Genomic DNA, 57,671 nt, shown 5'->3' on the forward strand with positions numbered 1-57,671 from the left:
CAGGACCCTAAAAGAAAGCTTTAGCGGAAGCAACTATACTTCGGCCAGAATTCTTACAAAAGATAAATTTTCCTTCAAATATGGGAGAGTGGAAATTCGGGCAAAACTGGCTGCTGGTGGCGGAACCTGGCCCGCGCTGTGGATGTTGGGAGCTAATAGCAGTACCGTTGGATGGCCGGCTTGCGGAGAAATAGATATGATGGAACATATTGGTAATGAGCTGAATAAAATTCATGGATCTTTGCATTCTCCAGGACGTTCAGGAAATACACCCGATACGGGTACCGTTGTAATTTCGAATGCTGCGACTGAGTTTCATATTTATAGTATTGACTGGACCGCTGCATCCATTAAGTTTTATGTGGACAATCAGTTGTTTTATACCTTTTCCAATGCGGCTGCTTTTCCTTTTAATCAGAATTTTTTCCTGATTATAAACAGTGCAATAGGAGGTAATTTTGGAGGTACAATTGATCCAAATTTCACTTCTTCGACTTTTGAAATAGATTATGTCAGAGTTTATAATTAATGTGTTTTGTTAGTTAGTAGGTTCTTCATTGTGAGCTTCTGTTTGTAAGTTGAATAGAAGCTTCAGTGGAGAATAATAATTTAAAAATTAATAAATGAATCAGACCAAAAAAATAATCAGTTCAATAACATAGATGCCACTGTGTATGTTCTCCCAGCCTGAAACAATAAAGGTGATTACCGATACTGGCCGCCTGGATTGCAAGTGATGGAAAAAGAAAGCATCGCAACGATTATTTTACGTCCCAAATTAAATTTACCGGTAACCCAATGGATAGGGACGCTGTTTTTATTTCTAAAAACAGTATTTTAAAAGTGAAAAAATGTGCCGTTTTTAAACAAATGCATAAAAGCTAAGATATCCGTCCGATCACTTGCCGGTTGTTGCAATAAACTTTAAATAAAAATATGAACTCGATACACCCTACTATGAAAATATTCGTTTTACTAACCCTTTCACTGCTGCTGTCAAAATGTTCTCCGGCAAGTGATACTGTTAATCCTACGCCAGCTCCGGTTCCGCCGGTAGTTACAAATGAAGTTGATTTTTGGCTGACCAAAGGCAATCAGACTGCAATCCTTCAAAAACAGACCTCAATTTTAGCATTTGGGACAGCCTATAATAATTATGCTACTATTGAAGTTGATGATTCCCAAACATTTCAAAGTGTTGATGGATTCGGATATACTTTGACCGGCGGAAGTGCTCAGGTCATTAATCAGTTAAATGCACAAAAAAGACAGGAATTATTGCAGGAATTGTTTGGTGCAAATGACAATTCAATCGCCATAAGTTATTTAAGAATCAGTATCGGTGCTTCGGATATGAATGCAATACCATTTACTTATGATGATTTGCCAAGTGGGCAAACAGATGTGAATCTGGACAACTTCAGTTTAGCTCCGGACAAAAATGATTTGATTCCCATGTTAAAAGAAATAGTGGCAATCAATCCAAAAATTAAAATTATGGCCACGCCATGGTCTCCGCCCGTGTGGATGAAAGACAATAATAATTTCGTTGGCGGAAGTTTGAAACCTCAGTATTACGGCGTTTATGCGCAATATTTTGTAAAATACATCCAAAAAATGAAAGCCGAAGGGATCACCATTGATGCCATTACGCCACAAAATGAGCCGTTGCATCCCGGAAATAATCCCAGCATGCTAATGCTCGCTTTACAACAGGCCGATTTTATAAAAAATCATTTGGGTCCTGCCTTTCAGACAGCAAATTTGACAACAAAAATTGTGGTATACGATCATAATTGCAACAAACCGGAATATCCGATAACCGTGTTAAGCGATGCTTCTGCCTATCCTTTTATTGACGGTTCTGCATTTCATTTGTATGAAGGAGATATAAGCGCTTTGTCAATGGTTCACACTGCGTTTCCCAATAAAAATTTATATTTCACGGAGCAATACACGGCTTCTACCGGAAGTTTTGAAGGTGATTTGAAATGGCATGTAAAAAATGTAATTATTGGCTCCATGCGAAACTGGAGTAAAACAGCACTGGAGTGGAACTTAGCCAATAATGCTTCTTTTGGACCGAATACACCAGGGGGGTGTACTACCTGTAAAGGAGCAATAACGATAAATAGCAGTGATAGTTTTACCAGAAATGTAGGGTATTATATCATTGCCCATGCTTCTAAATTTGTGCCTGGGGGCGCTGTCAGAATTGCAAGCAATAGCAGTGGTAATTTAAACAATGTGGCTTTTAAAACCGGGAGTGGAAAAAAAGTTTTAATTGTAGAAAATGATGGGAACACTGCTGAAATTTTCAATATAAAATACAATGGGAATTGGATTACGACTTCTTTGGAAGCCGGTTCGGTAGGAACCTACAGTTGGTAAAAATAACATACATACTTACATAATATATTTACAGAATGAAAAAAATCACCACAGCAGCACTTTTAGCAGTGTCTTTTTTAGCCCTTGCGCAACAGAAAAGTAAAATGAAACCGCAACCTTTTGCTGTAAAAGACAAAACAGTTACCGTTTACACAACGGCAGACGGTACGAATTTAAGATTAACAAAAACAGATAATCTGCAATTCACGGATTTAAAACAACCGCTTGAAACGCAACTGTGTGTTTTTGTAAATCCAGGCAAAACCTTCCAGACTTTTTTGGGAATTGGTGGAGCAATAACTGACGCCAGTGCTGAGGTTTTTGCAAAATTAACGAAAGAAAACCAAAAGGAATTTTTAGAAGCATATTACGATAAAGAGAAAGGGATCGGGTATTCGATAATAAGAACAAACATTCAGAGCTGTGATTTTAGTTCAGGAAGTTATACTTATGTTGATGAAGGGGATGCCTCTCTAAAAAGTTTTACTATTGCTCATGATAAAGAATTCAGGATCCCATTAATAAAAAAAGCAATTGCAGCAGCGGGAGGCCAGGCTACAGTATATGTGAGTCCCTGGAGCCCTCCGGCTTTTATGAAGGATACTAAAGATATGTTGAGAGGTGGCAGACTGTTGCCTGAGTTTTATCAGTCTTGGGCAAATTATTACGTAAAATTTATCAATAGCTATCAAAAAGAGGGAATTCCGGTTTGGGGATTAACGATTCAAAATGAACCGATGGCCAAACAAAAATGGGAATCCTGTATTTACACGGCGGAGGAAGAACGTGATTTTCTGAAAAATTACCTGGGACCAACATTGAAAAAAGTAGGGCTGGGTGATAAAAAAATTATAGTTTGGGATCATAACAGAGATTTGCTGGCTCAGAGAGCAAGCACTATTTTAGATGACCCGGAAGCTAATAAATATGTTTGGGGAATTGGTTTTCATTGGTATGAAAGCTGGAGCGGAGGAGACTCAATGTTTGAAAATGTTGGAAAAGTTAATGAAATGTATCCCGAAAAAAACCTGATCTTTACAGAAGGTTGTGTGGAGAAATTTGATGCTAAAAATTTGCAGCTCTGGGCAAACGGGGAACGCTATGGAGAATCTATGATTCATGATTTTAATAACGGAACGGTGGGCTGGACAGACTGGAATGTTCTTTTGGATGAAAATGGAGGTCCTAATCATGTCGGTAATTTTTGTTTTTCTCCTTTACATGGCGATACAAAAACAGGGGCGTTAATTTATACGCCTTCCTATTATTTTATTGGTCATTTTTCTAAATTTATTGGTAAAAACGCGAAAAGAATTAGCAGTGTTGCAAGTCAAAGCTTTTTGATCACCACTTCTTTTTTTAATCAGGACGGTAAAGTAGTAACAGTTGTTATGAATAAAACAGCTAAGAAATTGAAGTATAATCTGTGCATTGGAACAAAAGCAACTGAAGTTGCTATCTTACCCCATGCTATTCAGACATTAGTTTATTAAACGCTAAAACTGCTTTATTTAAAAACCTGCTTTATGAAAAAAATAGTTTTAATAGTCTTTGCTTTTCTATCGCTTTCTTCCTTCGGACAAGGATTTTTACATCGAAATGGACAAAAAATTGTCAATGGAGAGGGACAAAATGTGGTGTTGCGTGGTCTGGGACTGGGGGGATGGATGGTTCAGGAAGGGTACATGCTGCAAACAGGTTCGTTTGCGGGGCCCCAACATGTGATAAGGCAAAAGATTATGGATTTAATTGGTGCCAAAAACACAGAAAAATTTTATGATGCCTATAAAGCAAACGGAATTACCAAAAAAGATATTGATTCCTTGGCGGCTTGGGGATTCAACTCGATTCGATTGCCCATGCACTACAATTTGTATACATTGCCTATTGAAAAAGAATCCGTTTCAGGTCAGAATACCTGGTTGGAAGAAGGTTTTAAAAGGACAGACAATCTATTGAAATGGTGTGCTGCCAATAAGATCTATTTGATTTTAGATTTACATGCAACTCCGGGAGGTCAGGGGAAAGATGCCAATATTTCAGATTACGATGATTCCAAACCATCGCTTTGGGAAAGTACGGCAAATCAAGATAAAATGGTTGCACTGTGGAAGAAGTTAGCGCTGCGTTACAAAGACAGCCCTTGGGTCGGAGCCTACGACATCATCAATGAACCCAATTGGAATTTTACGGGAACCAATGAAAATGGATGTGATGAAAAGTCTAACGCGCCTTTAAGAGCGCTGCAGGTCAGAATTACAAAAACCATAAGAGAAGTCGATACCAATCATTTAATTTTTATAGAAGGGAATTGTTGGGGGAATAATTACAATGGGATGTTTCCGCTTTGGGACGATAATATGGCGTTGAGTTTTCACAAATACTGGAACGATAACGATGTGGCTTCCATACAAAATATGCTAAATTTCAGAGCCCAATACAATGTGCCCATCTGGCTGGGTGAAAGTGGCGAAAACTCTAATGTCTGGTTTAAGGAGGCCATCGCTTTAATGGAATCCAATACTATTGGCTGGGCTTTTTGGCCAATGAAAAAAATTGAAAATTTAGCAGGAGTTACCTCAGTTAAAAAAACACCGGAATACGAGCAGTTACTAAAGTATTGGACAACAGGAGGGAAAAAGCCAACGGTAGCTTTTGCAAAAAAAGCGTTACTGCAAATTGCCGAAAACTACAAAATGAATAAGCTGACTATCCGGTATGATGTGATTGATGCCATGTTCAGACAGGTGCAGACCATCGATACGAAAAAATACAAAAAACATACTTTACCTGGAAAAGTGTTTGCAACAGAATATGATTTAGGACAAAACGGATTTGCTTATTTTGATAAAGATGTCGCCAATTATGATGGGACTAAATTTACCAAGTGGAACAAAGGAGGACTCATGAGAAATGACGGTGTTGATATTGAAGCTTGTACCGATACCACAACCAATGGTTTTCATGTTGCGTTTATTGAAGATCGCGAATGGTTGCAATACACCTTTGATTTAAAGACAGCGCAAACCTTTGATGTTGCTATCCGGTTTTCCAGTGACGTGGACGGAGGAAAGCTTTTCCTTGAGGACGAAAGTGGGAAAATTTCTGAAACCATTACGATTCCGTCTTCCGGAGGAATACATAATTGGCAGACAGTAACTTTGAAAAACGTGGTTTTGAAAAAAGGAACCAATACAATCAAAGTCTATTTCGAAAAAGGAAATTTCAATTTGAACTTTTTGGAATTTAAAAAAGCGGGTTAAAAAAATAAAAGATCATCTGCTGATCTTTACATTATGAAAGAATTGATATAAAAAACACACACAGTATTTAGGAATGAAAAAAATAGTAACGACCGCACTTTTATTTGAGCTGCTTTATTGCGTTTTCGCAGCAGAAAACAATTGACCAAAAAGTGGACGCTTTGTTAAAGCGAATGACTCTTGAAGAGAAAATAGGACAATTAAATCAATATACGGGAGACAATGCCGCAACTGGACCCGTAACAATAAATCCAAATAAACAATCCGAGATTAAAGCGGGTTTAATAGGTTCTATGTTGAATGTTATGGGAACGCAGCACACCAGACAATACCAGGAATTAGCAATGCAATCCCGACTGAAAATTCCTTTGCTCTTTGGTCAGGATGTCATTCATGGATACAAAACTACTTTTCCGCTTCCTTTGGCGGAAGCCGCAAGTTGGGATTTAGCCGCGATGGAGCTGTCGGCAAGAATTGCCGCAACAGAAGCGGCTGCCAGTGGAATCCATTGGACCTTTGCGCCAATGGTGGATATTGCACGTGATCCGCGTTGGGGACGTGTGATGGAAGGTGCTGGAGAAGATACGTATTTAGGTTCAAAAATCGCTTACGCCAGAGTAAAAGGTTTCCAGGGAAAATTGGGTGATGTCAATTCCGTGATGGCCTGCGTAAAACATTTTGCTGCTTATGGAGCCGCCATTGGCGGGAGAGACTACAACTCGGTTGATATGAGTGAAAGGATGCTTTGGGAAACGTATTTACCGCCTTTCAAATCAGCTTTGGATGCGGGTGCCGCAACGTTTATGAATTCGTTTAATGACCTTAACGGAATTCCGGCAACCGGAAATAAATATTTGCAAAGGGATATCCTGAAAGGAAAGTGGAATTTTAAGGGATTCGTAGTTTCCGATTGGGGTTCAATAGGCGAAATGATCAATCACGGCTATGTAAAAGACGGTAAGGAAGCAGCATTAGCGGCCATAACTGCCGGAAGTGATATGGACATGGAAAGCAATGCCTACCGAAATAATTTGGCACAATTAGTACAAGAGAAAAAGGTTCCCATTGCACTGATTGATGATGCGGTAAAAAGAATTTTACGCAAGAAATTTGAACTGGGATTATTTGAAGATCCTTATAAATACTCCAATCCGGAAAGAGAACAAGCAGCTTTGAATAATCCGGAACATCGAAAAGCAGCACGTGATATTGCCGCTAAAAGTATCGTATTGTTGAAGAATGAGCAAAATCTTTTACCGCTTTCGAAACAAACAAAAACCATTGCTTTTATTGGTCCTTTAGTTAAAGAACGCAAACAAAATATGGGTTTTTGGTCCGTGGAATTGCCAGAGGTGGATTATGATAAGCACGTTATTTCACAATGGGAAGGTGTACAGAATAAAGTAGGGAATACGGCCCGATTGCTGTATGCCAAAGGTTGTGAAATTGAAGGCGATAACAAAGATGGTTTTGCCGAAGCAATCGCTGTTGCGAATCAGGCGGATGTGGTGATTTTAAGTATTGGTGAAAGAAGAGATATGAGCGGTGAAGCGAAAAGTCGCAGTAACCTTCGATTACCGGGAGTTCAGGAAGAGTTGGTCAAAGCAATTCAGGCGACTGGAAAACCGGTTGTGGTTTTAATTAACGCCGGAAGACCGCTTATTTTTAACTGGACTGCGGATACTGTTCCTGCAATTTTATACACTTGGTGGCTGGGAAGCGAAGCAGGAAATGCTATTGCGGATGTTTTGTTTGGCGATTATAATCCATCGGGGAAATTACCCATTTCTTTTCCAAGGGAAGAAGGACAGATTCCGATTTACTACAATCATTTTAATACCGGAAGACCAGCTCGAAACGAAAATGAAACTAATTATGTTTCGGCATACACAGACTTAAAAAACAGCCCTAAATTTCCTTTTGGATACGGATTGAGCTATACTTCTTTCGAATATTCGAATTTGAAATTATCTAAAAATAAAATTAAAAGGACAGAGACCATAGAAGCATCAGTAACGATAACCAATTCAGGAAAAGTAGCAGGTGAAGAAGTAGTCCAGTTGTATTTAAGGGACAAAGTTGGGTCAGTAGTGCGACCAATTATTGAACTGAAAGATTTTCAAAAGATCAAACTGAATGCCGGCGAAACTAAAACGATCAAATTCACCTTAAACAAAGAAAAATTATCTTTTTATAATGCAGCATTACAATGGGTTGCTGAGCCGGGCGATTTTGATTTAATGATTGGATCCTCTTCTGCGGATATTCGTTTGAAAGACACTTTTGAATTGGTAGACTAAAGCGAACTGGTGGCTTAAACGATTACTACTTTTAACCCGGAATATGCTAGTTTTGGAGTGGAAGCAGTGTTAAGAATTAAATCCTAAATTTAAATCATGAAGAGTCCAGACTATTCAAAATAATTATTAAAAGGACCTAAGATGTTCGAATCGTTTATTCTTGTAAATATTTAGTATTTAATATTTTAAGCAAATAACGCCCAATTCTATGAAACATAAAAAACCTCCAAAATTATTTATTTTTGGAGGTTTGTGATTTTGGGACGGTTTACTTCTCGCTTATAGGGCTGACCTGTTATTTTTCGTTTTTTAGCAGAACACTGGGAATAGCTCAATAATAATCAATATTTTAAAAAGTTTAATTTTAAATGCTGCTCTTAAAAATCACTAAAAGTGGGTATTGTGAAATAAAAAAAGTTAATATATTATTGTAGGAAATGTTTTTATTTGAATTTAAGGATTTTACAAAAAACAAATTATTTTTTTTCTTTTAAACAATCATATATGAATAAACTTTACTTAGTACTATTCTTATTTTATCCCTTTCTTATCAACGCCCAAGACATCCTTTGGGAAAAATCCTACGGAGGCAAACATGCCGATTATCTTTTTGATGCCCAACCAACAGCTGACTATGGATTCATATTAGCCGGAAGTTCCTTGTCTAATAAAACCGGAAATAAAACGGAAGACAATCATGGTGATTTGGATTACTGGGTGTGGAAAATGAATGAAAAAGGGGACCTTGATTGGCAAAAAAGTTTAGGGGGAAGCGGGTTCGACCTGCTCCAAAGTATCAAAAACACAAAAGACGGCGGTTTTATTTTAGCCGGAACTTCCAATTCAGGGAATGATTTTCAAAAAAAAGATACCTGTAAAGGTGTTACCGATTTTTGGATTGTAAAACTAGATGCTAAAGGAGGAGAGCAATGGCAAAAGACAATCGGAGGCAGTGGACAGGACGAATTAATAACTGCTTTTCAAACCAGGGATGGCGGCTATATATTAGGTGGGTCATCAAGTTCGAACCCATCGATTAAAAAGAAGAACCCTAATGAAAAGAGTTCGCTGGATGTCAAACCCGATTTGTATGGCAAGTCTGAAAAAAGCCGTGGTAACATGGATTATTGGATTGTGAAATTAGATAAAGAAGGAGTTGTCCAATGGCAAAAAACCTATGGAGGAGAATATACGGATCTGCTGCGAAGTATGGGACAGACTAAAGAAGGCGGGTATGTTTTAGGGGGCTATTCTAATTCTCCTCAATCAGGAGATAAAACAGATGGCAATATAGGAATTGGAGACTATTGGATTGTGAAAATCGATGATAAAGGTACCATAGAATGGCAAAAAACCTATGGAGGAAATGGAGATAACCAGTTATATGTGATCCACCAAACGGATGACGGGGGCTATATTGCCGGTGGAAATTCTAATAGTACAAGTCCGCTAACCCCAATGGGAGGAATGGTAAACAATGGCACGGATTATTGGATCTTGAAGATGGACGATAAAGGAACGATTGTTTGGAGTCAGACCTATGATTTTGGGAAAGTGGATATATTAACTTCTTTGGTAGAAAATAAGGACCATACATTTTTGATTGGGGGATATGCGCAAAGTGAAAATACTAATTCTGCCGTAAAAATTGTAAAAAGAGATAAAGAAGGCATCAATGATTATATCGCCCTAAAAATTAATGAACAAGGGGAAATTTTATGGAATAAAACGGTCGGGAGTTCAGGGGAAGATATTCTGAGGAAATTAATAGAAACCCGTGATGGCGGCTATTTATTAACCGGCACTTCCAATGCTAAATCCTCAAGGGATAAAAACTCGGCAATTGGAAGTAATGATTTTTGGGTGGTAAAGATAAAAGACAAGAAAAAACCAATAGAAAAGAAAGCAACTATCGAAGCCATACCCAACCCTGCGGTCACTTTTACCAATATTATTATAGGCTATGAATTTGAGACTGGCACTGCAACCCTGGTTGATATGGCTGGTCGCATTTTACAACAATTTAGCATTACAAGCAGAACAGTACCTGTTGATTTAAGTCGCTATCCTGATGGGGTTTATGTCGTAAATATAAAAACGAACGTGCAGAGTGATGGAGTGAAGGTGATAAAAGGAGGTAAAAATTAAAAAGAATTATAAAAATGAAAAATGTGATTTTAAAAAACATCATCAGATCTTTATACTGTCTATTACTTGTTTTTTCTTCAGTAAAAATAGCGGCCCAGGAAAATGATAAACCGAATAAATATTTTCCCAATGTAGTGCCTGCTCCTCCCAATACTGCCAGTTTGGGTCTATATGGTCAGGTTCCTTTAAATCAATTTACTGGAAATGCAACTATAGCTATCCCGTTACTAGAAATAAAATCAAACCATTTGGTTGTGCCAGTTTCATTGTCTTATTCATCCGATGGAGTAAAAGTAGATCAATATGAATCGAATGTTGGAATGGGTTGGGTATTAAATGCTGGCGGAGTAATTACAAGACAAGTCTTCGATTATCAAGATAATTATAATGGTAGAATGCAAAAGCCAAATGCAGCAACAAATTCAATTGAGATGGCTACTTTTTTAGACCAGGCTTCATCCGCACCTCAAGTCGACACGCAACCTGATATTTTTAGCTACAATGTAAATGGAATGTCGGGTAAGTTCTTTTTAGACGATACTAATACGCCTGTAGAAATTGAACCTTCAGGATTAAAAATTGAAATTTCAACTGCGTTTTTGTCGATGGGTTTTGCCGCAAACAGTTTGCCTGAAATAGTAATTACCGATACAAAAGGTATAAAGTATTATTTCGGTGGATTGAATGCAATAGAATCTAGCTCTTCAAGAAGAATTTTTATTGAAAATCCCGGTCCAATATCAGATGATGTTAAAACATCATGGTACCTTACTAAAATTGAGGATCCATCAACAAACGATCAAATTACCCTGAGTTACGATTCAAGAATGATTACCTATATTACAGGAAATGAACAAAGTTTAGAATATACTTATGCGCGCGGTGTGAGATATACAAGCAGATTAGTTAACTATCAATATAAATCGTATGCAACTGAATCTATTTTAAAAGAAATAAATAGTAATAGTGGTAAAGTGGTATTTGGCAACTCAAAACGATTTATAGATCCCGATTTCCCACTATTTAAAGTGGATGAAATTAGTTTGATTAATATGCAAGGATCAATAATAAAAAAAATAAAATTTGATTATACCGAATACAGTGGAAATACTTATCCAAATAGTTACAATCAATTCCCGAATTATTTTAAGAAACGGTTCTATCTAAAACAAATTAATGAGTTTAGTACAAATAACAGTCCCGTTACTCATCAATTTGAGTATTATTCACCTGAAAATTTACCTGCTAGATTTAGTTTTGCAAAAGATAATTATGGCGTTTTTAACGGTAAAACAAATAGTAGTTTGATTTCTGACGAAATTGCAATTCCTAATTCTGTAGTAAAAGCTTCGTTTACAGATGGAAAATTAGCAAATAGAAGACCAGATAAAAATTTTGGCTATTGCGGTTTACTAAAAAAAATAATTTACCCTACCAAAGGTACTACATCACTGGAATATGAGCCTCATGTGAGTGGTAAAGTGAATATTCCTGTTTATCCACAGGAAAGCCAATTTGGCCTGAGTGTTTTAACTGATGGTGAGGATTTGTTTAATAACACAAACACCAGTACGATTCATTCCTCAATAGAACAAACCATAAAAATAAATGGAAATGTAACTGACAATTGTACGGGAGACAATCCTTTTCCATTAAAATTAACGGTCGAAATAACAGATATAGAGACTGGTTTACTCGTTGATTTTTATACTATTGCCTCGAATTCAGATGTGCCGATCTTGATTGGAACATCGTATACTTTTACAGGGACTACCAGTTCCACAAATGATGTTTTTACGTTACAGGCTAATAAAGATTATTCAATAAAAATTAAACTTATTAGGCCTTGTATGCTTGGAGGCATCTATTTCGATTACTATGCTAATCCTGTTACTTTTCAAGAAATAGAAAAAGAAATAGGGGGATTTAGAATATCTAAAACAATTAAGAATAACGCTATAAACGGTAATTTAGAGATCGAAAAATATTATTATAGTCCTTATGATTGTTTGACTTGTCAAACAGGCTATTATATAAACCAGGCCCCCATTGCCTATATTAGAAAAATAGAGAGAACCAATCTTTGTGAGTACCCTCCTGTAAGAACATTGTATTCAATAGGAAGTTCAAATTTAGCAAGAATGTATTCCTCACAAAATGTCCAGTTTGGTTATGAATATGTGACTAAAAGCTATGGCAATAACTTTGAAAATGGTGGAGAAGAGTCTAAATATGAAATTATTCAAGACGGCTTGCCAGTAACAAGACAAGGAGAGGTTGACATTACAACACCTTTTACAAATAGTTTTGGATCCGGTAGATTATTATCGCATAAAGTTTTTAATTCTGTTTTTAAAAGATTAAAAGAAACAGTTAATGAATACGAGCATAATATTGCAAAAGATAAGTTTGTTACTGGTTATAATGCTTACAGAAGTAACCAACCTTTTATGTATTTTCATGGAGATTACGACCAATGTACATTGGCAATACAAGGAGACAGTTATTCTCTAAATGAATATTTACTACGTTCGCAATGGAATTATTTAAAACAGTCCATTGAAACGCAATATGATTTAAATGGATTAAACCCGCTAGCGACAACGATAAATTATAATTACAATAATTCTTCTCATTTACAGCTTACTTCACAGGTTACAACGAATTCAAAAAATGAAACTGTAGAAACTAAATATTATTATCCGGCAGATCTAATTGCGGAACCATTTATGCAAAATTTAGTACAGGCAAACAGAATCGGTACCCCAATAAGTACAGAACAATATAAGGGCGGTGTATTATTATCCAAAGACAAGACAGTCTATGCCAATGATGCTTTTACCAGCAATTTGTTATTGTCAAAAAATATATTTGCTGCAAAATTTCCAAACGATAATCTAAACATTACTTTGCCTCCGGTAGGACAGCTAGAAAAGAAAATAACCTACGATCAATATGATAGTAAAGGCAATTTATTACAATACACTCTGGATAGCGGCATATCAGTAGTACTAATTTGGGGCTATAATCAAACCCAGCCTATTGCCAAGATAGAAAATGCCACTTATAGCCAAATAACATCATATCTTGCCAATCTACAAACGCTTTCGAACACAGGTACAGAAGCTGATTTGCTCGCAGCTTTAGATAATTTAAGAAATGCTTCTGAATTGTCAAATGCCGTCGTAACCAGCTATACCTATAAACCTCTTATTGGTGCTAGTACCGTAACCGACCCGAAAGGCTACAGAACGTCTTACGAATATGATGAGTTTAATCGTTTGAAGCTGGTGAAAGATGCACAGGGAAACATCCTGTCAGAAAACCAATATCATTATAAAAACTAATTTTAGAAAGATGAAAAGATATATAATTAGTTTCACTTTAGTGATGGTTGTTTCATTGGGTTATGCACAAGTGAATAAGACAACGCAAAATGCCGCAATGGCAGCTCCTCCAGGTGATGGAGGGGGCGCTTACAAATGGAATATAGATAGAGACCATGATGGTTTTGGGGATCCTTCAGAATTTATTTATAAAGACACGAAACCTACGGGCTATGTTGCGGATCAATCGGATTTAGACGATACAACGCCGTACATTACCAATATACCTCCACAGACCTTTTATCGTGATGCCGACAGTGATACTTTCGGGAATCCAAGTGTAAGTTTATATTATAGCGCAAAACCAACAGGTTATGTTACGAATAGTCTGGACTGTAATGACGGTGATGCGACATTAAACCCAAACACGGTTTGGTATCGGGATGCTGATGGAGATGGTTACGGAGTCACTAGCCCTACGTTAGCCCAATGCACCCAGCCGGCAGGTTATGTTCGGAATTCCAGTGATTATAACGACACCACGGTAAACATTACTAATATCGCTCCTCAGACATTTTACAGGGATGCTGATGGGGATACTTTTGGCAGTCCGAGTGTAACGGTTTTCTATAGTACAATGCCAGGGGGTTATGTGACCAATAATGCGGATTGTAATGACGCTGATTCTTCCTTGAACCCCAATACGGTTTGGTATCGCGATGCCGATGGAGATGGCTTTGGAACCAGTGCGACTACGCTTGCCCAGTGTGCCCAACCCGCAGGTTATGTTCGGAATTCCAGTGATTATAATGATACCACGGTAAACATAACCAACATAGCTCCCCAAACCTTTTATCAGGATGCCGACGGGGATACTTTTGGGAATCCAGGTGTAAGCGTTTATTATAGCGTAAAACCAGCAGGTTATGTGACCAATAGTGCGGATTGTAATGACGCTGATGCGTCGCTGAACCCAAATACGGTTTGGTATCGCGATGCAGATGGAGATGGCTTTGGAACCAGTGCAACTACGCTTGCCCAATGTACCCAGCCCGCAGGTTACGTTCGGAATTCCAGTGATTATAACGATGCAACAGTAAATATTACCAATATAGCTCCCCAAAGCTTTTATCAGGATGCCGACGGTGATACTTTTGGGAATCCAGGTGTAAGTGTTTATTATAGCGTAAAACCAACGGGTTATGTGACCAATAATTCTGATTGTAATGACGCTGATGCGTCCCTGACCCCAAATACGGTTTGGTATCGCGATGCCGATGGAGATGGCTTTGGAACCAGTGCAACTACGCTTGCCCAATGTACCCAGCCAGGAGGGTATGTTCGAAATCCCAGTGATTATAACGATGCAACAGTAAACATTACCAATATAGCTCCTCAAACCTTTTATCAGGATGCCGACGGTGATACTTTTGGGAATCCAGGTGTAAGTGTTTATTATAGCGTAAAGCCAACAGGTTATGTGACTAATAATTCGGATTGTAATGACGCTGATGCGTCCCTGACCCCAAATACGGTTTGGTATCGTGATGCAGATGAGGATGGCTTTGGAACCAGTGCAACTACGCTTGCCCAATGTACGCAACCAGGGGGTTATGTTCGGAATTCCAGTGATTATAACGATGCAACAGTAAACATTACCAATATAGCTCCTCAAACCTTTTATCAGGATGCCGACGGTGATACTTTCGGGAATCCAAGTGTAAGTGTTTATTATAGTGTAAAACCAACGGGTTATGTGACCAATAATTCTGATTATAACGACACCACGGTAAACATTACCAATATCGCCCCTCAGACATTTTACAGGGATGCTGATGGGGATACTTTTGGCAGTTCTAGTGTAACAGTTTACTATAGTGTAATGCCAGGGGGGTATGTAACCAATAGTACAGATTGTAATGACGGTGATGCCTCTCTGAACCCCAACACGGTTTGGTATCGCGATGCCGACGGAGATGGCTTTGGAACCGGTGCAACTGCGCTTGTTCAATGTAACCAGCCCGCAGGTTATGTTCGAAATTCCAGTGATTATAACGACAGCACGGTAAATATTACCAATATCGCCCCCCAGACATTTTACAGGGATGCTGATGCGGATACTTTTGGCAGTTCGAGTGTAACGGTTTATTATAGTGTAATGCCAGGGGGCTATGTTGCTAATAGTGCGGATTGTAACGATGGTGATGCAACATTAAATCCCAATACGGTTTGGTACCGGGATGCTGATGGAGATGGTTACGGAGCCACTAGCCCTACGCTTGTTCAATGTAACCAGCCAGCGGGTTATGTTCGAAATTCCAGTGATTATAACGATACCACGGTAAACATTACCAATATCGCCCCTCAGACATTTTACAGGGATGCTGATGGAGATACTTTTGGGAGTTCGAGTGTAACGGTTTATTATAGTGTAATGCCAGGGGGGTATGTTACCAATAGTGCGGATTGTAACGATGCCGATGCGACATTAAACCCCAATACAGTTTGGTATCGGGATGCTGATGGAGATGGTTACGGAGTCACTAGCCCTACGTTAGTACAATGCAACCAGCCCGCAGGTTATGTTCGGAATTCCAGTGATTATAACGATACCACGGTAAATATTACCAATATCGCCCCTCAGACATTTTACAGAGATGCTGATGGGGATACTTTTGGCAGTGCTAGTGTAACGGTTTATTATAGTGTAAAACCAACAGGTTATGTGACCAATAGTGCGGATTGTAATGACGGTGATGCGACACTAAATCCCAATACAGTTTGGTATCGGGATGCTGATGGAGATGGTTACGGAGTCACTAGTCCTACGTTGGTCCAATGTACCCAGCCAGCGGGTTATGTTCGAAATTCCAGTGATTATAACGACACCACGGTAAACATTACCAATGTCTCCCCCCAGACATTTTACAGGGATGCTGATGCGGATACTTTTGGCAGTTCGAGTGTAACGGTTTATTATAGTGTAATGCCAGGGGGCTATGTTGCTAATAGTGCGGATTGTAATGACGGTGATGCGACTTTAAATCCCAATACAGTTTGGTATCGTGATGCTGATGGAGATGGTTACGGAGTCACTAGCCCTACGTTAGTACAATGTAACCAGCCAGCGGGTTATGTTCGAAATTCCAGCGATTATAACGACACCACGGTAAACATTACCAATGTCTCCCCCCAGACATTTTACAGGGATGCTGATGCGGATACTTTTGGCAGTTCGAGTGTAACGGTTTATTATAGTGTAATGCCAGGGGGCTATGTTGCCAATAGTGCGGATTGTAATGACGGTGATGCGACATTAAATCCAAATACGGCTTGGTATCGTGATGCAGACGGAGATGGCTTTGGAACCAGCGCAACTACGCTTTCCCAATGTAGCCAGCCAGCAGGTTATGTTCGAAATTCCAGTGATTATAACGATACAACAGTAAACATCACCAATATAACTCCCCAAAGCTTTTACCAGGATGCCGACGGGGATACTTTTGGGAACGCAAATGTAAATGTGTATTATAGTGCAAAACCAGCAGGTTATGTAACCAATAGTTCTGATTACAACGATACAACAATAAACATCACCAACATAGCTCCCCAAACCTTTTATCAGGATGCTGACGGCGATACTTTTGGGAACGCAAATGTAAATGTGTATTATAGTGCAAAACCGGCAAGTTATGTAACCAATAGTTCTGATTACAACGATACAACAATAAACATCACCAATATAGCTCCTCAAACCTTTTATCAGGATACTGATGGAGATACTTTTGGGAATGCAGGTGTAAGTGTGTATTATAGTGCAAAACCTATAGGTTATTCAAACAATAATACGGATTGTAACGATGGTGATCCCTCGGTTAACCCCAATACCAAATGGTATGCCGATAATGAGGGAGATAGTCTTGGAGATTCTTCTAATTTTGTACAGCAATGCACAAAGCCTGAAGGGAATTATGTACTTGATAATTCAGATAATTGCCCTTTGGCAATGGGTTCAAATTCAGATTGTAATACTTTAGCTGCTCCATCTTTGGATCAAAACTATATTATTACCAAAGTGTACAAAAAACCAACTTCAACTGTCTTTATAGCTCCTACTCCAGACAAGACTCAAACAAACATCACCTATTTTGATGGTCTGGGTAGACCCATGCAGCAAATTGCCAACCGACAGTCAGGATCAGGAAAAGATATAATAACGCATATCGAGTATGATGCTTTTGGGCGACAAAACTTAAATTATTTGCCTTATGCAAGTTCAAATACCAATATGGTGTATGATGTAGATGCGTCTGCCAATACCCTGACTTTTTATAACACCTCAAAATATGAAAATACCAGTAACCCTTTTTCTGAAAAAAAAATGGAATCCTCACCACTTGGTAGAATCTTGAAACAAGCTTCTCCGGGAGTAGAATGGGCAATGAATTCGGGTCATGAAATCAAATTGGATTATCAAACCAATAGTGCTACAGAAGTAAAACTTTTTACCGCAAGTACCGCTTGGGATGCAGGATCGGGAGTGTATACCCCAGCTTTTCTAAACGGTGCAGGAACCACTTTCTATGAAGCCAACCAGTTATACAAACCAGTAACATACGATGAAAACTCAACAGCAACTCCTACTGAAGATAGCGGATCAACGGTAGAGTTCAAAAATAAAGAAGGGCAAATAGTGCTAAAACGAACATACGATGCCGGAGCAAATCACGATACTTATTATGTATACGATACTTACGGAAATCTTACCTATGTAATCCCTCCAATGGCTGCCGATGTTGCAATTACAACTCCAATTCTTGACGATTTATGCTTCCAGTATAAATACGATTACCGAAATCGGTTAGTGGAGAAAAAATTACCAGGAAAACAATGGGAATTTATAGTTTATGATAAATTAGACAGACCAGTGGCTACAGGTCCGGCATTTTCACCATTTAGTGATTCTCCAACTGGAGCTATGGGATGGTTGATTACCAAGTATGATGTTTTAAACAGGCCTGTTTACACAGGCTGGGAGCAATCTGCAGCGGTTACAAGTGCCGAAATATTTTCGAAACAAACCACAATGAATGGTTTAACAACGATAAGCGAAACCAAGCAAACAACAGCAAACACTGTAGATGGCATAACTGCCTATTACAGCAATGCCGTTTTGCCGACAACTTTCAAATTATTAACTATAAACTATTATGACGATTATAATTTTCAGTCCTTTGCACCAGCAATATCCTATACGGCTCCGGTACACTATAACAACACGATAAAACCAAAAGGATTACCAACAGGTTCCTGGGTTCGTGCTTCAGCTACTTTGGCATCAACAACTGGAGAAAGCAGTTATACTTTGTATGATGCCAAAGCCAGGCCTATCCGCAATTTCACCACCAACCATTTGGGAGGTTACACCCAAATAGATAGTAACCTGGATGCTTTTTCTGGACAGCTTCAATATACAGAAACTAAACACAAACGTCTCATTGGCGATGACGAAATATATGTCAAAGACGCTTTTACCTATTCGGAACAGGATCGATTACTTAGCCATACACATCAGCTTGGTGCAGGTGGGACTCCTGAGATTTTAGCTTCAAATATTTATGATGACTTAGGACAGCTTATTGCTAAAAAAGTAGGAAATACAGAATCATCTCCTTTGCAAAAAGTAGATTATACCTACAGCGTCCGCGGATGGCTTACCGAAATTAACAAATTGGCAACCTTGCAACAAGGTACAGATCCCAAAGATTTATTTGCTTTTAAAATAAATTACAATAAAGTGGAGGGAGATGCGACAGTTGCCAAGGCTCTTTACAATGGGAACATTGCTGAAACATTCTGGAGCTCCGGTTCTGATGGTGGTTTTGTTCGGGCTTATGGCTATAAATATGACAATCTAAATCGACTAAAAGAGGCCACTTATCAAAAACCGGGTAACGCTAATCCTCTGCCTAAATCATATGACGAGAATTTAGCCTACGATAAAAATGGAAACATAAAAACATTAATAAGAAATGGGGATATAGACGGAGCTTTGCCTGCAAATGTTATTGATAATTTGTCTTATTCTTATGGAACAAACACTAATAAATTATTGAATGTTTTGGATAATTCTAATAACACAAGCGGTTTTAATGACGTTAATAAAACAGATGACGACTATGGCTATGATAGTAACGGTAATTTAATCACTGATAAGAATAAGAATATTACAGGAATAATTTATAATCATTTGAATTTACCTACTAAAATAACATTTGGAACAACAGGAGACATTGCATATATTTACAATTCAGTAGGACAAAAAATACAAAAAATAGTTACAACTACTACACCACTAAGTGTTGTCACAACAGATTATTTAGGGGGCTTTCAGTATAAGGACAATGTATTACAGTTTTTTCCAACGGCGGAAGGATATGTAAAGAATACTGCGGCAGTTTTTAGTTATGTATTTAATTACACAGATCATTTAGGGAACATGCGCTTAAGTTACAGCGATATTTCTAAAAACGGTATAATTGAAACTTCTGAAATTTTAGAAGAAAACAATTACTATCCTTTTGGATTGAAACATAAAGGGTATAATGATGCTTTGCCAGGCAGTTATAGGTATAAATACAACGGTAAAGAACTGCAAGACGAGTTGGGGCTTAACTTCTACGACTATGGGGCACGTAATTATGACCCTGCACTTGGTCGTTGGATGAATATTGACCCATTGGCAGAAGTATCGAGAAGATTTAGTCCATATACATACGCACTTAACAATCCTGTATTTTTTATTGACCCTGATGGTATGAAAGCAGAAGCTGGACAATCAGGAAATTATTACGATTGGGATGAAAAACAGTATAAGAATAAAGATACTGGTGCAACAGTGACGGCCGACGAAGCTATTGCAAGTCATAGTGGTGAATCAAACGCAGGTGGTGACCCTCCAAAAAAAGGCAAAGCTGGTATATTAAAGCAATTTTTACAAGTTATACCTGTTTTAGGTCCAACAATAGAAAGTAGTGACAAATTAGTTGAAGGAGATTATTGGGGTTCAGCTTCTAGTTTTGGAATAGGTCTTCTTGATTTATTTACATTTGGAGCTGCTAGTGAATATAAAATTGGAGCAAAAGCTGCAACAGTTGGGGCAGAAGAAGCTTTAGCCAAAAGCACTCTTAAGAATGGAAGCCTTGTAAAAATAGGAGCAGTTGAAGATGATGTAATGATGTTTTCTTCCAAGATTGGAAATGAAACTGTAGAAGGGATTTCAAATTTTACTGTAAAAGAAGGTAAATTATATTTAAATCAGTTACACTTGCAAGGGTCTTCTGCAGGAAAGGTCGGTAGAGAATCTTTGTGGGACATAGCAAGAGATTTGGGACGTCAATATAATGTAAAGGAAGTAATAATACAAGGAGGAAGAAGAACTACGGGGAAATACAAAGGACAAATTCCGTCTCCTATAACAATTAAAGTACATTAAATTATGGCAAAAATAATGCTAGAAAGCTGGCGTGAAGGATTAGAAAAAATATCCCTTACAAAATTACAAATGGATAAATTAGGAATATCTTTAAAACAATCTAAATCTAATGTAGATTCTCTTTTAGATGACGTAAAAGTAATTCTAGAGATTGATGATGAAAATTTAGCAAAAGAGTTTCTGGAAGAAGCAGAAAAAATCGGTGTTAATTGTAAACTATTATCAGATTATTAGGAAGTAAACTCAAAATAATAATTTTTTTGTAATAGTGAATCGAAATAAAAACCTAATACTGGATGAACAATCAGGTGTTAGGTTTTTTAATAAAATATATTAATGGCAAAAGAACCATTCGCAGCAAAACTCACATCACTTTGGATTGGTGGATTCCTCTTCTGGATTTTAAAAGGATTTAGCGGAAAATTAACTGACCAATTTGTACCTGAATATGAAAATAGAAACGTTTGGGTCGGGTATATTATCACAATTATTACTATTTGCATATCTGTATACATATTTCTACAGTATTAGCATACTGGTAATTATTAATGTTCAAGTTTAAAAAATTACTTGTGTTAGTAACTAGAGAAATAGCCATTTATCAAAAAGATGGCGATAAGCATATAGAAAGTTTTGAAATTGATTTGTCAATTGATGAACTGGTCAGTATATTAAATGTAGATACAAATGAAGACCCAAATGTTTATATGGTATATGAGATTAATAATGAACAATACTCGCAAATACAAAAAATAATTCCAAGTCTAAAAGAAATTGATTTTGATAATGTTGAATTGTTTTGTGAATGTTTTCAAACTGAATAATTAAAAATGTTCAATGATTCTGAAATGACCAATAAAACGCATCTTTATTGAATCAAATAAAACCTAACTACTGGATGAATAATCTGGTGTTAGGTTTTTTTATTTTTGGAGATTGGAATTTCTTTTTCCAATACGTGGAACTTTAAATTCAGTGCCATTCCTCTGTTATTGTATGAATGGTCCCAGATTTCTTTAATATCGGCAGAATATGATATGAGTGTGAAAACTTCATGAATTAGCATCCCAAGGTGCAATAAATTGCAAGCACTATCTTTATAGAGTTTCTTATCCAATTCATCTTTCCTGTTTTGGTCAAAATCAGGGTCAAATAGACCAATTCCATAACAACAGCCATATAATGAACCATGAAGAGCTTCTGAAGCATCAGAATAATATTCGATTTTGCTAAGTCGGAAAAATACATCAAGAAATTTACCCCATTTTTCAAGGACTTCAATACGTTGATGTAATGTTTTCTTTGTCCAATTTAACTTGGGATTCTTGTCTGAGAACATATCAAGTGCTTCTTGAACAATTGCATTTTCTTTAAATTTCTCTTGCTTTTCTTTTCTCATTTTAGCAGCTTCCCCTATACGTTCATAACCTACGTCATCATCTCTTTTAACAGAACCAAGATAATGGTATTGCTTATAAATTGGATGCAAGATAAATGCACGATATTCCTTTTCTTCACAAATACTTGCATAACAAAAGTTTGTTATTTTCTCCATGAATGCTCGAGAAAGCATTATTGATTCGGTCGTAAAACTATCAGTTTGATTTGCTAACTGGAGAAGTGCTGCGCCAGTTTGAGTACAACTTATTAGTAGTACCGCTACTTTTGATTGTCTTTCGTCTGTGATTTTAGGGATTACATCTTTTAGCATCATTAATTCAGCTCCAAAGAAATTAGTAGCTTCATTATGATAATGCTTTAAATCCTCAAGAGAATGTCCTGAAATACTTTTGTATGACTTTTTCTTTTCCAATGTTTGTTTTCTTTTTAAGATAAATTGTAAGGCTATTGGCAGTAAATTATTTCAATGATTTTTATGTGTATTTATTTTTCAATTTCTTTCATTCTGTCTTTAAGACTTGTAAAATCAACTGGAAGTTTTATTTCGAAAGCCTTTTCATAGAAAGGTTTGATATACTTTTTTAAACCTTCTTTTTTATAGCTATTTTCTTCATTGTAAAAGTTTTTATAGCGAACATCTCCATATTTTGCTAATAAATTTAGAATTCTTAATAGTTCGTTTTTATTATTTCGTTCAATAATTTTTTCCGTTAAATTCCAAAATTCATTTTGATTTTTTATATCAGCTTTACTTTCATATCGTTGTAATGTTTCATCTATTTCTACTGTTTCTTTTTGAGGAAAATCAAAAACAATATTCATTCCTGTCCACATCTTCATATTTTCGTCATAAAAAATGCCTGAATCGTGCCACTCTCCATTAAACTGTACTGTTTTCTCCATTTTGAAACCTTTCAAACCTTCTTGAGAACCTAAAATTGTTGCAACTACTGGATTAGGGAAATTTCCATTAACTACTTTGTTTTCCGCATAACTTGCAAAATGGCTAAAAAAGCATTCTTTTAATTGGTAGAAAAACTCTAAAACATTTGAAATTTTCGGTAAAAGAAATTCATTGATATTAAAATACCTTATCCCAATTCCATCAATTACTATTGGTTCAGAGTCAAAAAGTTGGTAATCGCCATCAATTATAGTATAAGCCGAATGAAAAAAGGTGTTTCTAATTTCTTTGAAATGGTTTTCGTTGAAAAATCTTAGTATTTCGTGATTCTCTGAATCCTCTAAAAGTTCTGAAATCATCCCAATTTTTTCACCTGTACCAAGTAATCTCTCATATTTTTTGGTTTTGAAAAATAAATATGATGAACTTCTAAATCCCATTTGAATTCGACATAGACTCCCAATAATGTTATAAAAATCACTGCTTTCAAAAAAAGTGGAATATATTAAGCATCCAATTCTATACTTTTCATTTCCTGTTTGTTTTTCGTATAATGAATTATAAAAGTCTAAAGCGTCAAACCATTCATATAAATTTGACATTGACCTTAAACTCCCCATACCTTTGTAGTTCATTAATACTTGAACAAACTCGAATTCATTTTTTACTTTTGCACCTTCGAAAAGTTTGACTAATTCTTTTTTTATTTCTTGCATTTAGCATGTTTATAATTGAGTTTACCTGTAAATATATACACTTTTAACGTGTGTTTTATTCATAATAACATTTTTGCAATCAGTTTTTTATTAAAGTTATAATTTAATTCCTTAATCTTTTTGACCTTCTAATGTCTCTGCCCCGAGTTCCGAGGAAAGGGCAGCCAGATTCGTTTGTTAAACAAACGGACATCTGGCCGATTGCAGGAACGTGGCAATCTTTGAGATTTTTAAAAGTTAAGTACTAAGTTAATTAGAATATTGGACAATAGATTATCATGGTTATATTTTAGCCATGATACCAGTTCGGTTGATTAGCGGAGATACTGTTTTTTGTTTATATAAATTACTTTCCAAAAGAAAAAGGAAAAAAAGAAAGCAGATTTGAAATTGGACAGTTAAGCAAACGGAGTGCTATAAGTCCCGAAGGGTGACAGGACGAGGAACGAGACTTGTCATTATGCGCACGTAGTTGCCTAACTGTCCAATACCTTGGCTGATTTTTTCTCCTTTGGGTGGAGTTATTTTAACCTTTTAAAAAGCTTGAAAAATCATTTATTAATGTCTTTTGAAAGTGTACGCTTCACAAAATCAAATAAAAAAATAATAGAAAAAAGAAGCGTACTTTTTCAAATAATATACTTTTAAAATCCACAAAATTCTGACTATTTTCAGGAAGATTTTTGTGGATATCTTGGGGAAATTAGAGTAATCAAAAACTGTTTAATTCTTTGTGCTAATTAGAGTAATAGTGTCTGTAAGATTATTATCTGAAATATAATCTAGTATAAAATCCTCAGCTTCTTTTTTATGGTCAACAGAAGTCGAAAATGAGTTGAGATAAAAGTCTTCATTTTCATCTGCAATGTGAATAATTTCAGTGTAGCCTTTGGTAATTAAAGAACCTTTTAGTTTCAATACTTTAAGCTCATTATTTCTGTCAATTTCCTTTTTCACTCGGAGCTTTATAGTTTTATTCATGTGATAGTTTTTGGTAATTTAGTAGAGCAAAGAATGTTCCTAAACAACAAAGAGACTCGAAAGTCTCTTTGTTGAATTAATATATCTTTTATAAATGTTTCTTTCGAGTTTAGTTTTTCCAAATATGAATAAGAATTATTCCGAAATTATTTATTGATTAATTTTTCAAGCTTTGCCATCATTTCATCTTTTTCTTTCAACATACGCTCGTATAATGCAATTTTTTCCTCGTGCATCTTTAGCACTTGTTCTATAGGATTAAAAGTAGGATTATCATTTCTCTGATATCCAATACCATTATTACCAAAAGTATTTGCAATTACATTCACCGCCTGTTCCTCATCAAAGTTTTGAAAAGCTTCCACGGGAATTTTTAATACTCCTGAGATTTGCTTTAGCAGACTGTCTTCAATTACATCTTTTTGCGCCAGCATCGAAATTTTCTTTTGATTCCAGTCATTTCCCAGATCATAAGCTAATGCCTCTTGCTTTATGTTAAGCATTTCTCTGAAGCGTTTTACGTTTCTTCCCTGATGTATTTTCTGTTCCATAATGAGTATCAATTTTCTGAAGGCTCAAAGATAAAGCCATTTGGATTAAAAATTCTGAGTTTCAAAGATAAAAAAATATCCTGTAAAATATCCTTTTTATCAGATATTATATCCGCTTTTCGAATAGATTATCCTTTTTAAAGAATGGAACTTCGCTTGTGAATTTAAAATCTTCCCACTATGAAAAAGAATAAAATATCCTTCGAAACAAGATTTTGGGCAGGGTTTGTGGCAGGAAATCCATTTGAGGCATTTGACGCCATTTTTGACTTTGCACATCTTGATTATTATAAACAGAATTTAAGTGAAGCAGTACTTCACTGCTATAAGGGAAAAGTCTACAAGCAGGATGCTCCCTGGAATGCTTTTGTCTTTTATACTGCTATATGCTCTTTTCTCAAAGTCTGTTATTACCTGAAGGGGAAAGACAAGAAATGGAAAGTGAAAGAGTCTTCCCGCTCCGAAACGGTATTTCATCTTTCTTCCCTGACCAAGGAAGAATACGACAATCCTTTTTTGGTGCTTCAAAGTGCATTTGAAGAGAGAACACTTCAACAGTTTGAATTTTTCTTATGTGAAATCACAGAGCTTTCATTGTCTCCATATTATGTAGATCCTGACTCCGACCTTACGACACCTTATATTCATTTAATCAAAATGCTCGATGCAGGGGAACTGATGAGAGAAAGAGGCGTTGAGAGAATCAAGAAAAATGAACAGGTTGAACCTTCAGCAGAATAAAATATCCTTTATCTAATCTTCAAAAACACGACATTATGAAAACTTCAGAAAAACTTTTATTTCCAAAACTCGAAAACGAGTTTTTAGAAAATATCCTCAGACAATTGGTCAATCAGCATAATATCATTCAGATGTTTTTTACCAAACAGCCCTCTTCCGTGTATTCATATCTTCTTATCCATATCGAAAAAAATATGGATGCACAAGAGCTACAACAGAACAAATGGGTAAAGAAAGTTAGAAATCTCTATCAGATCGATGTCTATTTTATCTATTCTACAAGACTTCATCATCTATTTTCTTTAGGACATCCCTTTATTGAATTTTACTGCCAGCCTTCGGCTCTTATTTACCAAAATAAAGAATCGGAAGATTCGCTTGTCGTTACACGGGACTGGAAGAAATTCAAGAAGAGGTTTAATGTGTTTCAAGACCATTTTTATCACGATCATGATCTTCATAAGTCACAAGTCCAAAATCTGATTTCAGAAGGTTGTTCAAACAGTGTTTTTACATCTTATGCAAGATTGATTGAATATGATCTTGAATATTTAGAAGAACTGTATTCAGGAAATAAATCAGCTTTGCTGAGTTTAGATGATAAGATCAATAATCTTATAGAATACATTCCTGATATTCAAAAATACTTTGTGAGAAACAGCCACAACAAATATTATCTCACTGATTTATTCGCAAAAGCAAAAGAAGCAACCGCCGATGATGATGCAATCTATAGAAATGAAATGTATGAAGCAGTTGGAATTGCCGAACAAAGTCTCTATCGTCTTATCGAAGAACGGCTTGACGAATTAAAAAAGCTGATAAAAAAAGGATCATTTGAAAGGCACGAAGTAGTATGTCAAGCTAACGACAAGCCGAAAGATATAATTCTAGAGATTGAAATAGAAACCATATTAAACTCGGTTGAAGTCGAACAGATCTACTTATATCATCAAATTACCTACGGTGAGAAAACGACCTATTATCTCTTGCTTATAGCTACGGGTGCGGGTAATGAAAAATTAAGATTAATAAACCAATCCTTAAAAAGCAAAATAGGCGGAAAATATGATTTTGTTTTGTTGAGCCACAGCCGTAGCTGGATACAAACTAACCTGTATCAACATCAAAGTTTCTTTACTAGCATTATACAAGGCAAATACCTGATACATTCATCCAGCAATTACCATCCAGAATTTCATTGGGAGATTCCTCACAATCCTTATCACGCTGATCTACATTTTTATTATAAGCCAACCAAGGATATTGCCTTCCAATTTTTTGCAATAGTCAATAATACTAAAGAAAACTACCAAGGTTTAGATTCCCTTTTTACATTATTTTTTATGTCCTTTTGCAGGACATACATTTTTGTAAAAACCTATTACCTCCCTAATTATCTGTCTAATCAAACATTATGGCAATTATGTATCTATGCAGATGCCGACATACGAAAGTATAATTATCTAATAGAGCAGTTCTGGACTGATTTCTTTCCTTATTTAGATAGACATATGACCCTTAATCACAAGTTGTCAAAACTCAACAAAGAAGAGGTTGATCAGATGAATGTTATTGTTGAGAAACTGATGTATGAATTACACAATTTGGTTATTGAGGACGGATTGCTATTGAGTTTTGAGCAAGATTGATAAATGAATTAATCGATTTAAAAATAAAGATCATGGAAACAGTTGAAATTGAAAAGCTAGAAACTATTAAAAAATTAACTTCCAATTGTCTCAATACTTTGAGACCTGTTGACAATAAAAATAGGATTCACTGTGCTGAAATAAAAGTATATGATTATTACGAACTTGCCTCAGTCATAAGAAACCTGATGAAATTATGTATTGTGGCTCTGGATCATGATGGAGCTGAAGTTCCCGTTACAATAGAAAATCGGTCAATTGATGTTGGGCTTATTCTGGGAATTGCCTTGCAGTTATTCCCAATTGATGAATTCGAACTGCTAAATGAAATAAGCACATTATTTCCTGTAGATCATGACCAAGTGATAAATGAGAAGACTGAAAATCAGAAAGAAAACTTCAAAGATACTTCTGAAAAATAAAGCATATAAATTACATTTAGCTCATGCTTTCATGGACATATTATGACCATCAATATCATAAAAAAGCATATTATCTTTGTAAAAGCTGAGAACGAAACCCTTTATCATGGCTAAATTTTGCTTATGATATTCAGTATTTTAGATTCTATCTTTGTAAAATAAACATAACTAAATGCTGCAATTTGTTAGAAAATCAATTTTTAACTTCTGCAAAAAAGACCTGACTTCGGAAGGTATTTTCAGCTCCCAGCAGGGCAAGTTGTTTTGAGGCACTAATCGAGTTTCGAGTGCCTCAAAACACAACTTGCCGTGTTCTGGTGAACACAAGAATCCGCCTTTTCAGGCGGATTAAAGTTAACAGGGAAAAACAGCTTTAGGCTGTTTTATTTTCTGTCAGATTTGTAGAGTTCTGTTGATGATAAAACCATTTGAAAAAAATCCATACACAGCGTAAAAAGCTGAATTATAAAAGCATTGCTGTTAAATGTAATATTAAAACTATCGTTAAAAACTAACCACTACGATATTAAGTTCTTTTTATTTCAGGATTATATCTGTTATCTGCGTGCGAAAATGCAAGAATAATGTATAAAAGCAGGCATGTACGAGAGTATAAAGGAAAGTATGTACGCTGGAACGCAGGTATGTAAAATTGTAGGTATGTCATAACACAGTCAGGAAAGCAAATAAGTATATATACAGGAATGCAGATGTAAAGCAGAGATATCCAAATGCTTGTTTATTTATACTATCAAAGAAACAATATTCAGCAAAAAAGTTTTTCAAAATACTTTATAGGATGTTGTCAAGCAATGCCTTTGAATGCCCCAAAAGGTCAGCATAACAGTATTTTGCTCCTGTTTTTATTTCTTTACTGGCTAAACTCCAAGGGTCTATAGTCATTCTTAAAATTATATAAAAGTTTAAAAATAGTAATTGAGAAAATAATTATGGAAAGTTTAGAAACCTTATTTCGGTCTTTTGAAACAGGTATCCGAAGTGCCAAGGCTGTAAAGCCAAATGAGTACCTAAAGCATATTGGATTGGATTATTCAGAACTCAGGATAGGCTTTAACTCGGGACAGTTCCACCACCGTAAAGAACAGCAGTTAAAAGACCAGTTTGTAAAACTGGGATTGCTTACCAAAAGTGATGCACCTGTTCGGGATGATACTATGACAGCCTATACCGTCTTCGGACGTTATGGGCTTATTTTTCCGTTGCTCGGCAAAGACAATTCCATTGTCAATTTTTTTGCCTTGCGATTTGATTTGGATTCGCCCAAAGAAGAATACCTCAATGATACAGGCATTTATCCTGCCTACCCGCATCCGCTGACCAGACGATTGTATATCGTTTCCACCATAATTGACTGTGCCAGCTTGTTACAAAGTAAGGTACTCGACGGGCGGGAAGCGGTTATGGCATTGCACCAAGGGATACTATTGCCACAACATATCGAAGCCATCAAAGCATTACATGAATTAGAAGCAATAATAATCATAAAGCGGTAAGACTATGGAGAAGATCAGATTACAAATGCAGCAGCTGCGACCTGAAGTGCCCCTGTCAATTGTTGAATTGCCAGAGGGACACAGTCTAAACGACATGTGGGTCAATTATGGAACGGACGGAATACTGAAACTTTTTAAAAATGCAACAACTGAAAAATCAGGTGTCACCTTGCAAGTACACAATGATTATAAAATCAGTTACAAAGGAACAACTGGAACATTTTATGTGGTGGGCAATCTGCCTATGGACTTGGGTAACCTCAGGGTATCACTCCAAATTGTGGAGACCGAGACTCAAAAGAAGCACCGATTGAAAGTAGACCTGTTTGATTTTTCAAACGTGCAGAACCAGTGCACGGAACTCTCGGAAAAACAGGGTTTTGATTATCAGGAATTGGAAGCCGATTTAGTGCAGCTCACGGACTTGTTGGAACAGCATCGCGATTTGCTTTTTGAGGCTGAAATTAACCCCGTAACGGATAAGTATTCCGAAAAGGAACTTACACCACAGGCACATGAAAAAGCGATTGCTTTTCTGTCTAAGCCCAATCTCTTAGAAAGCATCAATGCACTATTGGAAGAAAACGGGATTGTAGGGGAAGAAGAAAACAGGATGCTACTTTTTGTACTCGCTTCGAGTTATAAAATGCCGTACCTGATGCATGGACTGGTACAGGGTTCAAGCGGTGAAGGAAAAAGCCATTTGATTAATGGAATAGCCCAGTGCATGCCACAAGAAGATGTGATGAACATGACCCGCATTACTAGTAAATCCTTATACCATTACAGGGATAATGAACTCATTAATAAACTAATTGTGATACAGGATTTTGACGGATTGGACGAAGAAGCACAATATGCTTTCAGGGAAATGCAGTCTGCCAAGTTTCTGACCTCCTCCACTGTGGTGAAAGATATCTTTGGTAATAACCGAGGCAGGATGAAACAGGTACAGGCGCATTTCGCAAGTCTAACAACTACCACAAAAGCTGAGGTGTATTACGACAATATGAGCCGTTCGGTAATCTTGGGGGTGGATGAAAGTCAGGCACAAACCCTGCGAATTATAGAAATTCAGAACAGGAAAATCGCTGGAAAAAGTAGCAACGAAAACCAAGAGCAGGCAACGCAGTTATTACGAAACGCCATGCGGGTATTGAAATCCTACGAAGTAATCAATCCGTTTGCTGATAAACTCATGCTGCCTCTCGAAGCCAAGATGCTTAGAAGGCTCAACAATCAGTTTCAAAATTTTGTTTCACAGATTGCCATCCTGCACCAGTACCAGCGAAAAACAGATACGAAAGGCAGACTGATTGCCACTAAAGAAGACGTGAAGTCTGCCGTTGATATTTTCTTTAGCTCGATTATCATCAAAGTAGACGAGCTTGATAAAAGTACAAGACAGTTCTTTGAAAACCTTAAAGGCTATGTAAAGAGCCAAAATAGTGGCACAACACACCGCTTTACCATCAGGGAACTCCGCCAAAAACTCAATATCAGCAAGACATCGGCTTTCAGGTACATGCAACTTTTACAGGAACTGGAATACGTTCAGACGGTTGAAGGTTCTGTAAACAGGGGATTTAAATATGTAATTGGTTATTGGGATAATATGGAAAAACTAAAGAGTAGGATAAAGCAAGAGTTGTACAAACAACTGGAACAGTTTTAAGATTAAAAAATGTAAAAATGGAACGCCACGGAACACCATCGGAACGCCAGACCCTCAGTAATTAATGGGCATACGATACTGGTGTTCCGTGTTCCGCGGAGTGCGCAAGCGAAGACTTTAAATCGCCACCATTTAAGAAGACTAAAAACAATGAAAAAGACCATACAAACCCCCGCTTTTGTGCAACTCGCCAATAGCTTTGACCGTTTCATAAAGGTGAGGAACTACAAAACGGGAAAAAGCAAAATGTACCAAAATACTCTAACGGAATTTTTAGTTTGGCTGGAAGAGTCGGGAATCAATAAAATCAGGGAGGTGACCACAAAGGAATCCATAAAGTATTTTGAGTATTTAATTGCAAGACCCAAGCAAAGAGGCGAAGGCACACTGTCGCAGAAAAGTATCAAATTCCATCTTTTTGTGCAGGGACTGTTTGTGTTGCACCTGATGGAAAACAAGGAAATTGAAAACGGTTATTATATCCCAACCTATGGAGGGGGTATTCAAAAAGAAAGGAATATCCTGAGCGTGGAAGAAATCAAAATTGTTTATCAACATACGGAAAATGAATTGGAAAAGGCTTTGCTGTCGGTAGCCTATGGATGCGGACTGAGACGGTCGGAAATCAGCGCATTGGATGTACGGGACGTACAACTCAATACGGGAATGATTGTAGTGAGAAAAGGAAAAGGAAACAAAAGGCGGGAAGTTCCCATGAGCGATTCGGTAATTGGATACCTGAAAAAGTATATACGGGAAGAAAGAAGTCAAAAACTGATTGGCAAAAGTCAATTGGAAGAAGCCTTTTTCATCAATAGCAAAGGCAAACGCAGTACAGGAGAAAACCTTAATGACACCCTGAAAAAGATGATTGAGCAAACCCAAAAATTCGAACTCATTCAGAAGGATATTACATTGCATTGCCTGCGCCACAGTATTGCATACCATTTGGCTGAAAACAATGCGGGAATTGACTTTATACGCAGTTTTTTAGGGCATTCCGATATTAATACAACGTATATCTATGCCATCAAAAATAAGAAACGAAAACCGATAGTAACTTTTTAAGTAATTGGCTCATGACAAAACAGACACTAGAGCAGTTCCTGCTCCAAAATTATAGCAAACAGACTGTATCAAGCTATTTGTTTGCGATTAACCACTTTTTAAAGTTAAATCCCAAAGCCAAGCGATACAAATACGAGAATATTGTCATGTATATGGATGAAATCAGCCTAAAGCAGTCGAACGGTCAGTATAGGGTTGTCATCTTATCAGCAATAAAAAAATACTACGATTATCTGGTGATGTGCGGTTACAGAACCGACCATCCATGCAAAAGGTTGAACATTAAAATAAAAAGCAATCAGGCGATTCAGGTGCAGGATTTGTTTAACAGTATGGAACTGCAACTGCTAATGGAACGGGAGAACCGTTACAAGCATTTGGATATCAGAAATAACGTTTTATTGTCACTTTTGATTTATCAAGGGCTTGCCAGTGATGAAATTATCAGGCTAACCGTAAAGGATATTGATTTGGATAATGGGACAATCCATGTTAAAGGTTCTAAGAATTTAAATAAAAGAACCTTGGAATTGGTGTCTAAACAAATGATTTTGTTTTCAAATTATATCAATGAAACCCGTCCTGCCTTACTGCAAGGTAGTACGGATAAGTTCATTGTAACCAAACTAGGCAAGCCCATCACTGTGGACAGTATTCATGCCATGATTGAGCCTTTAAGGGGATTGTTTCCCGACAGGAAACTCAATCCGCAGACTATCCGCATGAGTGTAATCTGCAATTGGCTGAATGAAAAAAAGATTCCTTTGGAACGTGCGCAGGAACTGGCTGGACATAAATGGCCAGGGACTACCGAGAAGTATATTAAAGTGAATACTTTGGAACAACGGGAATTGATTAATCGGTATTTTCCAATTTGATATTCTTATATTTGATGATTAACCAATATTAAAGAAATATGTCATTACCTATACTATTAGATAAATCAACTTTTCAAGGATTAAATTACGGGAATATAATTGAATTGCATAGATACTATGATGTAACCATAGCACCTCTTTTGGTGAATGAGATTTTAGGTGACTTATCAAAAGAAGAAAAAAAAGGAAAGATTACGCCTAAGGATATGGTTATTAATTTGTCTAAAAAAATGTTTCCATATAATGCATATGTCAACATGAGACATGGAATAGTTATTGAGAAATCACTGTTAGGAGAATTTATTGGTGCCGATAACAGACCTTTTTTAATTGCTGATAGGTCAATAAGTTCTCAAGGAAAAAATGGACTGAAATTTAAGGAAACAGAAGAGGAAAAATCTGTAAAACGATGGAAAGAGGGCAAATTTGATAATCTGGATGAAATTATTTCAGATTTATGGAGGAGTGAATCTAAGGATGATAATGTCATAGATGATTTTAAAAAATGTTTTGAACACTTGGCAGATATTAAGAGACACATGGGAGATAGTAAAGAAAGAAATAAAAAACTTTCAGATGAAGAAGAATTAAAAGAGCTAAAAGCACTAAAAGCACGTTTTCTCGAGAGAATGAATGTTGAGCTTGAACCCGAAGAGGCGTTATTGAAAATGTTAGAATACTTTAAAATTGATTCTAAAACAACAGAAGCAATATTTCATAGATGGAATAGTGAATCTTTTCCTGATTTAGAAACTTTTGCAGAATATACATTCTATTGCTATTCAATAGTGTCAATGTATTATATTGGGATTAATAATAATCTTCTGGGAGAGAGAAAAACAAACTTACTGGATTTAGAATATTTATTTTATGCACCTTTTGCAAAAGTATTCAGTACAAATGACAAATTTCTTGTGACATTATATAATGTTATTGAACCAAAAGGAGTTACTATTATATCTCTTCTATCATTAAAGGAAGATTTAGCAAAATTCCAAAAACTGAACACTCCTGATAATTGGTCAAGATATCCCCCTGACAAAGACACCGAAACTTTTAAGATTTGGGATAAAACTTTCAACTTAAAATTATCAGGAAGATTAAAACCGACTGAAAAAGATAAAGAAAGGGCTAAAAAAGAATTAGATGAAATATTAAAATTAGCTGAATCAGGAGAGTCTGGAATTTTTAATGGTGAACCTGATTTTGTAGTCAAACAAAGCTATTACTCACTAAATGATCCTTGTCCATGTAAAAGTGGTAAAGCATTAAAAGACTGTCATATGAAAAATAGATAATTTATGATTTAACTGTAATATTATGAAAGACCATCTAGAATTAAAAACTATAAAGAACAAGTTACAAAATCAGATTCATGGAAAAAGATATTTTTAAAAAAGAAGAAGAATTGATCAACGAAAGATTAAATTCTTTAAAAAAAGATGATAACGTAGTTCATTTGAAATATATAGGCGAGATAAATGAGGCTGATTTAAAAGAAATTTCGGACCAATTATCAACTGCTAATTTAGAGTTAAGCACATTTGATTCAAGTAGAAAAACTGTCGCTTGTCTCGAAGATTTTAGTTTTGTAACATATCTTGCTATAAGTCAGCCTTTGATAATTGAGTTCCTTAAAGGAATTAGTACTAATGCTGGTTGGGATGTAATGAAACAGACAATAATTTTTGTTAGAAGTAAAATATTAGGAAAGAAATATTATAGAGTCACATCAAAAACACAGGAAGAAAAGGAAATTACTTTTGGAGTAAAAGTTAAACTTGATAAAAATACTGGATTTGATTTTGAGTTAAAAGGAAATCTAAGTGATGAAATCATTGGTGAATCTTTGGATAAAATCTTAGATTTTCTAAAAACTCAGGAAGTAAATCCAAAATATGAGCATCCATTATTTGTGGAATATTCTAAAAAAGAAAAAAAGTGGATTCCTATAAATGTTTTAGAAGAAATGCGTAAAAAAAGAAAGAGTAATAGCGATAATAAGAATCTGATATGAATTTCAATTTTTATTTCTTTAACTAATACTTTGGAACAAAGCGAATTGATTAATCAGCATTTTTCGAGTATTTAAAGTGTATGGATATTTTATTTCAATTTTAAGAAACTTTTTTGTACCTTTGGGCGTACAACAAAAAGTACATCGTTAAAAAGTACATCGTTAAAAAGTACATCTTAGACCAAGTATTATGAAAGCAGTAACCATATCAACACTACGAAAAAACATTAAAGGCTATTTTGATGAAGTTTCTGAATCTTCAGAAACTATTATTGTTCCAAGAAATGATGAAGAAGACGCAGTTGTAATAATTTCAATTAAAGAATACAATTCAATTATGGAAACGCAACACTTACTTTCAACCAAAGCAAATAGAAAAAGACTTACTGAGTCTATTGAACAAATGGAGAAAGGTAAACTGACCACTTACAATTTTGATGAATTAGAACCAGCTTAAAAATGGATATAGTCTTTACAAAGAATGGTTGGGAAGAGTTTGAATACTGGATTGAAAACGACTCAGATACAGTTATAAAAATTAAAGAATTAATAAAATCCATTAGGGAAAATCCATTCAAAGGAATTGGAAAACCAGAACCTTTACGACATGATTTGAAAAGTTTTTGGTCAAGAAGAATTAGTGGCGAACATAGATTAGTTTATAAAGTATCAGGTACTAAAGGTGTTGACCAAAGGGGCGTCATAATACAGTGTAGATTTCATTATGATGATTAACATAAAATCAAAGCTCTCTTTCGAGGGCTTTTTTATTGGTTATAAGTAAGAAATTATTAGGAAAATAATTAAACTACATTTACTTTCGTGTTATTGAAAAATGTAGTTGGACGTTCTTTTTATTGAGATTTTTTGCAAGGGGCTGTTTTATATAAAAAAGGTTTGCAGAACCTTATAAGTATAAGTACAACGGAAAAGAGCTGCAAGACGAGCTGGGGCTTGGGTTGTACGATTATGGCTTTAGAAATTATGATCCTGCTATTGGTCGATGGGTGAATATTGATCCATTATTGAATGATCTTGATTTTAAGTTTGATCCGAACGATATTGATAAAGATGATGATGACGAAGTAGATTTTGCCATGAAGACTACTTTAGGAAATGGTGGAGATTTAATACCGACAATTTAAATCCATATTCTTACGGTTATAATGACCCTATTCGATTTGATGACCCAGATGGTAGATGTCCAATATGTGTCTATGTTGTTGCTGCTTTACTTTATTCTGAATTTGCAAACGCACCATCAGGTAATGCAAAGACAGATTCTCGAAATTATAATGATTCGAAATCGAATAAGGCACTAGTATCAGGGGCAGTTTTAGCTGGTGGAGCAAGAACGATAATAAATTCTGCTAAAGCTAAAGCGGTTGAAAAGGCTACTGAAACAACCAAAGGAGAAAAGACTCACCAAACTTATACTAAAACTAATAAAGAAACTAAAGAAACCTACTCTGGAAGAACTAGTGGGAATAAAACTCCAAGGGAGAATGTTGCAGCAAGAGATGCAAAACATCATAAAAACAAAGATGGATTTGGTCCTGCCAAACTTGATAAATCATCAACCAATAAAGATGCAATTAGGGGAAGAGAACAACAACTTATAAAGCAAAACGGTGGTGCAAAATCAGAGGGGGGTACTTCAGGAAATGCTATAAATGGGGTAAGTCCTAAAAATCCAAATGCTAAAGTATATGAGAATGCTGCAAAAAAGGAATTTGGGCAATAATAAAATATAATTATGAAAAAGCAAAAAATAACACAAGGTTCAATACTTGAAATCAATATTGAAAATCAATATTATACTTACGCCCAAATATTAGATAAAGGGGGGTATGTTTTTTTTGATTATAAAAGTGAAACGAGATTAACCGATTTTTCAGTATTAGAAGACAAACCTATTTTATTCATTATAGGTGTTTATAATGATGTAATAACACAAGGACATTGGCCGATAGTCGGAAAAATGAATATTAGGCAAAATTTAAAAAGTCAACCGATGCAATTTATCCAAGATGCATTACATCCAGATAGATTTGAATTTTACAATCCAAATACAGGTGAAAGTACACCAGCAACGAAGGAAAAAGTAAAAGGTCTGGAAAGAGCGGCAGTATGGGAGGCTAATCACGTTGAAGACAGGATAAGAGATTATTATAATGGTGTTCCTTGTGTATGGCTTGAAGATGACTTAGAATTATTTAAAGATTAATAAGTTTCTTAAGTCTAAACTAAAAATTAAATTTATGGTGAATAATAAGGAAATATCAACTCAAGAACTCATAACTAAAGGTTATTTATGGGTTAATATACCATCCGTAGCAATAATAGTGCTAGTTTGGTTTGGCTTAACAGCTTATTTAGAAGTAAATGGCAAAATTAGCGCAATTATTGGAGGAGTTATTGGTTGGATTTATTGGGAGTTTACAATTAAAAAATGGATAAGTTGGGCATTAAATCATAATGTAAATCCAGATAGACTATTCAAAATTGGAAAGATGTCTTTACTTTTATGGGATAGAAGAAAGATAGATTCGATATTAAATCAAAGTAAATAGCGGTTATCTTCAAAGTTAATGAACAGATATTTTTAACTTATTGAAAATAACTAGTCTAATGTAGTTTTAAGGGATGAGCAAAATGTTCATCCCTTTTAATTTTGAATATAATAGTTAAACCAAAGTATAGTTTAAAAAAAATATAAATTATGTGGTATTTTGATCCTGAGATATGTTAGTCTGGCATACAAACAATATCCATAAATTATTACAAGGAGGAGTTGAAGGGTGGTTTAAAACAATTGGACCAAATGCAGGTAGAGCAATGCAAAGTCAGCTTGCTAAACAAGGAGGACAAATTATGCCTACGATTCAAAAAACTTTCTCCTAATTATTACAAGTAAAATAAAAAAATATGGATTCAACTAAAAATATATTGTGGTTTAAAGCCAATATAGGGCCTACTCTCGAAGGGTTTGAAATTAAATATTGCTCTTATGATGATGGTGATTTTGGAAGTTTAAATCAAATTGAGTTTAACTCTAAAGAAAAAGGAGGTAATATTGATTTTTGGGGACTAGGATATTTAGGTATTTTTCTTTGGGATTATCAAAAAGAGGAAGAAATAATGAATGTCCTTTTAGATCCAAATCAAGAGCTAGAAAAGGAAAAGGCCTTTGAAGACTTCCAAAATTTCTTAAAATAATTCAAAGCCCCAAAATTTTGGGGCTTTTTCTTTTAACAAATTTGAGTAAATATTATAGTTTTCTGAATCATGACAAACGAATATCACTTTTATATCATTGGTTTTCAAAAAATCGAAAACTGTGTTAATGGCAATCTTAGCAGCCTCATTTTTGGAAAGCGATAAATCCTCGTACATTATGATTCGTACATTGATTTCACAATTTTCATTGCCTCATCTTTAGCAAATTCATTATTTTCAAATTCTCGCGAATAAAAGTAAAAAAATGCTACTCCAAATTTGGGCAGTTCCAGAAAAATAAAATCGTTTAAGTGATGAAAGAAATAGAAGCTTTCATTTTTCGTTTTAAAAATAACCAATGAGTTTTCATTATTGTCTTTTGATTTAGTAGTTACTCTTTTCTGGGCAAGTCTGATTTGTGAAACTGCTTTATGTGGCGAATAATTTATATTTGCTCTCATTATAGAAACAGGAATATCTCTTAAATAACGGATATATTCTGAAGACTTTGATTTTATAAATTTTCTGCGAATTTCTAACAATTGAAATTTATATTCTATTATTTCCAACCAGCGAATTATGTTTTGAATTTGTTCCTGGCTATAGATTGTTATTGATAAATCAGTATTATCCAATAATGAAATTATGTATTTTTCGATATTTCCTCGTAAATTATTATTGCAGTCGGCACAAACTGGAATTGTAGTTTTGTTATATGTTTGTTCGCTGCCATTTATATCCGTAACAAAGAATTTTTTAGTGCAATTTTCAAATGTCCATCTTGGTAATACGTGTTCTTTTGTCAAATTAGTTTGATTAGCACAAAATACACAAATTTCTATTTTCGATTTATCTTTCGAACTAATTTTCGGGACATGCCTTTGTATCACATCATCCATTATTTTTTTAGAATTTTGTCTCAATTTGACACGAAGATTCCTTAGTTTGACATCAATATTCATGCTCTGTTAATTAGTTTTTGTTATGGATAGTTTAAGCGTAACTTGTAAATACATACACTTTTGACGTATATGTAGAGCATAAAATAAATCAATTAAAGTAACAAAAGCAACCTGATAAAGAGTTGCTTTTTTCTTTTTTTATAATAAGTTGAAAGTGTTATTTGTAATCTTTTAATTGCTGAAATAATTAGATTTTCGAACAAATAATTAAAATAAATAGTATTTTTTTAGAAAAATCAATATTTTTAATATGATGAGATTTTTTTTAAAAGAGCTGGCAAATCTATACCGATTTTAAAAAACGATAATATTCCTAAAACGGAAGATATAATTCCTATTTTTTCGAAGAAGTTCACAAATCAAATGTAATAAAAAGTATTGCCATTTTATTAATAATTGTTATGCAATTGTGTGATTTTATTTGTAGTGAATATAGTTTTTGGGCTTCGCTGCCATCTTAGGAGACAGGTGTGTCATTCTAATCTCATTTGCACTTGGCCACTACAATCATCATTGCTTCCCTTTCATTTTTTTATTCAAAAACCTGTATGCTTTTGTCTTATTTCAGGAGCAAAGGTAACTCCGTGTTCTTAACGCAATAGCAAGGCCAGGTCCTTCAGATTTGATAAAAAATCTCCACCCATCCGGGTTGTATTTTTTATCAAAGCCTTGCTATTGCTAAACACTCACCTTTTTATGCTCATGAAACAAAACATAGCATACTCCGGCTCTTTAAACGAATAAAAAAAATGTCAGCAATGAGAAATAAAATATTAAAAATGGTAATGATGAAACAAAACAGCACCTCCTCTCATTGCCGAATAATAAAATTTCAAAAAAATAATAATTAAAAAAGTAGAAATCATGAACATCATTGGAAGAGTGACAAAAGATGCGGAGGTACGCACATTGTTGAACAGCAAACAAGTAGTAAACTTTTCAGTAGCAACCAACGACAGCTACCGAAATAAAGCGGGCGAACGTATAGAGCAGACAACTTACTTTGATTGTGCTTACTGGATTAGCCCAAAGGTAGCGAAGATACTCACTAGAGGTACTCTTGTGGAACTTACAGGCAGGGTAAGTGCAAGAACGTGGACAGGCAATGACGGAGAAACACACGCAGGGCTGAATTTCAATACCTCGCAAATCAAACTGCACGGAGGTGGCAAAAAATCCGAAACAGTACAAGCTACCACAGGAACCAACAATAACAAGACACAGGATGACCTCCCTTTTTAACAACTAATATTCAAACTTTTTAAAATCATTTTATCATGGCACATAATATCAATTTCAACAGTAACACAGGACATTATTCATTCTTTAGCGTAAAAGAAAAAGCGTGGCACGGCTTGGGGCAAATCGTGGAGCAATACCCAACAAGCATAGAAGCTATCAAACACGCAGGATTAGACTATGAAGTGGCTAAAAGTCCGCTATACACAAAAGGTTCGGGCATTATCGAAACTGCAAACGGTATTGAGATAGGCAGTAGCGAATTGGAAGTGCCCAACTATTACGCCAACATCCGTACCGATAACAATGCGGTATTAGGCGTTGTGGGCAAGGACTATCACAACATTGTACAAAACCGTGAGGCGTTCAATTTCTTTGATGAGATTGTAGGTGGTGGCGAGGGAATTTTGTACGAAACCGCAGGAGCGTTGGGCGATGGCGAACGCATATTTATTACAGCCAAACTGCCCGATTATATCCGTGTAGGCAATGGTGACGATGTTACCGAGAAGTATATCTTTCTGACCACTTCGCACGATGGAAGCGGAAGTATCACAGCCGCTTTTACTCCAATAAGCTACATTGGACATTAGATGTAGCATTTTTGGAAGATCAGAGCAGAAAAAGAGATACTAATGCCGCTCAAGACTTCTCTGTCCTCACTAAAATTGCCTTGAATCTGCTTAAAAACGAAAAAACCACTAAAGTTGGAGTTAAGGGTAAGCGCCTTAAAGCTGGGTGGGATAATCAATATTTGGAGAAATTAATTAATTTATGATGCGTTTGCCCTGGCAATATTCACCATACCTTTCCAATTGAAGGAAATTTATTCTACCTTTGATGCTTAAAAATGAAAAAAGGACACTGGAAATAAACTTTTTCCTTGGGTTAGTTAATAAATTAAACTTGTCGCTTCTTAATAACATCATTATCAATGATTTAATATTTTGGCTTGCCTGTGGATTCAAAATTGTATAATTACGGAATAATCTTACAATATATGAAAATCTACGGGTATTGCCAAATTTTTAACCACTTATCTTATTGGTTTTTAGTGAAATAAGTGATTATTTACCGAAGTATTGATATAAGGAATTGATTTAAAAGTAAGGATGTTATGATATTATCAAAATAAAGCACGAGTATTTTGAAGCAATAAAAAAACCATGCAGGAGAAAAACCGGAATTGGTTTTTCACTATTCCAATATTACCTGCAACCTTTACAACTATTTTGCTGGTTTTCTGATATTCTCAGGATTTTATGTTCAGGGAAATGGATTTTATAGCTTTTTAAAGCTATGAGTTTTCCTAAAAAAGTTTCTTGAGGTGTATTCCCTTGTAGGGAGAGTTGTGGACGTATTGTGTTATAAGTTAACACGTTTGCCCCTAAAGCAGTTTCAAGTTGTTTTCTGTTGGTTAAGTTTTGGGGCAACAAAAACTGGTGTTTGATGATTTTATTGAAAGCCTCAATTTTAGAATTGGAAAAGGGAATGTCTTTTTGAGCTATTAAGTGTTCGATATCTTGATTGGTAGTATCTAAAAAATCATGAACTGTGGTGTTTACATTCTCCACACCGCCATCGGTGACTAAAGTGATGGGTTCTTTGATTTTGTGTTTCAAATATGCTTGTTCCAACAAATCTCTAATGGCTTTTGGCTTGGAACTATTTTCAACGCGGTATCCTAGAATCATTTTAGAATAATGATCCATCAAAAAATGAATATAGTGTTTTTTATCATCTAACGTTTTCAGAATCGTTACATCGGCACACCAAATTTCATTGGGTCTATAACTCATCAGCGAGCCATATAATTTCTTCGGATGCAGGTGTCTTGTTGTACTATATCCTAATAATTTGGAGTATTTATACCAAGTAGTCAAACCAAAAGAGATTTCTTTGTTTCGTAATGCCAACAAGTAAACGGAAGATTTAGACCAATGCAGATAGTTTTGATTTTCCATATATTTTTTGATTCATAAAATTTCCCTTTTTAATAGTTGGTGCGGGTATTGTTTGACACACCACAATAAATACGAGGACTCGCATTTATTGATAACCAATATTTTATAATTGTGATAGGTAGCTCTGGAAATATTGAAGACTTTTAATGCACTTTCAACGGGAACTATGTCTTTTACCATTTTGATGACATTTACTAATTTTTCTTTTTGTGAAGCTATTTGTCGTTTGATTCCTTTTATTTCACCGATAATCTCATGATAGGTATCAGAAAGTTTGAAATAAGCTTCCATTATTTTTTTTGCATTTCTGGATTCTCCAGTTCGTTTTATAAGCTCTAATTCTTCTTTTATAAAATTAGCGACTTCGCAACCGAGGTACTTGTCGGCTGTTTCATGTTCCCAACGATGCTTGTTTGATTTGGGAATTTTGGCTTTTATGGTATTGGGTAAGTTATCGTATAATCCGTTTCTGATGTAATGTTTGACATTGGTATCCCATGAAATGCGAGAAGATGAATAGATCATAAAAAAACATGATTGAATATACTTACAATATTATAAAACCTAATAAATAAAAAAAATTAAATAATATTAAGTTCGATAAACTTAAAAACAGCGAAACATGGAAAAGCACAAAACAACATCGACTCAAAAGAAGATTTTAGACGGAATGGATAAAGTTTACGAAAAATTAATTGAGTTTAAAAAGAAAGCAAACAGCGATTTAGTTGTCATGAAGGATGGTAAAATCGTAAGAATAAAGCCTAGCTCATTATAATATAAATTAAGCTGCTAAAAAGTAAAGCCCTCATTCGAGGGCTTTTTTATTGGTTATAGGTAAGAAATTTTTAGGAAAATAATTAAACTAAATCTACTTTCGTATTATTGATAAAATGGTATTTGGGGACACGATATTGCTGATTTAGTATTGACAGATATTCAGGTTTATAAAGCTGATAATGGAAAAATCATATTGGCATTAGGAATTGACTCGTAAAATTACCTAACTAAAAGTTGTACTTTGGTACAACTTTTATATATTTGTAATATGAGAAAACAACGAAAGCAACGCGAAAAAGTTAAAGCGTAAATTATCTGGACTTTCGAATTAATAGAAAAATTAGAAAGGATTCCTGAAACGTACCTTAAGCACCTTGAAAATACAGAAGGGTTGTTTGAAATTAGGATTTAGCAAGGAAGTGATATATTTAGGATCCTTTGCTTTTTTGATGAAGGACAACTAATAATTCTAACAAACGGATTCCAAAAGAAAACGCAGAAGACTCCAAAAAAAGAAATTGAAAAAGCAATTAAAATCAAAAACGAATATGAAAACGAAAAATAACAATATCAGTACACTTGACCAATTTAAGGACAAATATTACGGTAAAACTGGCACTGCAAAACGTAATGAACTTGATGCTGGTTACGAAAATTTTAAAATTGGAGCAATGATACATGATGCCAGACTTCAAAAAGGGTTAACACAAGAAGAACTTGCTGCAAAAGCGGGAACTACAAAATCATATATTTCAAAAATTGAAAACAATGTAAAAGAAGCAAGATTTTCGACACTTCAAAAAATTGTTGAACTCGGTTTAGGTGGACATTTGGAGTTATCTATCAAGATATAATTGTGGACAAAAGAAATCTTCGTTTTTGAAATATACCAAATATTAAAATAATCAAGCTCTCAGAAATGAGGGCTTTTTTTTGTGAGATAAATTTGCTTGATATTTTATTAGGAAAATAATTAAATATAAATAACCTAAATAAAAAAAGGTACGAGTGGTTAAATACGCAATTATGGTAATGCATCAAATTAGGTGTTTTCATAAAATAGTGATGTATTAGAGGAGAAAGATACTATCGATGTATTGGCAAAAAAAATCTTGTTTATGACTTTTAACTCTTGTAAATTTGTTTAATCAATGACTTTACAAGCATTTTTAATACTTATAATTATGGAACTAGGACAAAACATAATGCTCATTAGAAAGAAAAAAGGTTTCTCTCAAGCAGATTTGGGTAAAATCATAGGGACTTCAGGAGATGTAATCGGGAGATATGAGCGAGGAGATATAAAACCCTCTATTGAAGTTGTAGAAAAAATAGCAGAATCATTGGAAGTTTCTATTGATTATTTAGTGGGCAAAACAAATATTATTGTGGACAAGCAAGTGATTGAAAGCTTTGAAAATCAAGTTTGAGATTTCTAAAGAAAAATCATATAATCCTGAATTTGTAAAAAAAATAGAGAAAAACAAAAAAGAGCTTAAAGAAGGTAAATCAACCCGTGTTAAAAAAGAAGATTACAAAGCTAGTGTTGTTGATCTTGAGTCAAACTAAATAATAGATTTGCTTCCTAGTATGCAGGGACGCTGTCTAATTGGGCGGGGGCTTTCAATAAGAAATAGTATTATCCATGTCGATTCCGATATTACCAAAATTGAAAGAGAACCAGTTTAAACCGGAATAGGGCGAACATTTTCACCGGAATAAGCAACACAGAAAATCCCCTCAAAATGAGAGCTTAGTTAATTCCTTGTGGTTTTTTTACATCCCAACCAAATTACGGTAATCGAATTTTTTATAATATTCTACGTTTTCTTTTTCTTTTTTGAGCTCGATTAACTCATTCTTTACTTCAACTCTATACCATTGTTCAGGCTTTGTATGGGAGAATGTACTGAGTTTTAAAACTAATTTTGCATTTAGTTTTCTTTCACCTGAAAGATATTTATGGAGATTACTATCTCTCATTTCAAAATAAGTAGCTAATTCTTTTTTAGTCAGGTTAAGAACCTTTAAATACATCTTAACAAAGTCAAGAATTTTTAAAACCTCCACATCGTCACTATCATTCTGAATATAATCTTCTAATTTATATTGAATAGAAAGCAATTGATTAGTCAATACTCTTTCTTTGGATTGTTTGACAGCATCAGATGAAATAATTTTTTTTAATTCACCTTTCTTTTTATCATTCCAAATATCCTCAATTTGAATTTCTTTATTTTTCATATCCATTAATTTAAAAATTCATTAATTAACTTTTGACCTCCAACTGGTGGTATAATCATAGTGGTTTCACCATACCTAAGCGCACTATACTTTGTTGAATATAAAGCCATCAATTTTATTTCGTCTTTTTTATCTTCTTCCATGACATCAAATGCTAAATAGCCTAGATAATCACCTTTCCCTTTTTTAAAACTCAGCCTACAGGCAAACGCAATTAAACAACCAGCGACATTTTCATATTCTTTATTTCTTACCTTTATTATGAGGTGCTACTTCAATAAACGCCATATAAGGTTCTATCTTACTTTTCATCTCAAAAATTAAGCAACCTTCAATTTTTTTAGGAGTTTCTTCACATACCAAAACATAGGTTTCAAAACCTTTGCCTTTTGAGTGTTTTCTAAAATTAAACCTCCATCCATCAGTCATCGAAGGAAGGTTTACTTTATTGATTTTGAATCTGAAATTTTAGCATCTACTAAAATATCCGCTGCTATTTTTAATATTTTTACATTCATTTTATGCTAAAATTCATTAGACAAATATACTAAATAATTATACATATTGTATAATTTAAGTTGTTAATTTTTATTGCTTTAATATTCGGAAAACACCGATTAATCATTTCTCTTTTCTGGGAACTGTTCACTTTACTGTACTTTTCCGTAGTTCCTGGCATTTGCGACCCATATCCTACTTTAATAATTGTAGTGTGAGGTTATCGGGTAATCCATTGAAATATTTCACCAATACCTGCTGAAATACAGGATCGGCATTTTTCACGTTTGCAAATAATGTCATGGAGGAACGTAATTTCATATCGTCAGGAGTTCCAAATATCTCAGCTGCCGTTTTTCCGTTGAGATTTAATACTTCCTCAGAAATTTCAACCAGGTGTTTACCCAGGATGGGATGTTGTAAATAGGCAGTCGCCTCATTCAAATCTTTTATTCCATAATATTGTGCAGTCTCACTGGAGCCCAGTCCTTTAATTTGGGGAAAGATATACCACATCCAGTGCGTGGTCTTTTTACCGTTTTTTATTTCGGAGAGCGCCTTTAGATACACTTGGTTTTGTGCTTCTAAAAATCGGATTAATTCTTTGTTGTCAGTCATTTTTTCATTTAAGTTGCCATTGGCAAGCCCTATTACTAAATTAATAATTTATTGATTACATTTTGGGAGACTTTCAGTAATTTATTACAATTGACGCTTAATCTGTCTAAAAGTAAGGTTGATACGGGGCAGGATGTCTCTTGCCGTCTTTGGTACCTGGTGTTGCCAAAAACTTTGGGTTGTTCCCGCCATCAATAAAAGTGATCCATGATGCAGGGGGATTTCTACCTGAGGAATCTCTTTCCTGAACTTATGACGCAGGCAAAACTTTCGGGTTTCACCGAAACTAACCGATGCAATAATTGCATCCTTGCCAAAATTCTGTTCGCGGTCACTATGCCATGCGACGCCATTCTTCCCATTGCGGTAAAGGTTTAGCAAAACACAGTTAAATTGGACCTGTGTTTCTTTTTCCACCCGTTCTTTAATTAGTAATAATTCGGGTGTCCAGTCAGGCTTGGTCAGATCGGCCCCTGGATTGTCTCTGTCTTCATACCAGGAAATCATTCTTGGGACAGTAACTGTTTTATCGTAAATTTCCATAGCAGATTCACGCCATGACGTGTTGTTAAGTAGGATGGTGTAGTAGTGGTCGGATTCCTCTTTGGTGAAAAAATTGTCATATAGCATGAGTTCGGTATCCGGAAGGTCAAAAACCTTTTTTCCGCCATTGCCTGATGTAAATATTTCGGTGTCATTGAAGAGTGTCATAATTCCTTATGTGTTTGTTTAAAAAGAACCTTACCCGGATATTTCTCCGCATAAGTAAGGATTAAATGCATACTATATTGATTGCTTCTGTATGGAGTGACATAATCCCTTATCTCGGAAGGATCAGTAAATCCAATATCCGACGCAATATATCCCATGCCATAAAAGTGACCCTTTTCAACCCAAATACAACTGCGTTCTTCAGCAGACCTGCCTTTGTCTAAAATGGCAAAGCTTGGCCTGTTTTTTAATAAAAAATCAATGGCGTTTTCGACTTGCCGGTTGTGTTGTTCGACTTCAGGTAAATTGGTCCGGTCCGGTTTTGGGAGCAATTCTCCTCGGTCATCCGTGCCGTATTTACAGAATCTGTTATCAATGCCAAATTGCTCGGCTAGGCTGCGCAATACATTTATACCTTTATACAAACTATTAAAAGACTCTATGCACGTTTGAAATTTGCCCAGTTTTCCAATTACCAGGTATCTGTATCCGCTACGTGCTTCATATTCATAAAGTCCGTATTTTGGATCAAAGCGCTTTAGTGCCCTGTTGTAGATTGGCCATAGCTTCTTGATTTCGGTACACTCCAACAACAGCGCCATTAATTCTGTAGCACAAACTTCAAATGAAATACTGTGAATATCCCGCAGGAAATTTTGCCTTTGTGGATTGACATTATGCCCACTGAAATGGGAAGCCACACGTTTTTTTAAGTTGATTGCCTTTCCTACATAAATTACTTTCCTTGTCTGATCATAAAAATAATATACTCCTGCTTTTTCAGGTAATTGCTCAAAGTCATTAGGAGGCAGATTAGGAGGTAAGCGCTGATCTTGTGCGGTATTTTTTATCATTTTTTCGATTTCTCCTTCGACGTCCCATTCCAGCAAACGGGAAAATAATAGGGCTGTAGCATCGGCATCACCACCTGCACGGTGTTGGTTTGTCAAAGGAATGTCTAACGAACGGCAAAGTCTACCAAAGCTATACGAACCCAATCCCGACTTAATCTTTCTTGCTGCACGAACGGTGCACAGTTTTCGCGCTGTCCACTTAAATCCGCTTTCTTCGAGTTGGTGGCGAATAAACGAATAATCAAAGTTGACATTATGGGCAACGAAAATACGGCCGGTAAGCATCTCTAAAATTTTTTCAGAAATGTCATCGAAAATAGGTGCATCACGTACCATTTCATTGTTAATGCCTGTAAGCGAAAAAATGGCAAACGGTATTTCCTTTTGTGGGTTGACGAGCGTTTCCCAACGGTCGACCACCCTTGTTCCGTTATGGATAATAATGGCAATTTCTGTAATGCGACTACCACTGGCATTACCGCCTGTGGTTTCAATATCTACTATTGCGTATTCCTGTTTTTTCATTTATTATATAACGTGAATTGTATTGTTATTCTTGTATAAGCGGTTGGTCAAAGCGCTATGTATCAAGTCTTAAATGGTTCGCCTGCCTCTTTTTTTGCGCTCAGCTCCATTTTCTGTCTCGGCAGGTTAATTTCATGTTCCTGTGGATAAGGTGCGCGATGTGTCATGCTTACATCTTCTCTGATCTGTTGATGAACCTTATATTGCCTGTCAGTTGTGTTGGAATAACGGGGATCAGGGATAAAAGGCATTTTAGCCATTTTGGTAACGGTAAGCGTTGGGAAGTGATAATCTACTGCTACATTCCCAAGGAGTAGGTAGCATCCGCCGCCTTGGAAAGGATATTTTTCCAGGCTGTTTGTAAAATGTGCGGTATCAAAATATTCTCCTTCATGATCAATCCAGGTTCCGAAATACATGGCTCCCATTTTGGTAGGCACGTGTTTTCTGGAAATAAGATAGGCCAGCATCTTCACCGTCTTTTTATGGTTGCTTAATAAGTCTTTTGCCATTACGTGTCCACGATATTTTGTCTGCAATAAATCGAATGGAGAGCAGGAGACCGGAAAACTCAGCAGCTCAATTTCATCAAAAGCATCTTCAAAGGCAGAGCGCTCGAGCACAGGTAACTTGTACTCTTTGACCGGTTCCTGAAGGAGCATCAGGTTTCTGTTTTCGGGTTTGAAATTGACCATAATTAGTCTGGCAACCACCAGCAATTGGTTTTTTGTTTTACCAGTAAAGCGGAAGGCTCCGATAAAAATCAAAATCTGTATGCCTTCAATACCTATTGGAATGCGGTTGATGAAATCTTCGAGGGATTTAAATTCGCCGTGCTGCTCCCGCTCTATAACTATGCCATGTGCTATTTTAGTTTCCAACCCTTCCAGGTGCATCAAGCCAAGATAGACGTCAATACCATATAGGGTAGTTTCGTATTCACTCTTGTTGACACAGGGATTGTGTAGGATTGCTCCAGACATCCGTGCCTCGTGAATGTATACTTCGGTACGGTAAAATCCTCCCTGGTTATTGATGACAGCTACCATGAATTCAATAGGATAATATACCTTGAGGTAGAGACTTTGATAACTTTCGACAGCATAAGAAGCAGAGTGTGCCTTACAGAACGAGTACCCAGCGAAGGATTCGATCTGACGGTATATTTCTTCGCTTAGTTTTACCGGATGGCCTTTTTGTGCACAGGAGGCAAAGAAGTTATCCTTTACTTTTTGCAATGCTGCTTTGGAGCGACCCTTTCCGCTCATGGCACGGCGCAGAATATCACCGTCAGCAGCGGGAAGTCCTCCATAATGCAAAGCAATCTTGATCACATCTTCCTGATATACCATAATGCCATAGGTTTCTCCAAGTTGTTCTTTAAATACCTCATGGAAGTATTCGAACTTGTCGGGATGGTTGTGCCGGAAAATATATTCTTTCATCATTCCGGACTGTGCCACACCCGGACGTATAATCGAGGAAGCTGCGACAAGCGTTTTATAATTGTCGCATTTGAGACGGCGCAATAATCCACGCATGGCCGGGCTTTCGATATAGAAACAGCCGATGGTTTTACCACGTTCTAAAAATGTATTGGCTTTGATCTCATCTTTGGATAGCGATGTATTGCGGATATCTACCTTAATGCCACGGTTTTTTTTAATCAGCTTCACACTGTCATCGATGTGACCAATACCGCGCTGGCTAAGGATGTCGAATTTTTCAAAACCAATGTCTTCGGCAATATGCATATCAAAGAGAACAATCGGAAAACCTTTTGGAGGCATTTCCAACACGGTGTAATTCGTAATAGGTTCTTCGGAAATCAATATACCACAGGAATGCATGCTACGCTGGTTGGGGTATTTTTCAAGCATCATACCGTATTGCTGGACATACTTTACAATGGTATTGGTATCATGCAGCGCCATTGGGTTTTTAGCCAGCAAATCCAATTCTTCCTTGGGTAAGCCAAATACTTTTCCAACTTCCCGAAATATCGAGCGGTATTTGAATTCGACATTTGTTCCGCAAAAAGCTACATGATCAGCACCGTAGCGGTTGAAAATATATTCGAGTATAATGTCACGTTCTTTCCAGGACCAGTCGATGTCAAAATCGGGAGGGCTTTTACGATTCAGGTTCAGAAAACGCTCAAAATACAGATCCAATTCGATAGGGCAGATGTCAGTAATACCTAGGCAATAACTCACGATACTGTTGGCACCACTGCCACGTCCAATATGTAGAAACCCCCGACTATTGCTATAGCGGATGATATCCCAGGTTATTAAAAAATAGCCACTGAATTCCAATTCATCAATAACTTTCAATTCCTTTTCAATTCGGGCTTTTGCCTGAGGGTTATTACTGCCGTATCTCCAGACAAGTCCCTGGTGTGCAAGGCTTGTAAGCAAAGCCATATCACTCTTCCTACTGTTGGTATAATACTTTTTATTTTTTGGGGTTTTGAAATCGAATTCGAAATTACATTCCTGAATTATTTTTTCGGTGTTCGCCACTATCCCAGGAAACTCGCTATAGGTTGCGAGAAGTTCTTCCAAAGGTTGCATCACCTCGGAAATTTTACAATAATCATCCTCAGTAAGTTTGGATAAAATGATGTTAGTATCAATAGCCCGCAGAATCTTATGCAAATTGAACTCCTTTTTTGTACGGAATGTTACCGGTTGCAGGATGGTCATTTTATGCTGTTTGTTTTTCCATTCCTGCAGGTACAATTTAGGAAGCTGTTCCGGACGAATACCGATGTATTCGTTTTCTTTCAAAACCGCTGGTACATTTTCAAATGGATAAATTATAAAAACAGCATTAAATTCAGGTGCTTCCAAAGGCAATGAAGTACCATCAAAATTATGTTTGGTAAGGAAACGGTTCATTTCTGAAAGCCCTTTTGCATTTTTGGCGAGCCCAATATAATGAAGCTGACTGCCAGTACGGAATTCCATACCCACCAGTGGTTTTATGCCAACTTCGTTACATGCCTTTATAAAATCATAAATACCGGTAACGGTATTGATGTCTGTCAATGCCATAGCCTTCACATTGGATGCGAGAGCCTGCTGTACCAGGTCGATGAGCGGTATGGTACCGTAGCGTAAGGAATGAAAGGAATGACAGTTGAGGTACATGGATTAGTTTTTACGTTTTAAAATTGCTGCTTTGTTATTGGGTTTGAACGTGGCACCAGCGCAGCGCATCACAGCGTCAAAACCGAAACGGTCCTTCATCCTGTCCATTGCCTGGTATAATGAGAGCATTTCTTCAGTGTCCTCAAACATATTAATTTGATACGTGCCTCGGACGAGTCCGCTGAAGCGTATTCCTATCAGTCGGAGTCGCATGCGGCGCTGGTATAGTTTATCAAATAAGTCGGTAATATTCTTTGTCAGGATATGATCGGCTGAGGTATAGGGTACTTTGCATTGTTTGGTTTCGGTATCGAAATTGGCATACCGAATTTTTATTACAACAGTTGAGGTCAGCCACTGTTCCGAACGCAGCTGAAAAGCTAATTTTTCCACCATACCTATAAGCACTGATTTCAGTTTTTGAATGTCGATGGTATCCTGATCAAAAGTATGTTCCGTTGAAATTGATTTCCGTTCGGTATAAGGTTCCACGGGATTATTATCTATTCCGTTGGCCTTCTTCCATATTTCGATGCCGTTCTTGCCAATCATCCGTTGTAATACTTCCGCAGGCATTTCTGAAAGTGTCTGAATCGTACGGATACCGATTCGGGAAAGCAGCTGAAATGTTACCTCACCCACCATAGGGATTTTTTGAATGGACAGTGGATTTAGGAATTGCTTTACCTTATTTTCAGGTATTTCCAGGTTTCCTTTGGGTTTGGCTTCACCGGTACCAATTTTGGAAACCGTTTTGTTAACCGATAAGGCAAAGCTTATAGGCAAACCGGTTTCTTTGGTAACGGATTGTGCCAGCTCGTTGGTCCATTTATAGCCCCCGTAAAATTTATCCATGCCGGTAATATCAAGATAAAATTCATCGATACTGGCCTTTTCCATTATCGGTGCTTTCTCCTGGATTACTTCGGTAACGTCATGCGATAGTCTGGAGTACAGTTCCATATCGCCTTTCATCACTTTTGCCTGTGGGCAGAGGCGGAGTGCCATTTTAATAGGCATAGCCGAACGTACCCCGAACGTACGGGCTTCATAAGAGCAAGAAGCGACTACACCACGGTCACCGCCACCAATAATCAAAGGTATTCCTTCTAGTTTTGAATTACCCAGTCTTTCACAGGAAACAAAAAAAGTATCTAAATCCATATGTACAATTGCTCTTTCCATAATCATCTTCTTTTATACATTACAAAATTAGTACAGATTGTAACAAAATTGATTATATTTGCTGTTACAAATTGTAACAAAATCAACATGTCTTTATTTTCCGACAACATCAGAAACCTTAGGGTAAAAAAGAAAATTTCACAGGAAAAGCTTGCGGAGTCACTAGCCATAACAAGAGGTAGGTATGTCAAATATGAAGACGGGACTTCGGAAGCTCCTTATGAAATACTGAAGAAAATATCTCATTATTACCACATCAGTATTGACCTGTTACTTTCTGTGGATGTGCGAAAAATACCGATGGATGATTTGTTGAAATTGGAAGGTAACAGGTTGGTGTTGCCGATCACTGTTGATAAGGATGGAGAAAATTTTATTGAAGTGGTGACTCAAAAAGTCAAGGCAGGCTATTTAAATGGTTATGCAGACCCCGAATATATCGAAAATTTGCAACAAATCTCCTTACCCTTTTTAGGACCTGGAAAACACCGCGGCTTTCCCGTGGAAGGAGACTCGATGCCGCCACACGAAGATGGCTCAATTATCGTTGGGCGTTATATTGAAAAGTTGGGAGACGTTAAGGATGGGAGGACTTATATACTAATAACTAAAAACGAAGGTATGGTGTATAAGAGATTGAATAAAAATAAGAAAAATGTACTGGCTGTGGAATCAGACAACAGTTTTTACCCCGTTTATGAAGTCAAGGTTTCTGATATTCTTGAAATTTGGGAATTTGTGTGTAATATCGGTAGGAGCGATAAGAAACAAGAAATCTCTGAAGTTACAAGTGTAAAAGAAATGTTTTTGGAGTTAAAAAAAGATATTAAAGGCTTGAAGAATAAGTGTTAATGACAATTTTAAAAAACAGTTTTTTATTTAAACATCGTATCTTTAATTAGACACTTTCAACGAAAACTTAGCTGTTTACCTGCAGGCATTATTCGTTGCAGGTACTTATACCTGAATTGTAGACATGTTTAATATAAAAATCAGACAAATTAAATTTTAACATCAAAGTTAGAAATATTTAGAAATATTGAATTTTAATTTTCAATGTTTATGAATTAATCATTTAATAGATCTATTATGTCCGGATGCGCAACAATCATCAGTGAAAAAGTAATAGCTAGTATGATAATAATAGTAATAATAAATTTAAAAAAGTTTTGCGATCTTTTCTTTACACCTTTAAATTCTTCCAAATAACTTCGAATAATATAATAATCTCCGTTTTTAAGGTACATGTTTAAGGCATATTGAAATCGACTGGAAGGCTTGAAATATGTTGCAATATTTTGATTGAAATACATTAAAGCGGGATTTGTAATTTTAGAAGGAAAATAATAATCTGCATCAGGATATTCAGATTTAAATTTTAGTAAGAAAAGCTCCCATTCTGATTGATTGAGTTTAAGGTGCAATAGTAATTTACTTTCTAATTTCATTTTTAATAATTCAGACAATTCCCATATTATACTTTCGGTTAAACCTATCGAAAGGATTATTAGTTGTGCTTCTAATGAGTATTGTTGAAATCGAATTTTCCATTCTTCATTGTCATAATAACTTCTTGCTGCCCCTAGTGTAGGCATATCCTCATTTGGGTCACCTATGGCGATTAGAGGACCCAATATTTTTGTAGCCATTTTAATTTTATCTTCAAGAGTTTGCTCAATCCTTATGATACCATTGCTTGAAGCCAATTCTACCTCTTTATCAGAAATGAAAGAACGGAGATAAAGAACTGGCTTTTTTTTCGAATTGAGTAGTACTTTTTCTATACTCTGTTCTTTTGCTAAATATTGCTTTCCTAATAATATGATCAGATATCCGCAAAAGATTATAAAAGCAGAAAAGTATTGAAAAAAAAGTGCGTAATCTGAAAAAAAAGTAGCTTGCAAAAATTCTGCTTCGACTTTGCTAAAAAGCATAAAACTTGCACTTATAAGCACTACAATTATACCTGAACTAATACACAACCTTCCTTTAATTAGGTTTTTATCCATTTTGATTTGTTTTTAACCTGCTTTACTCCTTTTTGCCGGTACATTTTTTTATTAGGGGAAGTTAATCGTTTTAATAATCGGGGAGATATAAATAAATATTTTTGAAATTAATCTTCTACTGACCAGCTGTAAACAATAGTGCAATCGGAACCTGGTTTTTCTCTGTCTATTTCAGTTTGATCTTCAAACTCAGGTCCAAATCGCTCAAAGGCACTGATAAAACCTAAATCACGATCATTTATTTTAGATAGCACATTGCCAATCATACTAATTGCTTTTTTTGAAATAACTAACCATGGTACAGCTGCTGTTCCTACTACGTTAGTTATCATGCCGAAAGTTTCTCCGGTTAATCCTGTTTCAACATTTTTTAATACTTCATACAAATCTCTTTGTTTGCTCCTTGAATGTCTGACATATAGATGTACATTGAGTTCTCTTGATTTAGGCATTTTTCTACTCATTAAAAATAATCCTTCAGCGCCTTCTTGACTAGTGTCAAAATGATATAAATTGTTGTTGAAAGGACTCAGTTTTATAGGGCCCTGTGGTAAAGTTGTCACAATCATTTTATTATCTTCTGTGGGATGATCAGCTATAACAACAAAATAAATTTGCCATCTTTTTTTTGGTCGATGAATAGTGATACTGTCAATTTCTAAGCGTACTTTGGTCATAGGATTAGTTTTTTAATTAATTCAGGTAATCTCTTTCTTATTAATTTTAATCTATTAAAATTAATAATTTATTTCATTAGTCACCAATTTATTTTTAAAACAGCAGATAGATATTATCAAAGTTCCAATTTCCAATATTAATGTATTTCATTTTTTACTGACCAAATAAATAATAATAAAAAACTTATTAATTGTTAAGTTGGTAAAATATAAATGGCTAACTTGCAGTTAGTTGTGTGTATTTTTAAAAAACAATGCTATTTAAATGGAAAAAATTAAAATTTCAATTAACGGACAAAAACAAGACATAAAGAAGGTTCTTGATAGTGTGCATCCCATGCTTGAATTAAAAGAAAGTATCCTTATATCAAGTAAAATACGAGGTGGAGCCAAATCTGAGCCATTAGAATTGGATATTAAAAATGATATTATTGAACTTGTATTTGATGATGACACAAGATGGCTTGGTCCGCCCGACTTATTGGAAGATTTTTACCCAGGCAGTTATTTACTAAATAGGGATGGGGATTCTTTTGAATTACCATTGGAATTGGAAAACCATGATTCTTCCAGAAATTTGATAGGGAAGATTGGTTTAAAAATATTTAACCTTTTTGCTAAGAAAAAAGTTGGTGATTCCATAGAGATTATTGCAAGCGACCTTGAAATAAAGCAAATGGGGAAGTTGACTGGTCTGGTGAAAATTAACAGGAATTTTGAACTATTGGAACCTGAAGGATTAAAGACATCCGATCCCTTTTTATTGTTTATACATGGCACAAATTCGTCGACAGCCAGCTCCTTTGGTGAACTGACTGGAACAGATTTGTGGAGCCATATTGTTAGCACTTATGGTAATAATGTATTGGGATTTCAGCATGAAACACTGACTAAGAGTCCACTACAAAATGCACTTGATCTGGTTAGACAACTACCAGAAAATTCCATTATTCATATAGTTACCCATTCAAGGGGAGGTTTAGTCGGGGAAATACTTTGTCGCTTTAGCAGCTCTTCAGGAGGAGAGACGGGGTTTACTAAGCAGGAAATTGGTTTCCTGGCAGATGAAGGAAGGGATGATGATGTTTTGTGTATCCGGCAACTTCAGGAAATATATCCTCAAAAAAAAATTATTGTTAAAAAGTTTATACGTGTTGCCTGCCCGACAAGCGGTACCACCCTTTTATCTAAAAGACTGGATCACTTTTTTAATATCAGCTTGAATCTGCTAGGTACTGTTCCAGCATTAGCCGTAAGCCCGGTATATGCCGCAATGAAAAGTTTGCTTATTGCCATAGTTAATCAGAAAAATGATATCAGTGTATTACCTGGTTTAGAAGCTATGAAACCGGACTCCGCATTTATAACAATACTGAATAACCAATCAAGCATTATTTCCATAGGGGAACCTGTTGTAGCTATTTCAGGGAATTGTAAAATGAAACTAAGCCTGAAGGCATTGGTAATCATTGCCAGTAAACTTTTCTATTTAGAAGATAACGATCTCGTAGTTAATACCAGGTCAATGTATAATGGTTCGAAAAGAAGAAATCATCTCCAATACTTTTTTGATGAAGGCACAGATGTG

51 protein-coding genes and 2 pseudogenes (2 of these 53 cut by a window edge) are annotated in these 57,671 nt (G+C 35.7%); 36 read left to right on the top strand and 17 right to left on the bottom strand.

All coding sequences use genetic code 11. The features are described from left to right. The 10 genes from ACNQGH_RS02935 to ACNQGH_RS02980 all read left to right on the top strand — a co-directional run. Positions 1-529 carry the final stretch of a family 16 glycosylhydrolase gene (locus ACNQGH_RS02935; protein ID WP_417954490.1) on the top strand. The gene continues 575 nt to the left of window position 1, outside the view, so 529 of the gene's 1,104 nt are visible here — the last part of the coding sequence; the start codon falls outside the window, past its left edge; the stop codon is at positions 527-529. A gap of 428 nt (positions 530-957) precedes the next feature. After that, positions 958-2,391, top strand: a complete 1,434-nt coding sequence (locus ACNQGH_RS02940; protein WP_417954491.1) for a glycoside hydrolase family 30 protein — start codon at positions 958-960, stop codon at positions 2,389-2,391. A 35-nt stretch (positions 2,392-2,426) separates the two neighbouring features. After that, the gene (locus ACNQGH_RS02945) at positions 2,427-3,884 is read left to right on the top strand and encodes a glycoside hydrolase family 30 protein (RefSeq protein WP_417954492.1); all 1,458 of its coding nucleotides are present in this window, start codon (positions 2,427-2,429) and stop codon (positions 3,882-3,884) included. 33 nt (positions 3,885-3,917) lie between these two features. After that, positions 3,918-5,654 carry a cellulase family glycosylhydrolase gene (locus ACNQGH_RS02950; RefSeq protein WP_417954493.1) on the top strand — a complete coding sequence of 579 codons (1,737 nt, stop codon included), beginning with the start codon at positions 3,918-3,920 and terminating at the stop codon, positions 5,652-5,654. A gap of 152 nt (positions 5,655-5,806) precedes the next feature. Beyond that, a complete protein-coding gene (locus ACNQGH_RS02955) occupies positions 5,807-7,954 on the top strand; it encodes a glycoside hydrolase family 3 N-terminal domain-containing protein (protein WP_417954494.1) in 2,148 nt (715 codons plus the stop codon). 504 nt (positions 7,955-8,458) lie between these two features. Next, positions 8,459-10,102: a T9SS type A sorting domain-containing protein gene (locus tag ACNQGH_RS02960; protein ID WP_417954495.1), complete on the top strand. Its 1,644-nt coding sequence runs from the start codon at positions 8,459-8,461 to the stop codon at positions 10,100-10,102. Between the two features lie 14 nt (positions 10,103-10,116). Beyond that, positions 10,117-13,449 carry an RHS repeat domain-containing protein gene (locus tag ACNQGH_RS02965; RefSeq protein WP_417954496.1) on the top strand — a complete coding sequence of 1,111 codons (3,333 nt, stop codon included), beginning with the start codon at positions 10,117-10,119 and terminating at the stop codon, positions 13,447-13,449. 10 nt (positions 13,450-13,459) lie between these two features. After that, positions 13,460-20,923 carry a DUF6443 domain-containing protein gene (locus ACNQGH_RS02970; RefSeq protein WP_417954497.1) on the top strand — a complete coding sequence of 2,488 codons (7,464 nt, stop codon included), beginning with the start codon at positions 13,460-13,462 and terminating at the stop codon, positions 20,921-20,923. 3 nt (positions 20,924-20,926) lie between these two features. Next, positions 20,927-21,157 (top strand): hypothetical protein, encoded by a 231-nt coding sequence (locus tag ACNQGH_RS02975; protein ID WP_417954498.1) that lies wholly within the window; start codon positions 20,927-20,929, stop codon positions 21,155-21,157. Between the two features lie 338 nt (positions 21,158-21,495). Further along, positions 21,496-21,747: a DUF7683 domain-containing protein gene (locus tag ACNQGH_RS02980; protein ID WP_417954499.1), complete on the top strand. Its 252-nt coding sequence runs from the start codon at positions 21,496-21,498 to the stop codon at positions 21,745-21,747. Positions 21,748-21,836: 89 nt separating this feature from the next. On the opposite strand, the gene ACNQGH_RS02985 is transcribed toward ACNQGH_RS02980, so the two are convergent. From ACNQGH_RS02985 to ACNQGH_RS03000, 4 genes are all read right to left on the bottom strand, one after another. Next, the gene (locus ACNQGH_RS02985; RefSeq protein WP_417954500.1) at positions 21,837-22,736 is read right to left on the bottom strand and encodes a hypothetical protein; all 900 of its coding nucleotides are present in this window, start codon (positions 22,734-22,736) and stop codon (positions 21,837-21,839) included. 71 nt (positions 22,737-22,807) lie between these two features. Next, positions 22,808-23,944, bottom strand: coding sequence for a hypothetical protein (locus ACNQGH_RS02990; protein WP_417954501.1), 1,137 nt, complete (start codon positions 23,942-23,944; stop codon positions 22,808-22,810). Positions 23,945-24,667: 723 nt separating this feature from the next. Next, positions 24,668-24,925 carry a hypothetical protein gene (locus tag ACNQGH_RS02995; RefSeq protein WP_417954502.1) on the bottom strand — a complete coding sequence of 86 codons (258 nt, stop codon included), beginning with the start codon at positions 24,923-24,925 and terminating at the stop codon, positions 24,668-24,670. A 146-nt stretch (positions 24,926-25,071) separates the two neighbouring features. Further along, complete coding sequence (locus ACNQGH_RS03000; RefSeq protein WP_417954503.1) at positions 25,072-25,476, bottom strand: XRE family transcriptional regulator; 405 nt, start codon at positions 25,474-25,476, stop codon at positions 25,072-25,074. A 180-nt stretch (positions 25,477-25,656) separates the two neighbouring features. On the opposite strand from ACNQGH_RS03000, the gene ACNQGH_RS03005 reads away from it, so the two are divergent. The 16 genes from ACNQGH_RS03005 to ACNQGH_RS03080 all read left to right on the top strand — a co-directional run bounded on the left by ACNQGH_RS03005 (position 25,657) and on the right by ACNQGH_RS03080 (position 38,662). Next, positions 25,657-26,217, top strand: a complete 561-nt coding sequence (locus tag ACNQGH_RS03005) for a hypothetical protein (protein WP_417954504.1) — start codon at positions 25,657-25,659, stop codon at positions 26,215-26,217. Between the two features lie 35 nt (positions 26,218-26,252). Next, entirely contained in the window at positions 26,253-27,869 is a 1,617-nt protein-coding gene (locus ACNQGH_RS03010; RefSeq protein ID WP_417954505.1) for a hypothetical protein, read from the top strand. A gap of 32 nt (positions 27,870-27,901) precedes the next feature. After that, positions 27,902-28,291 (top strand): hypothetical protein, encoded by a 390-nt coding sequence (locus ACNQGH_RS03015; protein WP_417954506.1) that lies wholly within the window; start codon positions 27,902-27,904, stop codon positions 28,289-28,291. Positions 28,292-29,241: 950 nt separating this feature from the next. Beyond that, positions 29,242-29,805: a hypothetical protein gene (locus tag ACNQGH_RS03020; protein WP_417954507.1), complete on the top strand. Its 564-nt coding sequence runs from the start codon at positions 29,242-29,244 to the stop codon at positions 29,803-29,805. A gap of 4 nt (positions 29,806-29,809) precedes the next feature. Continuing rightward, a complete protein-coding gene (locus ACNQGH_RS03025) occupies positions 29,810-31,480 on the top strand; it encodes a hypothetical protein (protein WP_417954508.1) in 1,671 nt (556 codons plus the stop codon). A 150-nt stretch (positions 31,481-31,630) separates the two neighbouring features. Beyond that, positions 31,631-32,548, top strand: a complete 918-nt coding sequence (locus tag ACNQGH_RS03030) for a tyrosine-type recombinase/integrase (protein ID WP_417954509.1) — start codon at positions 31,631-31,633, stop codon at positions 32,546-32,548. Between the two features lie 11 nt (positions 32,549-32,559). Then, positions 32,560-33,426, top strand: coding sequence for a tyrosine-type recombinase/integrase (locus ACNQGH_RS03035; RefSeq protein ID WP_417954510.1), 867 nt, complete (start codon positions 32,560-32,562; stop codon positions 33,424-33,426). A 38-nt stretch (positions 33,427-33,464) separates the two neighbouring features. Continuing rightward, positions 33,465-34,724, top strand: a complete 1,260-nt coding sequence (locus ACNQGH_RS03040) for an SEC-C domain-containing protein (protein ID WP_417954511.1) — start codon at positions 33,465-33,467, stop codon at positions 34,722-34,724. A 77-nt stretch (positions 34,725-34,801) separates the two neighbouring features. Beyond that, positions 34,802-35,443: a hypothetical protein gene (locus ACNQGH_RS03045; protein WP_417954512.1), complete on the top strand. Its 642-nt coding sequence runs from the start codon at positions 34,802-34,804 to the stop codon at positions 35,441-35,443. Positions 35,444-35,633: 190 nt separating this feature from the next. Then, the gene (locus ACNQGH_RS03050) at positions 35,634-35,900 is read left to right on the top strand and encodes a type II toxin-antitoxin system Phd/YefM family antitoxin (RefSeq protein ID WP_417954513.1); all 267 of its coding nucleotides are present in this window, start codon (positions 35,634-35,636) and stop codon (positions 35,898-35,900) included. Positions 35,901-35,902: 2 nt separating this feature from the next. Continuing rightward, entirely contained in the window at positions 35,903-36,178 is a 276-nt protein-coding gene (locus ACNQGH_RS03055) for a Txe/YoeB family addiction module toxin (RefSeq protein ID WP_417954514.1), read from the top strand. Between the two features lie 224 nt (positions 36,179-36,402). Further along, positions 36,403-36,588 carry an RHS repeat-associated core domain-containing protein gene (locus ACNQGH_RS03060; RefSeq protein ID WP_417954515.1) on the top strand — a complete coding sequence of 62 codons (186 nt, stop codon included), beginning with the start codon at positions 36,403-36,405 and terminating at the stop codon, positions 36,586-36,588. 611 nt (positions 36,589-37,199) lie between these two features. Next, positions 37,200-37,670 (top strand): Imm26 family immunity protein, encoded by a 471-nt coding sequence (locus ACNQGH_RS03065; protein WP_416837757.1) that lies wholly within the window; start codon positions 37,200-37,202, stop codon positions 37,668-37,670. Between the two features lie 34 nt (positions 37,671-37,704). Then, a complete protein-coding gene (locus tag ACNQGH_RS03070; protein ID WP_417954516.1) occupies positions 37,705-38,016 on the top strand; it encodes a hypothetical protein in 312 nt (103 codons plus the stop codon). A gap of 172 nt (positions 38,017-38,188) precedes the next feature. Beyond that, on the top strand, positions 38,189-38,347 hold the full coding sequence (locus tag ACNQGH_RS03075; RefSeq protein ID WP_417954517.1) for a hypothetical protein: 159 nt from the start codon (positions 38,189-38,191) through the stop codon (positions 38,345-38,347). Positions 38,348-38,371: 24 nt separating this feature from the next. Next, the gene (locus ACNQGH_RS03080) at positions 38,372-38,662 is read left to right on the top strand and encodes a hypothetical protein (protein ID WP_417954518.1); all 291 of its coding nucleotides are present in this window, start codon (positions 38,372-38,374) and stop codon (positions 38,660-38,662) included. A gap of 176 nt (positions 38,663-38,838) precedes the next feature. Here ACNQGH_RS03080 and ACNQGH_RS03085 read toward each other — a convergent pair whose 3' ends face one another. Continuing rightward, complete coding sequence (locus ACNQGH_RS03085) at positions 38,839-39,624, bottom strand: hypothetical protein (RefSeq protein ID WP_417954519.1); 786 nt, start codon at positions 39,622-39,624, stop codon at positions 38,839-38,841. Positions 39,625-40,488: 864 nt separating this feature from the next. On the opposite strand from ACNQGH_RS03085, the gene ACNQGH_RS03090 reads away from it, so the two are divergent. The 3 genes and pseudogenes from ACNQGH_RS03090 to ACNQGH_RS03100 all read left to right on the top strand — a co-directional run. Beyond that, a complete protein-coding gene (locus tag ACNQGH_RS03090) occupies positions 40,489-40,866 on the top strand; it encodes a single-stranded DNA-binding protein (protein ID WP_417954520.1) in 378 nt (125 codons plus the stop codon). A 35-nt stretch (positions 40,867-40,901) separates the two neighbouring features. Then, positions 40,902-41,447 (top strand): annotated as a pseudogene (locus tag ACNQGH_RS03095) (DUF932 domain-containing protein); the annotation flags it as partial. Further along, positions 41,435-41,641: pseudogene (locus tag ACNQGH_RS03100) on the top strand (transposase); the annotation flags it as partial. The pseudogenes ACNQGH_RS03095 and ACNQGH_RS03100, both read left to right, overlap by 13 nt. A 430-nt stretch (positions 41,642-42,071) precedes the next feature. Here ACNQGH_RS03100 and ACNQGH_RS03105 read toward each other — a convergent pair. Together ACNQGH_RS03105 and ACNQGH_RS03110 are read right to left on the bottom strand one after the other, a co-directional pair. Beyond that, complete coding sequence (locus ACNQGH_RS03105; RefSeq protein WP_417954521.1) at positions 42,072-42,827, bottom strand: transposase; 756 nt, start codon at positions 42,825-42,827, stop codon at positions 42,072-42,074. A 12-nt stretch (positions 42,828-42,839) separates the two neighbouring features. Beyond that, positions 42,840-43,352, bottom strand: a complete 513-nt coding sequence (locus tag ACNQGH_RS03110) for a hypothetical protein (RefSeq protein ID WP_417954522.1) — start codon at positions 43,350-43,352, stop codon at positions 42,840-42,842. A gap of 97 nt (positions 43,353-43,449) precedes the next feature. On the opposite strand from ACNQGH_RS03110, the gene ACNQGH_RS03115 reads away from it, so the two are divergent. From ACNQGH_RS03115 to ACNQGH_RS03135, 5 genes are all read left to right on the top strand, one after another. After that, on the top strand, positions 43,450-43,605 hold the full coding sequence (locus ACNQGH_RS03115) for a hypothetical protein (RefSeq protein WP_417954523.1): 156 nt from the start codon (positions 43,450-43,452) through the stop codon (positions 43,603-43,605). A gap of 468 nt (positions 43,606-44,073) precedes the next feature. Then, entirely contained in the window at positions 44,074-44,172 is a 99-nt protein-coding gene (locus ACNQGH_RS03120) for a type II toxin-antitoxin system RelE/ParE family toxin (RefSeq protein ID WP_417954625.1), read from the top strand. Then, the gene (locus ACNQGH_RS03125) at positions 44,126-44,461 is read left to right on the top strand and encodes a helix-turn-helix domain-containing protein (RefSeq protein WP_417954524.1); all 336 of its coding nucleotides are present in this window, start codon (positions 44,126-44,128) and stop codon (positions 44,459-44,461) included. Before ACNQGH_RS03120 ends, ACNQGH_RS03125 begins: the two co-directional genes overlap by 47 nt. 297 nt (positions 44,462-44,758) lie before the next feature. Next, the gene (locus ACNQGH_RS03130) at positions 44,759-45,037 is read left to right on the top strand and encodes a helix-turn-helix domain-containing protein (RefSeq protein WP_417954525.1); all 279 of its coding nucleotides are present in this window, start codon (positions 44,759-44,761) and stop codon (positions 45,035-45,037) included. Further along, on the top strand, positions 45,021-45,176 hold the full coding sequence (locus ACNQGH_RS03135; RefSeq protein ID WP_417954526.1) for a DUF2683 family protein: 156 nt from the start codon (positions 45,021-45,023) through the stop codon (positions 45,174-45,176). The genes ACNQGH_RS03130 and ACNQGH_RS03135 overlap by 17 nt, the downstream gene beginning before the upstream one ends. Positions 45,177-45,383: 207 nt before the next feature. Here the strand turns inward: ACNQGH_RS03135 and ACNQGH_RS03140 are convergent, their stop codons facing one another. The 8 genes from ACNQGH_RS03140 to dinB form a co-directional block, all read right to left on the bottom strand. Further along, on the bottom strand, positions 45,384-45,851 hold the full coding sequence (locus ACNQGH_RS03140) for a transcriptional regulator (RefSeq protein WP_417954527.1): 468 nt from the start codon (positions 45,849-45,851) through the stop codon (positions 45,384-45,386). 5 nt (positions 45,852-45,856) lie between these two features. Then, positions 45,857-45,994 (bottom strand): hypothetical protein, encoded by a 138-nt coding sequence (locus tag ACNQGH_RS03145; protein WP_417954528.1) that lies wholly within the window; start codon positions 45,992-45,994, stop codon positions 45,857-45,859. 100 nt (positions 45,995-46,094) lie between these two features. Then, complete coding sequence (locus tag ACNQGH_RS03150) at positions 46,095-46,280, bottom strand: hypothetical protein (RefSeq protein WP_417954529.1); 186 nt, start codon at positions 46,278-46,280, stop codon at positions 46,095-46,097. A 264-nt stretch (positions 46,281-46,544) separates the two neighbouring features. Next, positions 46,545-46,967, bottom strand: a complete 423-nt coding sequence (locus tag ACNQGH_RS03155) for a DUF1810 domain-containing protein (RefSeq protein WP_417954530.1) — start codon at positions 46,965-46,967, stop codon at positions 46,545-46,547. A gap of 84 nt (positions 46,968-47,051) precedes the next feature. Further along, complete coding sequence (locus tag ACNQGH_RS03160; protein ID WP_417954531.1) at positions 47,052-47,678, bottom strand: alpha-ketoglutarate-dependent dioxygenase AlkB family protein; 627 nt, start codon at positions 47,676-47,678, stop codon at positions 47,052-47,054. Beyond that, complete coding sequence (locus ACNQGH_RS03165) at positions 47,675-49,057, bottom strand: exonuclease domain-containing protein (protein WP_417954532.1); 1,383 nt, start codon at positions 49,055-49,057, stop codon at positions 47,675-47,677. Before ACNQGH_RS03165 ends, ACNQGH_RS03160 begins: the two co-directional genes overlap by 4 nt. A 62-nt stretch (positions 49,058-49,119) precedes the next feature. Next, a complete protein-coding gene (locus ACNQGH_RS03170) occupies positions 49,120-52,212 on the bottom strand; it encodes a DNA polymerase III subunit alpha (RefSeq protein WP_417954533.1) in 3,093 nt (1,030 codons plus the stop codon). Between the two features lie 3 nt (positions 52,213-52,215). Continuing rightward, positions 52,216-53,397, bottom strand: coding sequence for a DNA polymerase IV (dinB, locus tag ACNQGH_RS03175; RefSeq protein ID WP_417954534.1), 1,182 nt, complete (start codon positions 53,395-53,397; stop codon positions 52,216-52,218). Positions 53,398-53,484: 87 nt separating this feature from the next. On the opposite strand from dinB, the gene ACNQGH_RS03180 reads away from it, so the two are divergent. Next, positions 53,485-54,249, top strand: a complete 765-nt coding sequence (locus ACNQGH_RS03180) for an XRE family transcriptional regulator (RefSeq protein ID WP_417954535.1) — start codon at positions 53,485-53,487, stop codon at positions 54,247-54,249. Positions 54,250-54,464: 215 nt separating this feature from the next. Here the strand turns inward: ACNQGH_RS03180 and ACNQGH_RS03185 are convergent, their stop codons facing one another. Together ACNQGH_RS03185 and ACNQGH_RS03190 are read right to left on the bottom strand one after the other, a co-directional pair. Continuing rightward, a complete protein-coding gene (locus ACNQGH_RS03185) occupies positions 54,465-55,406 on the bottom strand; it encodes a hypothetical protein (protein WP_417954536.1) in 942 nt (313 codons plus the stop codon). 107 nt (positions 55,407-55,513) lie between these two features. Continuing rightward, positions 55,514-56,083, bottom strand: coding sequence for a hypothetical protein (locus ACNQGH_RS03190; protein ID WP_417954537.1), 570 nt, complete (start codon positions 56,081-56,083; stop codon positions 55,514-55,516). A 265-nt stretch (positions 56,084-56,348) separates the two neighbouring features. Between ACNQGH_RS03190 and ACNQGH_RS03195 the strand changes: the two genes are divergently transcribed. Further along, on the top strand, positions 56,349-57,671 hold the 5' end (the start) of the coding sequence (locus tag ACNQGH_RS03195) for a CHAT domain-containing protein (RefSeq protein WP_417954538.1). The gene runs 4,008 nt beyond the window's last position; 1,323 of the gene's 5,331 nt are visible here — the first part of the coding sequence; it begins with the start codon at positions 56,349-56,351; its stop codon lies off the right edge, out of view.

The organism is Flavobacterium kochi (assembly GCF_048286715.1).
In the GTDB taxonomy this organism is placed as follows: domain Bacteria; phylum Bacteroidota; class Bacteroidia; order Flavobacteriales; family Flavobacteriaceae; genus Flavobacterium.

Coding starts and splice junctions, on each gene's coding strand:
- ACNQGH_RS02940 (WP_417954491.1), top strand. CDS start 958: ATGAAAATATTCGTTTTACTAACCCTTTCACTGCTGCTGTCAAAATGT.
- ACNQGH_RS02945 (WP_417954492.1), top strand. CDS start 2,427: ATGAAAAAAATCACCACAGCAGCACTTTTAGCAGTGTCTTTTTTAGCC.
- ACNQGH_RS02950 (WP_417954493.1), top strand. CDS start 3,918: ATGAAAAAAATAGTTTTAATAGTCTTTGCTTTTCTATCGCTTTCTTCC.
- ACNQGH_RS02960 (WP_417954495.1), top strand. CDS start 8,459: ATGAATAAACTTTACTTAGTACTATTCTTATTTTATCCCTTTCTTATC.
- ACNQGH_RS02965 (WP_417954496.1), top strand. CDS start 10,117: ATGAAAAATGTGATTTTAAAAAACATCATCAGATCTTTATACTGTCTA.
- ACNQGH_RS02970 (WP_417954497.1), top strand. CDS start 13,460: ATGAAAAGATATATAATTAGTTTCACTTTAGTGATGGTTGTTTCATTG.
- ACNQGH_RS02975 (WP_417954498.1), top strand. CDS start 20,927: ATGGCAAAAATAATGCTAGAAAGCTGGCGTGAAGGATTAGAAAAAATA.
- ACNQGH_RS02990 (WP_417954501.1), bottom strand. CDS start 23,944: ATGCAAGAAATAAAAAAAGAATTAGTCAAACTTTTCGAAGGTGCAAAA.
- ACNQGH_RS02995 (WP_417954502.1), bottom strand. CDS start 24,925: ATGAATAAAACTATAAAGCTCCGAGTGAAAAAGGAAATTGACAGAAAT.
- ACNQGH_RS03000 (WP_417954503.1), bottom strand. CDS start 25,476: ATGGAACAGAAAATACATCAGGGAAGAAACGTAAAACGCTTCAGAGAA.
- ACNQGH_RS03005 (WP_417954504.1), top strand. CDS start 25,657: ATGAAAAAGAATAAAATATCCTTCGAAACAAGATTTTGGGCAGGGTTT.
- ACNQGH_RS03010 (WP_417954505.1), top strand. CDS start 26,253: ATGAAAACTTCAGAAAAACTTTTATTTCCAAAACTCGAAAACGAGTTT.
- ACNQGH_RS03015 (WP_417954506.1), top strand. CDS start 27,902: ATGGAAACAGTTGAAATTGAAAAGCTAGAAACTATTAAAAAATTAACT.
- ACNQGH_RS03020 (WP_417954507.1), top strand. CDS start 29,242: ATGGAAAGTTTAGAAACCTTATTTCGGTCTTTTGAAACAGGTATCCGA.
- ACNQGH_RS03025 (WP_417954508.1), top strand. CDS start 29,810: ATGGAGAAGATCAGATTACAAATGCAGCAGCTGCGACCTGAAGTGCCC.
- ACNQGH_RS03030 (WP_417954509.1), top strand. CDS start 31,631: ATGAAAAAGACCATACAAACCCCCGCTTTTGTGCAACTCGCCAATAGC.
- ACNQGH_RS03035 (WP_417954510.1), top strand. CDS start 32,560: ATGACAAAACAGACACTAGAGCAGTTCCTGCTCCAAAATTATAGCAAA.
- ACNQGH_RS03040 (WP_417954511.1), top strand. CDS start 33,465: ATGTCATTACCTATACTATTAGATAAATCAACTTTTCAAGGATTAAAT.
- ACNQGH_RS03045 (WP_417954512.1), top strand. CDS start 34,802: ATGGAAAAAGATATTTTTAAAAAAGAAGAAGAATTGATCAACGAAAGA.
- ACNQGH_RS03050 (WP_417954513.1), top strand. CDS start 35,634: ATGAAAGCAGTAACCATATCAACACTACGAAAAAACATTAAAGGCTAT.
- ACNQGH_RS03055 (WP_417954514.1), top strand. CDS start 35,903: ATGGATATAGTCTTTACAAAGAATGGTTGGGAAGAGTTTGAATACTGG.
- ACNQGH_RS03065 (WP_416837757.1), top strand. CDS start 37,200: ATGAAAAAGCAAAAAATAACACAAGGTTCAATACTTGAAATCAATATT.
- ACNQGH_RS03070 (WP_417954516.1), top strand. CDS start 37,705: ATGGTGAATAATAAGGAAATATCAACTCAAGAACTCATAACTAAAGGT.
- ACNQGH_RS03075 (WP_417954517.1), top strand. CDS start 38,189: ATGTTAGTCTGGCATACAAACAATATCCATAAATTATTACAAGGAGGA.
- ACNQGH_RS03080 (WP_417954518.1), top strand. CDS start 38,372: ATGGATTCAACTAAAAATATATTGTGGTTTAAAGCCAATATAGGGCCT.
- ACNQGH_RS03085 (WP_417954519.1), bottom strand. CDS start 39,624: ATGAATATTGATGTCAAACTAAGGAATCTTCGTGTCAAATTGAGACAA.
- ACNQGH_RS03090 (WP_417954520.1), top strand. CDS start 40,489: ATGAACATCATTGGAAGAGTGACAAAAGATGCGGAGGTACGCACATTG.
- ACNQGH_RS03105 (WP_417954521.1), bottom strand. CDS start 42,827: ATGGAAAATCAAAACTATCTGCATTGGTCTAAATCTTCCGTTTACTTG.
- ACNQGH_RS03110 (WP_417954522.1), bottom strand. CDS start 43,352: ATGATCTATTCATCTTCTCGCATTTCATGGGATACCAATGTCAAACAT.
- ACNQGH_RS03115 (WP_417954523.1), top strand. CDS start 43,450: ATGGAAAAGCACAAAACAACATCGACTCAAAAGAAGATTTTAGACGGA.
- ACNQGH_RS03130 (WP_417954525.1), top strand. CDS start 44,759: ATGACTTTACAAGCATTTTTAATACTTATAATTATGGAACTAGGACAA.
- ACNQGH_RS03140 (WP_417954527.1), bottom strand. CDS start 45,851: ATGAAAAATAAAGAAATTCAAATTGAGGATATTTGGAATGATAAAAAG.
- ACNQGH_RS03145 (WP_417954528.1), bottom strand. CDS start 45,994: ATGGAAGAAGATAAAAAAGACGAAATAAAATTGATGGCTTTATATTCA.
- ACNQGH_RS03150 (WP_417954529.1), bottom strand. CDS start 46,280: ATGACTGATGGATGGAGGTTTAATTTTAGAAAACACTCAAAAGGCAAA.
- ACNQGH_RS03155 (WP_417954530.1), bottom strand. CDS start 46,967: ATGACTGACAACAAAGAATTAATCCGATTTTTAGAAGCACAAAACCAA.
- ACNQGH_RS03160 (WP_417954531.1), bottom strand. CDS start 47,678: ATGACACTCTTCAATGACACCGAAATATTTACATCAGGCAATGGCGGA.
- ACNQGH_RS03165 (WP_417954532.1), bottom strand. CDS start 49,057: ATGAAAAAACAGGAATACGCAATAGTAGATATTGAAACCACAGGCGGT.
- ACNQGH_RS03170 (WP_417954533.1), bottom strand. CDS start 52,212: ATGTACCTCAACTGTCATTCCTTTCATTCCTTACGCTACGGTACCATA.
- dinB (WP_417954534.1), bottom strand. CDS start 53,397: ATGGAAAGAGCAATTGTACATATGGATTTAGATACTTTTTTTGTTTCC.
- ACNQGH_RS03180 (WP_417954535.1), top strand. CDS start 53,485: ATGTCTTTATTTTCCGACAACATCAGAAACCTTAGGGTAAAAAAGAAA.
- ACNQGH_RS03185 (WP_417954536.1), bottom strand. CDS start 55,406: ATGGATAAAAACCTAATTAAAGGAAGGTTGTGTATTAGTTCAGGTATA.
- ACNQGH_RS03190 (WP_417954537.1), bottom strand. CDS start 56,083: ATGACCAAAGTACGCTTAGAAATTGACAGTATCACTATTCATCGACCA.